Source organism: Calothrix sp. NIES-2100 (assembly GCF_963875285.1).
Lineage (GTDB): Bacteria > Cyanobacteriota > Cyanobacteriia > Cyanobacteriales > Nostocaceae > Aulosira.
Genome location: NZ_CAWNLA010000001.1, coordinates 2,583,336 through 2,624,633, shown reverse-complemented (window position 1 = coordinate 2,624,633; position 41,298 = coordinate 2,583,336). Strand labels below are relative to the sequence as shown.

Annotated in this window: 37 protein-coding genes (1 of these 37 cut by a window edge); 16 read left to right on the top strand and 21 right to left on the bottom strand. The window is 41.3% G+C overall.

Annotated elements, in window-relative coordinates:
• From AACU32_RS11310 to AACU32_RS11295, 4 genes are all read left to right on the top strand, one after another.
• On the top strand, window positions 1-1,033 hold a 1,033-nt coding region (locus AACU32_RS11310; RefSeq protein ID WP_339377773.1), incomplete at its 5' end, for a formylglycine-generating enzyme family protein.
• Between the two features lie 540 nt (window positions 1,034-1,573).
• On the top strand, window positions 1,574-1,750 hold the full coding sequence (locus AACU32_RS11305; protein ID WP_339377772.1) for a DUF6888 family protein: 177 nt from the start codon (window positions 1,574-1,576) through the stop codon (window positions 1,748-1,750).
• On the top strand, window positions 1,747-1,923 hold the full coding sequence (locus AACU32_RS11300) for a DUF6887 family protein (protein ID WP_190538824.1): 177 nt from the start codon (window positions 1,747-1,749) through the stop codon (window positions 1,921-1,923). The genes AACU32_RS11305 and AACU32_RS11300 overlap by 4 nt, the downstream gene beginning before the upstream one ends.
• A gap of 83 nt (window positions 1,924-2,006) precedes the next feature.
• The gene (locus tag AACU32_RS11295; RefSeq protein WP_096599657.1) at window positions 2,007-2,903 is read left to right on the top strand and encodes a M48 family metallopeptidase; all 897 of its coding nucleotides are present in this window, start codon (window positions 2,007-2,009) and stop codon (window positions 2,901-2,903) included.
• Window positions 2,904-2,933: 30 nt separating this feature from the next.
• On the opposite strand, the gene AACU32_RS11290 is transcribed toward AACU32_RS11295, so the two are convergent.
• From AACU32_RS11290 to AACU32_RS11270, 5 genes are all read right to left on the bottom strand, one after another.
• Window positions 2,934-3,200, bottom strand: a complete 267-nt coding sequence (locus tag AACU32_RS11290; RefSeq protein WP_096599656.1) for a type II toxin-antitoxin system RelE family toxin — start codon at window positions 3,198-3,200, stop codon at window positions 2,934-2,936.
• Window positions 3,197-3,394 carry a hypothetical protein gene (locus tag AACU32_RS11285; protein ID WP_096599655.1) on the bottom strand — a complete coding sequence of 66 codons (198 nt, stop codon included), beginning with the start codon at window positions 3,392-3,394 and terminating at the stop codon, window positions 3,197-3,199. Before AACU32_RS11285 ends, AACU32_RS11290 begins: the two co-directional genes overlap by 4 nt.
• A 60-nt stretch (window positions 3,395-3,454) precedes the next feature.
• Entirely contained in the window at window positions 3,455-4,093 is a 639-nt protein-coding gene (locus AACU32_RS11280; protein ID WP_096599654.1) for a Uma2 family endonuclease, read from the bottom strand.
• Window positions 4,094-4,209: 116 nt separating this feature from the next.
• Window positions 4,210-7,539: a PAS domain S-box protein gene (locus AACU32_RS11275; RefSeq protein WP_096599653.1), complete on the bottom strand. Its 3,330-nt coding sequence runs from the start codon at window positions 7,537-7,539 to the stop codon at window positions 4,210-4,212.
• Between the two features lie 235 nt (window positions 7,540-7,774).
• The gene (locus tag AACU32_RS11270; protein ID WP_096599652.1) at window positions 7,775-9,244 is read right to left on the bottom strand and encodes an integrase; all 1,470 of its coding nucleotides are present in this window, start codon (window positions 9,242-9,244) and stop codon (window positions 7,775-7,777) included.
• A 181-nt stretch (window positions 9,245-9,425) separates the two neighbouring features.
• Here AACU32_RS11270 and AACU32_RS11265 point away from each other — a divergent pair, with 181 nt between their 5' ends.
• On the top strand, window positions 9,426-10,115 hold the full coding sequence (locus AACU32_RS11265; protein WP_096599651.1) for a sporulation/spore germination protein: 690 nt from the start codon (window positions 9,426-9,428) through the stop codon (window positions 10,113-10,115).
• A gap of 14 nt (window positions 10,116-10,129) precedes the next feature.
• Here the strand turns inward: AACU32_RS11265 and AACU32_RS11260 are convergent, their stop codons facing one another.
• The 6 genes from AACU32_RS11260 to AACU32_RS11235 all read right to left on the bottom strand — a co-directional run bounded on the left by AACU32_RS11260 (window position 10,130) and on the right by AACU32_RS11235 (window position 15,470).
• The gene (locus AACU32_RS11260; protein WP_339377771.1) at window positions 10,130-10,441 is read right to left on the bottom strand and encodes a CopG family transcriptional regulator; all 312 of its coding nucleotides are present in this window, start codon (window positions 10,439-10,441) and stop codon (window positions 10,130-10,132) included.
• Window positions 10,431-10,622 (bottom strand): type II toxin-antitoxin system RelE family toxin, encoded by a 192-nt coding sequence (locus AACU32_RS11255; RefSeq protein ID WP_339378678.1) that lies wholly within the window; start codon window positions 10,620-10,622, stop codon window positions 10,431-10,433. The genes AACU32_RS11260 and AACU32_RS11255 overlap by 11 nt, the downstream gene beginning before the upstream one ends.
• Before the next feature lie 71 nt (window positions 10,623-10,693).
• Window positions 10,694-10,933: a hypothetical protein gene (locus AACU32_RS11250; RefSeq protein WP_096599650.1), complete on the bottom strand. Its 240-nt coding sequence runs from the start codon at window positions 10,931-10,933 to the stop codon at window positions 10,694-10,696.
• Between the two features lie 14 nt (window positions 10,934-10,947).
• Complete coding sequence (locus AACU32_RS11245) at window positions 10,948-11,544, bottom strand: ParA family protein (protein WP_096599649.1); 597 nt, start codon at window positions 11,542-11,544, stop codon at window positions 10,948-10,950.
• 230 nt (window positions 11,545-11,774) lie between these two features.
• Window positions 11,775-13,040 (bottom strand): hybrid sensor histidine kinase/response regulator, encoded by a 1,266-nt coding sequence (locus tag AACU32_RS11240; RefSeq protein WP_096599648.1) that lies wholly within the window; start codon window positions 13,038-13,040, stop codon window positions 11,775-11,777.
• A gap of 39 nt (window positions 13,041-13,079) precedes the next feature.
• Window positions 13,080-15,470, bottom strand: a complete 2,391-nt coding sequence (locus AACU32_RS11235) for an MASE1 domain-containing protein (protein ID WP_096599647.1) — start codon at window positions 15,468-15,470, stop codon at window positions 13,080-13,082.
• Window positions 15,471-16,402: 932 nt separating this feature from the next.
• Between AACU32_RS11235 and AACU32_RS11230 the strand changes: the two genes are divergently transcribed.
• A complete protein-coding gene (locus AACU32_RS11230) occupies window positions 16,403-18,070 on the top strand; it encodes an MBL fold metallo-hydrolase (protein ID WP_096599645.1) in 1,668 nt (555 codons plus the stop codon).
• 244 nt (window positions 18,071-18,314) lie between these two features.
• On the opposite strand, the gene AACU32_RS11225 is transcribed toward AACU32_RS11230, so the two are convergent.
• From AACU32_RS11225 to AACU32_RS11205, 5 genes are all read right to left on the bottom strand, one after another.
• The gene (locus AACU32_RS11225) at window positions 18,315-23,987 is read right to left on the bottom strand and encodes a putative Ig domain-containing protein (protein ID WP_339377769.1); all 5,673 of its coding nucleotides are present in this window, start codon (window positions 23,985-23,987) and stop codon (window positions 18,315-18,317) included.
• Between the two features lie 331 nt (window positions 23,988-24,318).
• Complete coding sequence (locus AACU32_RS11220; RefSeq protein WP_086765716.1) at window positions 24,319-24,630, bottom strand: DUF6679 family protein; 312 nt, start codon at window positions 24,628-24,630, stop codon at window positions 24,319-24,321.
• A gap of 568 nt (window positions 24,631-25,198) precedes the next feature.
• Entirely contained in the window at window positions 25,199-25,414 is a 216-nt protein-coding gene (locus tag AACU32_RS11215) for a hypothetical protein (protein WP_096599644.1), read from the bottom strand.
• A 319-nt stretch (window positions 25,415-25,733) separates the two neighbouring features.
• Window positions 25,734-26,522, bottom strand: coding sequence for a Nif3-like dinuclear metal center hexameric protein (locus AACU32_RS11210; RefSeq protein WP_096599643.1), 789 nt, complete (start codon window positions 26,520-26,522; stop codon window positions 25,734-25,736).
• A 107-nt stretch (window positions 26,523-26,629) separates the two neighbouring features.
• Window positions 26,630-27,043, bottom strand: coding sequence for a secondary thiamine-phosphate synthase enzyme YjbQ (locus tag AACU32_RS11205; RefSeq protein WP_096599642.1), 414 nt, complete (start codon window positions 27,041-27,043; stop codon window positions 26,630-26,632).
• Between the two features lie 188 nt (window positions 27,044-27,231).
• Here AACU32_RS11205 and AACU32_RS11200 point away from each other — a divergent pair, with 188 nt between their 5' ends.
• Both AACU32_RS11200 and AACU32_RS11195 read left to right on the top strand, forming a co-directional pair.
• Window positions 27,232-27,951, top strand: a complete 720-nt coding sequence (locus tag AACU32_RS11200) for a pentapeptide repeat-containing protein (protein ID WP_096599641.1) — start codon at window positions 27,232-27,234, stop codon at window positions 27,949-27,951.
• A 115-nt stretch (window positions 27,952-28,066) separates the two neighbouring features.
• Entirely contained in the window at window positions 28,067-29,032 is a 966-nt protein-coding gene (locus AACU32_RS11195) for a DUF4351 domain-containing protein (protein WP_096599640.1), read from the top strand.
• Window positions 29,033-29,227: 195 nt separating this feature from the next.
• Here the strand turns inward: AACU32_RS11195 and AACU32_RS11190 are convergent, their stop codons facing one another.
• Window positions 29,228-29,677 carry a hypothetical protein gene (locus tag AACU32_RS11190; RefSeq protein ID WP_096599639.1) on the bottom strand — a complete coding sequence of 150 codons (450 nt, stop codon included), beginning with the start codon at window positions 29,675-29,677 and terminating at the stop codon, window positions 29,228-29,230.
• 86 nt (window positions 29,678-29,763) lie between these two features.
• Entirely contained in the window at window positions 29,764-30,846 is a 1,083-nt protein-coding gene (locus AACU32_RS11185; protein WP_096599638.1) for a glycosyl transferase, read from the bottom strand.
• Between the two features lie 336 nt (window positions 30,847-31,182).
• Between AACU32_RS11185 and AACU32_RS11180 the strand changes: the two genes are divergently transcribed.
• Window positions 31,183-33,180, top strand: a complete 1,998-nt coding sequence (locus tag AACU32_RS11180) for an ATP-binding response regulator (RefSeq protein WP_096599637.1) — start codon at window positions 31,183-31,185, stop codon at window positions 33,178-33,180.
• A 188-nt stretch (window positions 33,181-33,368) separates the two neighbouring features.
• Here the strand turns inward: AACU32_RS11180 and AACU32_RS11175 are convergent, their stop codons facing one another.
• Entirely contained in the window at window positions 33,369-33,665 is a 297-nt protein-coding gene (locus AACU32_RS11175; RefSeq protein ID WP_096599636.1) for a DUF3288 family protein, read from the bottom strand.
• A 291-nt stretch (window positions 33,666-33,956) separates the two neighbouring features.
• Between AACU32_RS11175 and AACU32_RS11170 the strand changes: the two genes are divergently transcribed.
• From AACU32_RS11170 to AACU32_RS11140, 7 genes are all read left to right on the top strand, one after another.
• Window positions 33,957-36,404 (top strand): ATP-dependent Clp protease ATP-binding subunit, encoded by a 2,448-nt coding sequence (locus tag AACU32_RS11170; protein WP_096599635.1) that lies wholly within the window; start codon window positions 33,957-33,959, stop codon window positions 36,402-36,404.
• A gap of 212 nt (window positions 36,405-36,616) precedes the next feature.
• A complete protein-coding gene (locus AACU32_RS11165; protein ID WP_096599634.1) occupies window positions 36,617-36,847 on the top strand; it encodes a type II toxin-antitoxin system HicA family toxin in 231 nt (76 codons plus the stop codon).
• Window positions 36,844-37,074, top strand: a complete 231-nt coding sequence (locus AACU32_RS11160) for a type II toxin-antitoxin system HicB family antitoxin (protein ID WP_096599633.1) — start codon at window positions 36,844-36,846, stop codon at window positions 37,072-37,074. The genes AACU32_RS11165 and AACU32_RS11160 overlap by 4 nt, the downstream gene beginning before the upstream one ends.
• 179 nt (window positions 37,075-37,253) lie before the next feature.
• The gene (locus AACU32_RS11155; protein WP_096599632.1) at window positions 37,254-37,571 is read left to right on the top strand and encodes a hypothetical protein; all 318 of its coding nucleotides are present in this window, start codon (window positions 37,254-37,256) and stop codon (window positions 37,569-37,571) included.
• Window positions 37,568-37,933, top strand: a complete 366-nt coding sequence (locus tag AACU32_RS11150) for an aspartyl protease (protein ID WP_096599631.1) — start codon at window positions 37,568-37,570, stop codon at window positions 37,931-37,933. Before AACU32_RS11155 ends, AACU32_RS11150 begins: the two co-directional genes overlap by 4 nt.
• Window positions 37,934-38,232: 299 nt before the next feature.
• Window positions 38,233-39,066 carry an FAD-binding domain-containing protein gene (locus AACU32_RS11145; protein ID WP_096599630.1) on the top strand — a complete coding sequence of 278 codons (834 nt, stop codon included), beginning with the start codon at window positions 38,233-38,235 and terminating at the stop codon, window positions 39,064-39,066.
• A gap of 43 nt (window positions 39,067-39,109) precedes the next feature.
• A complete protein-coding gene (locus tag AACU32_RS11140) occupies window positions 39,110-39,526 on the top strand; it encodes a hypothetical protein (protein WP_096599629.1) in 417 nt (138 codons plus the stop codon).
• 104 nt (window positions 39,527-39,630) lie between these two features.
• Here the strand turns inward: AACU32_RS11140 and AACU32_RS11135 are convergent, their stop codons facing one another.
• Window positions 39,631-40,221, bottom strand: coding sequence for a prolyl hydroxylase family protein (locus AACU32_RS11135; RefSeq protein ID WP_096599628.1), 591 nt, complete (start codon window positions 40,219-40,221; stop codon window positions 39,631-39,633).
• Between the two features lie 389 nt (window positions 40,222-40,610).
• Window positions 40,611-41,298, bottom strand: the 3' end of a protein-coding gene (locus AACU32_RS11130) for a S8 family serine peptidase (RefSeq protein ID WP_096599627.1). It continues 1,301 nt past the right edge of the window; the window shows 688 of its 1,989 coding nt (coding positions 1,302-1,989); its start codon lies beyond the right edge, outside the window; the stop codon is at window positions 40,611-40,613.

Below are 41,298 nucleotides of genomic sequence, written 5' to 3'. Positions count from 1 at the left end.
TCCCCCTCCTCCCCCACCACCTCCCCTTCCATCACGACGGCGAATCATTCAAACTGTCGGGTTGATGGGTGCGGGATTTGGTTTGGCGATTATCGGTGAACGGTTGTTATTTGGTTCAAAAGAAAATTATCCTCCATCAAAAACAGGTACAGGAGACTTTAGAAGAACTCCAAAAACCCCAGCAAGCACTGTTACCCAGTCTCCCACTTCACAAAATCGCTTACAAACCTTTTCCTTTGAAGTTGTGACAGTAAATGCGCAGGGAAACATCACCAACCGTCGCAACCGTCAGGCGAATTATTTTAGCGACAACTTGGGGAATGGTGTCACTTTGGAAATGGTGCAGATACCAGGGGGAACTTTTACAATGGGTTCGCCAGCAGGGGAAGCACAGCGAGATAGTGATGAAAGTCCACAGCATCAAGTAACAGTTCCTGGCTTCTTCATGGGTAAATATCCAGTTACTCAAGCGCAGTATCAAGCGATTATAGGGAATAATCCTTCCAGTTTCAAAGGAGAATCAAAACCTGTAGAAAATGTGAGTTGGGATGATGCGGTAGAATTTTGTCAAAAGTTAAGCCAAAAGACAAAACGCACCTACAGACTACCCAGCGAAGCCGAATGGGAATATGCTTGTCGTGCAGGAACCATTACACCCTTTTATTTTGGTGAAACCATCACCACCGATTTAGTAAATTACAACGGAAACTACCCTTACGCCTCTGCACCCAAAGGTGAATATCGTCAACAAACAACAGATGTGGGAAAATTTCCGCCAAACTCTTTCGGTTTATATGATATGCATGGTAATATATGGGAAAGGTGTCTAGATAAATATCATAATAATTACGAGGGAGCGCCAACAGACGGCAGTGCATGGCTGAGTGGTAATGATAATGATTATCAGATGCTGCGTGGCGGTTCTTGGTTCGACCTCGCCAGGGGTTGCCGGTCTGCGGATCGCTACTACGTCACGCGCGCGTATCGTCACCTCAATGTGGGTTTTCGCGTGGTTGCGGTGGCTGTGGCGTGAGTACTCCCCAAAGTCAGAGCTGATAAGTGGGAATTTATCGGGCGTACACCAGGGAGTCCAGACCTAGTCCAGCGATGGAGGCGACTCTGTCCAAAAATAAAACCGAGTCGGATAGCTTGGTAGGTTGCAAAATCGAACAGTTGTCCGATTCAATCAATTCACCCGTAGGAACGAAACCCAACATTCCCACCACAACACACAACGCAAATATTGGGTTTAACTCCGTAACCAACGGCAAGCAAGCTACAACAACAACAGAATAATATAATTGAGAAAAATTGCGATCGCCCAACTTAAAAGCCGCCGTAGGTTGGGTTGAAAAATGGGTTAATCAACATTTTTTTGCAAAAACAGGTGATTTTCTCAATCTTTTTCTCAGCACAAGCTGAAAACCTTACCCACAATAGATTTAATATCGCTACACTAAACTTATAGCGAACTTGGTAAAAATAAACCTATGAAAAACGGGTGTGTACGGGGACAAAGGCAGAAAAAGCGAAACTTTTAATATTAGTAAAAAGGAAAAATGAACAATAATTAATGAAACCTACCGTCGAGCAACTCGAAGCATTTTTTGATTTTTGCGTTCACACTAGCAATTTATTCCGTGACATAACCCTGGTGAGGTTTGATGAAAGAAGCAACCGAATCGTGATTTTGATAGGTGAATCTATCCAAATTGAAATTCTTAGTAATGGGGAGAAAATAATAGAATGAGCGACTATTTAAGCCTTAGCGAAGCCGAATTGAGAAAATACGTGATTGCACACCCTGACGATGAAGACGCATTTCAGCACTATATGGAAATTGTTAGAGCCAAACCAGGACGTATAGTAGTCAAGACTACAGAACAATTAATAGAGGAAATAAAAAAGAGAATGGCATCATAACCAAAAATCATCTAAGAAGATCACCATTTTTTCCTGCAACGGTACAATCAACTTTAACAAGTAACAAAGGTTGACCAAGACCGATGACACGAAAGATACTCCAGGGATTGCGTGCAGAAAGCTATCAACATCCCTTTGATCGCAAAGCCTTGGCTGCACTGCAAAAAATGCCAGGTTTACCACTCCTACTCAAAAAGATAAATGAGTATGGTATAGATCGGCTTCTGCGGCTATCAACACTGGGTAATGAGTTTCGCGTCAAAGAGCGCAACTTTCCCAAATTGCACAACGCTTTAGTGGAAACTTGTCAGATTCTCGATGAACCTCTCCCAGATTTGTATATCTACCGAGGTACAGGACACATTTCTACCTATGCTATCGGCGTTGAGAAACCATTAATCGGAGTCAACCTAGAAACGCTGGAATGGCTCACAGAAGACGAATTGTTGTTTATCTTCGGACATGAAATTTCCCGCATCAAAGGAAAATATTTGACATATCAGCAACTGGCGGTGGTAATGCCACTATTGAAAAATTTGATCACAAGCACGACACTAGGATTTGGCGGATTAGCCGCCAATGGGATTGAAGTTGCATTGTACAACTGGATCATGATGGCGAAATTCACAGCCGATCGCGCTGGATTATTAGCATGTCAGGATATTGATATTGCGATCGCATCTCTCATCAAACTCGGTGGTTTACCAACTGAATACTTAACCAAAGAAGTTATCGAAGATTTTATGCAGCAAGCCCGTGAGTTTCAGATCCAAGAGCTTGATAAATTAGACCAAGTTACCAAAATTTTTAGTTTTATGGAATATCAAATTCCTTGGAGTGTCATGCGCGCATCAGAATTGTTGAAATGGGTAGAATCTGGAGCATACACTCAATGGCTACAATCAGATCCTTCCCAACCACCACAAGAAACTGAACAGCCAGAAAATGTCAAAGATTGGGATTTCTTAGGAAATTGGTAGTCAAAAAAAAGTAATTTTCAGAGATTTATGTTAACTTTCATCTCGGTAAACCTCTCGGCGATGTTTCACCTTCACAATACTCACCAACAAAATATCATCATATATTTGATAAATAACTCGATAATCACCTACTCGAATACGATATAAAGAATCTTCATCCTCTAACTTTTTAACCCCGTTAGGACGAGGTTCTATCGCTAACTCTTGAATTTTTACGTCGATTCGTTCTTTAACATCTTTGGGTAGTTTTTTGAGTTGCTTGACTGCACCTTTAGTCAATTCAATTTGATAACTCACGCAGTCTCTCTCTTATATTCTTCCCAAGATACAGTCCCATTGATTTTTGCATCTAACAACTCAGCACGAGCATCTCTAATATCTTCTTCATCTTCTAAAAGTTCTAAAACTTTTTCTAAAGTGCTTTCTGATGCATTATGTAGATACTCGTTAATTAATTCAAGGAGTGATTGTCTTTTGGTGGCAGTTTCCATTTTTAAACCTCCGGCAGAATTTTTATCATATTATCTAATAATGTAATATTCAAGCTGAAATTATATCTGCTCTCTTACCCAACTGCGAAACGCTCTCATCGCCGCATTTCTCCCCTCAGTTTTACTCCGCATTAAATATTCAGGAATAACTTGAGTAATCGGGAAATTCGGAAAAATAGCACTAGCAGTAGAGGTGACATATTTACCATTAATCATCACATTAATTTCTAATTTATTTCCCTGCGATCGCCATAATTCCGGCACACCTAATACTTCATAATTATTAAACCGAGTGCGGGAGGTAATATCAATTTCAATCGCTAAATCAGGAGGCGGATCAACGCTTAAATCAATTCTATCCTTACCGCGCACAGCCGCTTCATTTTGAATGTAGAAACAATCATCAGGTTCTACCCCAGCATCCATTTTTTCTTGGTCGAAAGTAGTAGATCCCAAACTCCAAAATTCAATGTCGAGTTCTTCTAGTAGAGCCTTCACTAAATCCCCAATAATAACTTTAGCTACTTCATGCTCTGGTAATGGAGCCATGATTTCCAACATCCCTTGACTGTAAGATATCCGAGAACTGCGATTTTCACCCAATTCAGCCAAAATATTTTTGTATACCGACCAGGATATATTTTTAATTAATAATTGATGACCTACAGGTACAATTAGTTGGTTGAGTTTAAGTAACATAACTTCCCTCGCTGCTAAATTTCACCTAACTAGTACCAACTCCATCATACAGCCGAAAGCGGATTTAGATCCCCGACTTCTTCAAGAAGTCGGGGATCTAAAGCGCAATTTTTGCTTCAGTTAACTTCGTGCTGTGTCACAGGAATTTCAATGACAAATTCTGCTCCTTGTCCGGGTGTAGAGTTACAAAATAATTTACCACCATGTCTATCTACGACAATTTGGTAACTTATTGATAAACCTAATCCCGTTCCCTTCCCCACATCTTTAGTAGTAAAGAAAGGGTCAAATAATTTAGATATTATTTCTGGAGTAATTCCGTTACCATTATCTGCAATGCGGATGGCTATGCAATTACTATTAATAACTTCTGTATAAATGCGAATTTGGGGATTTTTGATATCTTCTAAAGCATCAATAGCATTACTCAAAATATTCATAAACACCTGATTTAATTGTCCAGGATAGCAATCAATCAGGGGAAGTTGACCATATTCTTTAAAGATGACCATTTCTGGATGCTCTGGTTTAGCTTTTAGACGGTTGTGGAGAATCATCAAAGTACTATCAATACCTTCATGGATATCTACCTGCTTAAATTCAGCTTCATCCAAGCGGGAGAAATTACGCAGCGATAGGACGATTTCCCGAATGCGCTGTGTACCTATACGCATAGATTGGAGCAGTTTTACTAAATCTTCTTTAAGAAAATCTAGGTCAATATCGGCAATTTCTGCGGCAATTTCTTCAGGAGGATTGGGGTAGTATTGTTGATATAATTCCACCAACCGTAACAAATCTTGAGTGTATTCACTGGCGGGAATCAGATTACCATGAATAAAATTCACTGGATTGTTAATTTCATGGGCGACACCTGCAACCATATTACCAATTGAGGACATTTTTTCACTGTGGATCAATTGGGTTTGGGTGCGTTGGAGTTCGCGCAGAGTTTCTTCCAAATTTTGTGCTTGTTGTTGTAATTTAATTTCGGCTTGTTTGCGTGCAGTTATATCAGTTGATACACCAAGAATTTGTTTGATAATTCCGTCATCATTGCGGTTGAAAGGAGTTTCTCGACTGTAGAGCCAGCACCACTCACCATTGGCGCGTCTGACGCGATATTCAAACTCAACAATATCACCATCTTCAGCAGTCAGAAAGTTCTGATGTTGATTACTGACAATTTCCCGATCATCTGGATGCATAATATTGGGAATCAGATGATCTCCCATCTGGTAAATTTCCTCGTGAGAGTAACCCAGAAGAGTGACAATTTCTTGATTTGCGTAAACATTACGTTGTTCTTCTAAATCAAAAATGTAGAGAATATGGGGAGAAGAATCCGCAATGCGTTGAATGAAATGCTGACTAGCTTGGAGTGCTTCTTCGGCTTGTTTACGCTCTGTAATATTTAAAGTTGTCCCCACGAGGCGATAAATTCTACCTTCGCTATTTCGCAGCGGATTGATTGTAGTAAACCACCAGGTTTTCTGCTCATCAAAAGTCAAACATTCTTCATAGGAAATTTCCGTACCAGATTCTATACAACTTTGATATCGCTGACTTATTACTGCACCTGCAATAGAACCAAGCAACTCTGCTGGAGTTTTACCAGTCATCTTATCATGATTCATTCCTACTATTTTTTCTGCTGATGAGTTACAACCAGCATACCGAAATTCACCATTTTCTAGAACATTGACAATGAATATTAATTGCGGAACCCCATCATAAATACTGCGTAAGAACTGTTCTTGTTCTTTTAATTGAGCTTCGGCTTGTTTACGTTCGCTGATATTACGAGTAATTGTTGCCAAACACAAAGGATCGCCAGTCTCAGGACTTTTAACTATGAACATATTAAAATCAACTGGGATGGGTTCTTCAGTTTGAAAATCTCGAAACCGATATTCTCCTTGCCATAAACCACTTTTGATGACAGTAGGGAGAATGGAACGCCGCATATATTCTCTATCTTCTGGGAAGATACAATCAATAATTCTGAAGTCGGGAACAGTTTCTAAATTATCAATACCAATTAGCTTGAGTCCAGCTTCATTAATAAATATTGGTTTTCCTTCTAAGCTGGCAAAACCAATGAAGTCACTGCTATTTTCAATGAGAGACACAAACCTTTGTCGTTCTTGTTCAGCTTGTTTGCGTTCTGTAATGTCAGTCGCCGTCACTACTAACTGAGAAATTCGTGAAGTGCTATCCAAAAGTGGCGTGACATTTAGTAGCCACCAAATTTCTTGATCATCGGTATAGAAAAACTCTTCATAGAATATACTCTTGCCCAAATTGAAGCATTCACGGTAACGTTGGCGATAGTAATATGCCATATCCCCAGGTAAAGCTTCGGCGATTGTTTTTCCTAAGAAAGATTCCAGGGGAATGGGGCTATTTCTGAGAATGGCTGGATTGAATTTAGCGTAACGAAATTCTGCCCCATCATCTAAAACATCTAAGACAAAGATGCCATAATCTACACCTTCCCAGATACTTTGCAAAAACTGTGCCTGTGCTTGCAGTTGTTGCTGAATGATTTGGCGGTCGCTAATATCAAATAGGCAACCATACCAGAAAATATCACCGTCCTCTTGGCGTTCTGGCCGGGAAAATGCCTTAATCCATTTCTGCTGTCCCCAGGGAGTGAACATCCGCCACTCGCTTTCATAGTTTTGTAGAGTTTGCGCAGAGTTAGCAGTGGCTTTTTGTACTTCTACGAGATCCTCAGGGTGAACAAGGCTAAATACTAAGGACGCATCTTCTGTGATTTGTTCGGGTTCTAATCCCAGAATTTCCCGACATCTCGAAGAAGCATAAGGAAAGGACATTTTCCCATCCGGTGTCAGGCGAAATTCATAAAGCATCCCTGGGACATTATCTGCGATGCGTTGCAACCTGGCTTCAGTACAATGCAGCGCTGCTGTCCGTTCCTCTACTCTAGCTTCTAACTGTTCATTGAGTTGTTTGAGTTCTGCTTCTACTTGCTTACGAGTAGTAATCACTTCCGTAAACATAATAATGCCACCAATTTCACCATCTTCATACCAAGGATGTATCTCCCACTTCACCCATTCACTTGTACCATTGGTACGAATGAAGACATCTTCGGCAGATTTTTCCCTAGCACCTGCTAAACAGCGTTGATGAATTTCCCGCCAACGTTGGGGAATTTCCGGGAAAATTTCATAATGAGAGCGACCGATAATTTCCCCATCACCCAAGCTATAATCCTCTCGCCAGCGCCGACTGACACAGAGGTAGCGCATCTGTTGGTCAAAAACAGCGATCGCAGCTGGCGTATACTCTATAAACAACCGCATCTGCTGTAGACTGGGAGAGCAGTCCTGAGAACCCACCATCTGACGTAGTTCTATCAGCTCTTGTTGCAGGGATTCATAAGTATTTTTATCTACAGAGATAAGATTGCAAGCCATAGTTTTGTTACTTGCCAGCTAGGGAAATAAAATAAACTTCAACGTTTATTGTTCCCAATTAAATTCGGCAAACAACATTTCTGGGTTAATTCGTAATACTTCAACTTCGCTCAGTACCAGTTCATAATTCGTAATTCACTTTTTGTAAAGAATTTGAGGATAAGGGCGATGAGGGAGACGCATTTAAACAGTGAAGAGGTGACACACAAAAAGAATCAATGACAACTGACAATTCTCAAGACAACAACTCACCCAATTGATGCTGAATTAGTAATCCTTTAAGTGTGGCATTTTCCGCCTTCAAAGCCTGGGTTTCTGCTTCTAATTCACTAATTCTTGCCTTCAAAGCTTCCTTAGTTGTACCCTGTCTGTGAATGACAACTTCTCGATAAATCGCTAAATTAGCATCCTCATTCATCCATCTTTGATAAGTCTTAGTATGCTCTTGCACAGTATGTCCCATGTAATCAGCCATTGTTTTTATGGGAACTTGCAGGCGATGTCCGCGTATAGCATAAGCGTGACGTAATTCATAAGGTCTAAACCCTAAATTAGCCACTCTAAATCTGATATGAACTTTTGCCGTTTTATTGCTAAGTGTTCCTTCATTGTAAGGAAATTTCACATTTTTTAAATCAAATAATTCTACCCAGTGGGGATGTAATGGTGGAATCCCACAACTGCGTTCACCGGTTTTAGTTCCCTCTGTCAAACTAGGATTTAAATTTACGAGATGAAAAGTATTGTTAGGGTGAGTAAAAGCCTCTATATCTACAGCAAATAATTCATGAGGTCTTAAGCCATAGGTCGCTAACATCCCATATGCCCATTGCCATTGTTCTGGTTGGGTGAGATTCTCTTTACTAGCATATGCTGATAAAGGCATTCCAATTTTAGTAAAGCCTTGAATAATCTCTTCATCTGATGGTACTTTACGAATTGTGGGTTCAGGCTTAGGAGTTGCATAAGCAGCAATGGTTCTTAAACCATTAATCCCGCAAAATTCACAAAACTTCTTCAATTGCCATACTAAGAAAAACCTCCCCGATGTATTAGGCTTAGTTCTTAAGAGCGCTTTTTCTAAAGCAGATAAAGACAGAGGTAAATCTTGAGGCAGTTTTTTCAAATGTCTCAGATAATGGGTTTCCCAAGTACGGATTCCTTGACGATTCTTTTCATGAGTCTTCCAAAATTCCCGCTCATAATCCTGAATCCATTCACTAATAAGTTTGGTAGAATTCTCCGGTTCAGGTAAAGCTATCTTCTGCGCTTGTTTACCTAGTAATTCTGGTGTCCACCGGAATTGCTTTGTCATTAATAACAAATCTAATTCCCTGGCTTTGACTACTGCCGTTTTTACACCTACGTCATTCGCGAAAAAACCAAACGAAATGGTATACTGCTTACTTGGACTACCATTTTTGCCAACATCACCAGGTTTACAGGGAAAAGTCCCTTGTAACCCAAGAGTTTTCGCACTAGTTAGCTTAAGTTTCACCTTCACTCGATCCAAACTTAATGCCGAGTTGGCTTGCGCAATAGCGTGTTTGATTCTGAGATATTCACGCTCAGCCTTAACACCTTCATCTGAAGGAGAATGTTTGGCTTTCCATTGTTTCCACTTAGATGGTTCCCATTGGTCAATTCCCACACCGTCCCATTCAGTATTACGGAGGTCGTATGTACTAGATTCATGGCTAGACATAAGCATTTCTGGCAACTTATAAATTCAAGGTATAAGAGGAAAGTCCTGCAAATTAAAGGTTTAACAGCTGCGATCGCTCAAAAAGTCAAGGTTGGATAGACAAGCTCAAAAGTTATAAATTTATACGGAAATAAGAACCAAAACACTGAAGTTAATAACACAACCTAATAACTCCAAAGCTATGCATAACACGATAAATACCACTAAAAAATATCTCTTAGCATTTATTATGGCCGCGATCGCAGCTAGCCTCAGCAGCTGTAGTTCTAATTCCACCCCTAGTCAGGATACTACTAGCGAAATACCAGCACCAACCACAACATCCGCTAGCACATTATCCCCATTTCCTAGGGAAACTCCCAGCATGGCTCATCTGAGAGCTAAATCAGAGGATATTGAGACACCTGCACCTACTGAATCCCCTACAGCAAACACACCTGCTGCAACTACCATAGAGACACCTTCACCTAAAGAATCTCCCACGCCAAGTACACCGGCTGCAACTCCTAGCGTCACCACTGGCAAAACCACCAATGTCACCCTATACACAAGTGATGTTCAATGTCAACAACTAATTCCCCAGAAAGTTGCAGTACCAGCGGATGAGCCTGTAAAAGGTGCGGTGGGTAAAATTTTAGAGCAAAGAGATTCAGGCGACTTTAGTTTATCGAATTATCGAGTTAATGTGAAAAATGGTGTTGCTACCGTTGATTTACGAGTAGCGCCTAACTCAAAACGGCAAATAGCTTCTCTTTCTAGTTGTGAACAATTTGCCTTATTTAGCAGTGTCCGTAAAACCCTGACGAGTAATGCTCAATGGAAAATTAAAGATGTGCGCTTTACCGAAAAAGGTGAGGAAATTGTGTTTTAGTCATTAGTCATTTGTTATTTCTCCCCTGCTCCCTCTTTCCCTTGATTATTAGACAACAGCCATTGCTCAATCAACTCTGTCATAATGTCACTCATTTGTCGCCCATCAGAAGCAGCAGATGCTTTCAATTGGCGATGCAAATGTTTAGGCAAATAGATAGTTGTGCGGGTATATTCAGGATTGGTACTTTTGCTTAAGGAAGTGGGTTGAGCTTCAATTGGCTGTGGGTTATCTCGTTGTTGACGACTGCGAGCAGCATCAATCAAATCATCAAAACGACTAGTTTTTTTCTGATTATTCAGCCTACCGTCACTGTTAACCTTCATCTTTATATACCTCACTACGATGTGCGATTTCCACAACACTTACTAATAAAAAATCATCGAAAATCTCGTATATAATGCGATAATCACCTACTCTAATTCGATATGCATTGTATTCACCTTTTAACTTTTTAACTCCGTGAGGACGTGGTTCTATTGCTAAGTCATCTATTTTAGCTTGTATGCGGTCTGTCCATTATTGAGATAGTTTTCTCAACATTTTTCTTGCACCCTTGGTAAATTTAACTTCGTAAATCACGCTACGTCCTTTGTTTTTTCATTAGCGATTTCGTCTTTAATTTCTCCCCATGCTATAAGACTATTATTTTCTCTATCACTTTTAGCAGCATGATAGGCTCTTAAATCGTTTTCATCCTCTTCATCTTCGATTTTTAGAAGTAGGGCGTAAATTTCATCTAGGGTACTGTCGTAAGCTTGATTTAGCAGTACGTTGATATTTTTAATTAATTGTTCGCGTTCTTGTTCGGTTTTCATTTTTATACCTCTTTTTAAGTTTCCATCAATATTTCCTTTCCCACTTCAGCGTAACAGCGCCATGCAATTTGGGCATAAGAGTCTTTGACAGCATTGACTGGTACTCCTTCTAAAGCCGCACGTTGGAATACAGCCAGTCGGCGAATTCCAGATTTAAATATAGGTAGCCCTGCTTTTAATAAAGCTGCTCTCGCTTCTTCTCCCGCTTTATTGGGATGGGGAGGAATCAGAGTCAGCAAAATGCGATAATTAGTCTTATATTGCTGAAGATCTGCAACCATTTGCATTGTTGCAGCCAGAGCGATCGCATCGGGAGTGGTAGGTATTACTAACAAATCACATCCGGTCGCAATAGTTTTTAATTCATCTGGATCAGGCCTAGCTGGTGTATCAATCACAATATGTTCATAGAGTTTTGCCAGCTGTATCCCCTCCTGTTCATCCGCAACTTTGAATGGCAAACAACCCCGGTTAGCCCAATCCAAAGCACTGCGGTTCAGGTCGCCGTCTACTAGCAGTGTATCAGCTGTGTTTTGCAGGTATGTCGCTAGGTGTAGCGCTGTCGTTGATTTGCCCACACCTCCCTTAAACGCCGCCACAGTAATAATCATTTTGGATCTTTAAACAAATAATCTCCAGATTCTACTGTATATCTAAACATCTGGACATTTAATAAATGTTTAGATGTTTAAGTATTTAGATGTTTTATGTACAAATATTTTATATAAGTAAATTTCAATTATGATTGGTTTAAATACGTACTTTTTTAAGTAGAGCGTGAGCAAAAAGTATAAAAAAATACTAAATATACTAAACAGTTTAGTTTAAACTTGAACTATGTTTACACTACGCCGTTTACAGGCAACACAATCGTAAATTCAGTTCCTTGATTGAGTGTGGAATTAACCTGAATCGCGCCGCCATGCTTTTCCACTACAATTTGATGAGCGATCGCCAATCCCAATCCAGTACCTTTACCAACGGCTTTCGTGGTAAATCGGCTCTCAAAAATCTGCTGACTCACCGCCTCTGTCATGCCAATGCCATTATCAGCAATCCGAATCATGACAAAATTCGGTTCGAGCATTTGGGTGAAAACCTGGATGACAAGGAAATTATCTACTCGCATTTTCTGCTGCCAAACATCTTCTAGGGCATCAACAGCATTAGCAATAATATTCATAAACACTTGATTAAGTTGTCCTGGATAGCACTCAACCTTTGGCAACGAAGAGTATTGTCTAACAACTTGAATTTCCGGACGTTGCCCCAAGGCTTTGAGGCGGTGGCGCAAAATTAATATAGTACTATCAAGTCCTTGATGGATATCAACTCCAACCTTCACAGCAGTATCAGAGCGGGCAAAATTTCGCAGCGACACAGAAATCTCTTTGACACGCTCTGTGCTTAACTGCATAGAATTGAGCAGGTTGGGCAAATCTTCTAAAATAAACTCCAGATCTGTTTGGGCGATCGCTTCTTGAATAGCAGGTGGCAGATGGGAGTAATATTGCTGACATAATTTTAGGATATTAGTAATATCAGAAACATACTCTTGAGCAGGAAGCACATTACTAATGATGCAGCTAATGGGATTATTCATTTCATGTGCCACCCCAGCTACCAGTTGACCGAGCATTGAGAGTTTTTCTTGTTGCACCAGTTGCACTTGTGCCTGTGCTAACGCCGCTGTTCGTTCTGCTACTCGCTGTTCCAGGCGATCGCTCAGTTGCTTGAGTTGTAAATGCATTCGCACTCTGGCAATCACTTCTGCTTCTTCAAAAGGTTTAGGAATGTAATCAACAGCCCCTAACGAGAATCCTTTCACCTTGTTTTCCGTATCCGTCAGCGCCGTCATAAAAATGATCGGAATTGTTTGCGTTAAGGGATCGGCTTTAAGTTTCTGGCAAGTCTCAAACCCATCGATTCCAGGCATTTGCACATCTAAAAGAATCAAGGCTGGTAATTTATGCTGCACCAGTTCGATCGCACTTTCGCCATCTTCGGCAACTCGAACCGCAAAACCTGCACCTTTTAAAGCTTGTGACAGCACTGACAAATTAGTGGGATTATCATCAACAATCAAAACAAAATCAGAGTCTTTCATTTTCTATCAAATAAATTTAGTTACTATGAAAACGGAAATTCAGTTAACCTGATTAATCCATTGATTTAATAGCTCTCGCAGTTTTTTGAGGTGGAAATTTTCGGCAAGCTGGATTACTTGTTGAGCAAAAGCAAAATAGACAGGCTCGCTCACTTTTAAATTGTTCGCTTCATTGAGTACACCATCGACATCGCCATGTTTTGCCAATTCATACAAGCGATTTAACACATTAATAGGAGGTAGAGAAATATCATTTGTTGCTGTCCGAGGTGTATCAGTTTGTGATTCTGCTGTATAAATCCATGCCAAATTTAGGTGAACTTGGAGTAATTCCAACAGGGTTTCAGCCGCAACAGGTTTGGGTAAGAAAGCATTTGCGCCAGCATCTAAACTCTGATGTTGATCGTTTTCAAACACACTTGCTGAGGAAGCAATAATTGCCACATCTTGTAATTGGGCAGATTGCTTTACCTGCTGAATCAAAGTAAAGCCATCCATCACGGGCATCAGTAAATCAGTAATAATTAGGTCTGGTAAACTGGCAACAGCTCGCTCAATTCCCTCCTGTCCATCACTAGCTTCCATCACCTCAAATCCAATCGGTTCCAGCAAATTGACTATTACCGAACGATTTTCCCACTTGTCATCTACTACCAAAATGGTGCGTTTTCTACCTTGATAACCGGCAATCGTTCCCTGTGACATTGTTCTAGAAGCCATTGCCCATGCTGTAGCTTCTGGCACATCCACCTCAAACCAGAAAACACTACCTTTACCCAATTGACTTTGAACTTCCAAAGCACTACCCATGAAGTGGACAATTTGTTGACTGATGGCTAATCCTAATCCCGTTCCTTCCCCTTGTCGCTTCAAGTCTCCAACTTGTTCAAAAGGAAGAAAGATTTTCTCTAATTGCTCTGATGTCATCCCAACTCCTGTATCCTCCACTTGGAAACGAAGCTTAAATTTAGTTATTTGTTGTTGTTGTTCTTGACTAATAACCTCAACTTTTAATGTCACTCCCCCGTTATCTGTAAACTTAATCGCGTTTCCCAAGAGATTAATTAAAACTTGCCGCAGTCGTTTCTCATCTGCATGAATTCCAATTGGGAGTTGAACATCAGGTTCATAGTTAAAGGCAATCACTTTTTGTTCGGCTTTGATCCGGCAGATTTCCACAACTCCTTGCAGAAATGAAGGTAAATGAAAATCAACCGGACGTAGCTCCATTTTGCGAGCTTCAATTTTAGATAAATCGAGGACATCGTTAATTAGAGTTAACAAATGAGAGCCACATTGATGGATAATTTCAATTCCTTTGCGTCCTTTTTCCGTGAGGGGTTCAGTTCGTTGGAGGATTTGCGTATAACCAAGGATACCGTTGAGCGGCGTGCGTAACTCGTGGCTCATGTTGGCGAGAAATTCACTCTTAGCTTGATTAGCAACTTCGGCAAAATTTTTCGCCTCTTTGAGTTCAATCGTTCGTTCTTCTACTCGTTGTTCCAGTTCATCATTGGCTTGTCGGAGTTTAGTTTCTGCTTTTTGGTTTTCATTAGTCATCGCCGAGAGGACAAATGTAGTGATAGCAATTACACAAATGAATGATTGCAGCAGAATTAATGATTCATTCGGCGAAGCTTGTTTGGCAAAAGAACCAAAGCCGCGAACAGTACCAAAAACTGCGATCGCAGAAACAATCAGGACCAAAAGAGTAGATTCCCGCGCTTTAAACCGAACTGCTGCCCAAATCAGTGGGGGAATCACCATATATTCAATGGGATAACCTCCCGAAAAGGCTACATGATCGATTGCCATCAGCAAAAGTAAGACAAATACAAACTCAGTAATTTGTCGCCGATCAAAGCTATTGGGAGATTTTTGGCACCATGCCAGCAATAGGGGTGTAACAACTAAAATTCCCGTAATGTCTGATGCTAACCAAGTTCGACACACATCACCAAATGCTGCCCAAGGTGCAATACCACTGATGCAAAGCGTTAATGCAGCCAGTATGGAACTGATCAGGGGGCAGAACATAGTGAGAACGATAAACTTAAAGACATCTGGCGATCGCTCTAAAAAATTACGGCGTTTAAGCAAGCGATGAATCAAAAAAGTGGCGACAACAGGAGTGATGAGATTAACCGCAGGAATGATACTACTAATTAAAAAATTGTTTTTGAAAAAAAGAATATAGCTAACAATAAAATCACTCACAAATAATATCGGCCAGACACGATAGCCTACCAACAACATTGCCGCCACAAATACACCAAGAGAAGGCCAAAATACTGATGCACCATTCACAAATGTCATGGATAAACCGATATATCCCAGACACAGGTGGACAATAGGAATAATTAGCGCAGCTATCACAAAGGGGCGATCGATTTTAACTAGAGATTGCTGCTTGCGTGTAATGTGCTGCATTTCTTATCTCCATGCAGATATTCCAAAGGACGATCGCCCTCAAAAAGGCGATCAACCTTATGATTCCCAAATAGTTCAGGACTGACGCAAGAATCATATATTTCTCATTAAGCCTGTCAATAGTCAATCGATTTTAAATTTTGGATGCCCGGATTTGTTCCGCCCACGGCTGTCCATGAACCGAAATAATTTTTAATCTCCTTGCGCCACTGGAGTGAGAGATTACTAGGTAATTTCTGCAAAAATTCAGCCTGATTCCTATATATAGGAAAATCAAATAAAATATATATTGCCAATAAAAAATCGTAAACAAGATAATTTAGGCAAAAGATAGCCGCTTCCATACTTCCGTTGAAACATCAAGTAATCCCTAGCTTTGTCTAGGTTTTATGTAGCCGCAATCATGGTACATGTGCAGCTTGATGCCAAGAATTGTATATAGATAGATAGACAGGTTGCCCAAAAACGTCTACAATCTGAAGTTATTGCAGTAAATTTACCTATTTGCAATCAACCGAAGCATAGTAAAGATTTTCTAGTGTTTCAGGCTTGATGCTGAAGCACTCTATTAATATGATGAAAGTCTTTGAGTAAAAAGCAGCAAACCAATGGATGTAAAACTGATTTTAGTGGGATTAACAGTAGTATTTACCATTTCGTGCTTGTTTTTTGGCACAAAAAACGGATTTTATGATTCCGATAACTATCACGGCAATGGCTCTGCACACTGAAATTTGAGGGCTTCTAGTTACCCAACTTTTCCGAACCAGGGCGAGTTCGACTCTGGTGTCCTCCCCCATTAACAAATCCGCATTTTCAGGGTGAAGGGGCGCAAAATGAAACTTAACCCTAGGTCACAAAACCAGAAAAATCCCCTTAATTTTTGGCTTTTGGGATATGTCTATGACAATGAGGTTTAAGGGGAGGAGAAAATGAGGGATAATATTTCGTCGTCCTCTCGTGTTGATGCGGATGAGGCAACTAGCGAATTAGAATGTTTGCCTTATAGTGTTCAGCACAATGATGAGGGCGTATGTTTATTAATACGGATGGGGCCGTATCGCATCCTTTTGGATTGTGGTTTGGGGGATGTTTCCTCGCTGGTGAGGGAGTTAAAAAAGTTGGCACGTCAACGCAATTCTCCCCAACCAGTGGATTTAGTGTTGATCAGCCACGCCCACCCCGATCATGCTAGAGGCTTGCTGGCGCTGCATCAGGCTTTTCCCCAGTTAGCCATCTACGCCAGTGAGGTAACTAGCAAGTTACTCTCATTAAACTGGTTAGATCGAGATCCGGTGGAAATTCCCCAATTTTGTCAAGCCTTACCATTGCGATCGCCTGTAGAATTTCACGAAGGTTTAGTAGCAGAATTGTTTCCCGCCGGACATCTACCAGGAGCGGTGGCGATTATGCTTACCTACACAACCTCGCGGCGTTCTTACAAGCTACTGTATACAGGGGACTTTTTCTTATCTAACTCCCGGCTGGTAGAAGGCTTGCGGTTAGAAGAATTACGGGGATTAGAGCTAGATGCTTTAATTATTGAAGGCACTTATGGTACATCACGCCATACCCACCGCCGCAACCAAGAAAATCAACTAGCAGAAAGAATTTATCGGGCGATAAGCGATCGCAGTTCTGTTATACTCCCGACACCTGCCTTAGGATTGGGTCAAGAACTACTAATGCTGTTACGCAGCCATCACCACTTCACCGGTAGAGATTTAGATATTTGGGTGGATGGTGCTGTAGCCAAAGGCTGTGATGCTTATTTGGAACTACTACCCCATCTCCCCCCATCAGTCCAAAACTTCGCCCGTCATCAACCCTTATTTTGGGATGAAAGAGTGCGTCCCCGCGTGCGGCGGGTGCAAGCAGAACATCGTGCTAATATCGGCAAGACCCCTTGTATTGTCCTCACCGATTCCACAGCCGATTTTAGTCAATACTGTCAACCCCAAACAGGCCCTTGGCTAATTCTCCTCCCCGAAAAAATAGATATAAAAGTTAAAAAACAATATTTAGCACCCACCACCGTTGAAGGCTATCTCCTCGCCCAACATAGCGATGGCCCTGGTACTACCCAATTAATTCATAATTTGCGACCCCAGCACGTCATTTTTGTTCACGGTTCCCCGGCGTACTTAGCCGATCTCACCAGTTTAGAAGAATTACAAAACCGCTATCATCTGCATTCGCCAGCCGCAGGCATTTTAGTAGAATTGCCTATAGGCGATACATTTATCCAACCTGCTGCACCAGAAACAAACTATGAAGGCGAATTGACAGAATCCGAAAGCGCGATCGCAATTACCCTTCCAGACACAATTACAGCCGACCCCCGCTGGCGACAATTTTCTGATACAGGTTTAATCGAAGCCCGTTGGCAAGGCGAAGAATTAGTATTAAGAGGTTTATCCCCGCGAGAACTACTCAACCAAAACAGCGATCGTTATATCTTGACAGATGTAGATTGTTGTGGTAATTGCCGACATCAAAGAGGACAGCGTTGTTGGAATCCTAATTCCCCCTTGTATAACTTCAAAGTCACTTTGGAAGGTTATTGTCCCGCCTATGAATCCTTAAATGAGCAGGAATAGGGGACAAGGAGGACAAGGGGGACAAGGGGGAAAATAACAAACCACATTTTTCGTAGGGGTTTAGCAATGCTAAACCCTCAGCATTTATGCATAGTGCGAGTCGTTCAGTTTTGCCCTAAATAAGTCAGTGGAAATAAACCAAACTATATTACGAAACGTAAATAAGCTTGAAAGCCTTACCAAGGACAAATGACCAAGGACAAATGACAGCCCTTACCAGTTATCTTTAATTACGCCGACTTACTTAAACAATACTCAAATTAACTCGCGCGATCGCATCGTTGAAATCTTTGTCCCCCCCACTTGCTAAATCCTCAAAGCCAAAGATATTATTTCCTAACAAGCGAATGTGATCCACTTTATCAGCGTTAGCTCCCAAGAATGGGAAGTAAACGGCTGGATCGTTATTGGGATTGCTATCAAGTAAAGCATCGGGTGTACCATTAGCAATAATAAATGGGGCAAAGATAGAACCAGGTTGGAAAATGCCTGTGTAAGTTGCCGTACCTTGATTATTAACAGTCAAATCAATCCCTGCAACACGCCCACGAATTGCGGCTTGAGTATAACCAGCTTGTCCGGTGAGAATATCTACTTTACCATCTCCATTGGTGTCAATACCACCATTTTCGTCAGCTACTTGATAAAAGCCAATAAAATTATTGAAAGCTGCTTCTCTGTTAACGGTAAAATCAGCTTTTACTTGATTTGCGACACCGCGTAAATCAATCAATTCACCTGGGAATTTGCTTTGTAAATTTGTACCTAAAGGTAATGAATCATTGGTGGGTTGAATCTTCACTACCAGATTATTGAAATCAGCAGCGTTATTACCAGAGCCATCTTTCCAAGCCAGAGAAAAGTTATCATTTCCTAAATCTGTAATCTTTTGTGTTAAAGCATCAGAAAATAAAATGTCTGTGAGTGGTGTGATTCCTGCTTTTACAGCATCAGTTGTACTATTTTTCAGCAAATAAAATCTTAAGTTATCACCGGAGTTAAATTCCAGCAAATGTGTCAAATTGTTGGTATTAAATCCATTGGGGAGATTAGTAATAGCCGAGAAAATTACCTTTGCTCGCTCTAAAGCTGCTTGGGTATAACCGGCTGCTCCTGGTGCAATACTATTGATTTTACCTTGAGCATCATCAACAGTAAATACGCCTAATTCATTCACAAAATTAGAGTTTTGTCCAGTCAGAGTAACTTGCAGTTGGGATTTAGCAATGCTATTGGTAATATTAAAGATATCATCACCAATTTTTGCAAGTTTGAGAGTAGGTTCAAGGTTGCTTGGTTTGACATCTAGTAAAAATGTGTCAGTGACACTTGCTCCAGAATTATCTGTAGCGCGGACATCAATTGCAAGACTACCAACATCTGACTTAGTTGGTGTACCGCTAAAAGTGCGAGTGACAGAATTAAATTTTAGCCAAAGTGGTAAATTATCGCCATTTTTTAGCTTTGCAGAGTAGGTAAGATTGTCTCCTGCATCAATATCGCTGAAAGTATTGGCATCAAATGTAAAGCTAAAAGTTACGTCTGCTGTGGTTGTTTGATCCGCGATCGCATTTTCTACTATCGGTGCATCATTGACATTCTCAACTGCGATCGCAAAAATGTCACTGATATTTGCTGCTGAGTTGTCTTTTGCGGTAACTTTAACATTCAAATTCCCCACGTTATCATTGCTGGGAGTACCAGTGAAGGTGCGAGTTGTGGGATTGAAGGTTAACCAGCTTGGTAAAGCATTGCCATTTTCTAAGGTAGCGGAATAGGTCAGGACATCACCAGCGTCAATATCGGTGAAGGTGTTGGTGGGAATTTGGAAATTGAAAGCGTCACCTTGTTTAGCATTTTGATCGGCGATCGCATTTTCTACTATCGGTGCATCATTGACATTCTCAACTGCGATCGCAAAAATGTCACTGATATTTACTCCAGAATCATCTGTGGCAGTAACTTTGACATTTAAGTTTCCCACATTATCATTGGTTGGAGTACCGCGAAACGTGCGAGTCGTTGGATCAAAACTCAACCAATTAGGGAGAGAATTGCCATCGGCTAGGGTGGCTGAATATGTCAGAGAGTCGTCAGCATCAATTTCGATGAAGGTAGTTTCAGCAAAGGTAAAGCTAAAAGAATTATCTTCTGTGACAACTTGATCGACAATTGAATTTTCTACTCCTGGAGGGGTGTTAATGCCTTCAATTGCATTAGTAAAGGTTTGCAGATCCCATTCAGGACTAGCATTCCAAATACCCACAGTCCACTTTGAAAATGCTTCCCAAGGTGATATTGGGGTTGATGTTTCGCTAAATGTTTCAACGAGCGGATCAATAGGCGTTTCGCCGAATGTCTCCACAGGTGCTTCGCTGAATGCTTGAACGGGCGGATCAATAGGTGTCTCACTGGATGTTTCAATGGTGGGAACAGCAAAAGTATTTGCAATTCTGCTTCTTGCCTGCAATTGAGGAGCATTATTACTGATCGGTGGAGTTACGGTGTTTTTGGTTAATTGAATGATTGTGTTCCAGACATTACTGGAAAACTTGCTAGCAGCATTCCATGCTGCTATTAATATTGAAATATCTTTATCGGTTAAAATACTGTAAATGTACGTTCCTAACACAATTCTCGATGCTTCAGTAGTACCTCGAAAAGTTAAGGCTTTTGCAAATTCAGGATTAATTTGGGATACAGCAATTTGAAACGCAAAATAATCTGGATCTGGCAAATATGTAAAGAAAAAATTGCTCAAATTGCTAGATGATTGTTTCGGACTCATTAATAGCCCAGTTGGTTTGTTGAGGAAGTTACTTATCTTGGTAGGGTCATCGCCCACTTGGGGGGTAGCGTCATAGCCCACTTGGGGAGATAATACGGGTAATAAGTGAGTATTACCATTAACAACACCTAAAATACCTGATGATGAATAATCAGATAAAACGTATGAACCTGGAAGATAATTAAGTCCAGCCATACTGACGACATCAGAGGAAGTAATGTAGTGTGTCGTGCTGTTTATGTTGGCTTTCGGTGTACCCAAAAAAGAAATTCCCGGACTATTAAAAGTGACAACCTTTCCTAAATCACCAATGTAATTAGTAGCAATTAATTGAGTTAAAGCACCACCTAAACTATGCCCGGTTAAATTCGGTCGGAAAATTACTGCACCATTCTCAGCCTGACTTACCTTTCTGAGCCAAGCTTCTAAAGACGTTTGATTAGAAATATATTGATTAAATCCTATGCCAAGGGGATTCGCATCACTAAATACATCCTGCCAACCTTTAGTACCTCTGCTGACAAGTACAGGCGCTTTTCCCAGATCGTAAATTGTTCCTATAGCATTGCCATCATCAATTGTGGCGTTGTTAGCGCTGGTAAGGTTCAGGAAGAAATTTTCATTAGAAGTTAATCCAACTGCTTGAAAATCTGATGTCGGATCATCAAAAAATTGATCGACGTAATAGCCAAAATCATCATAGGCATAGGGTTTGATATTAGGAATTTTGTCGGATTTGATATTAGGAATTTTGTCAACGTCTTGTTCTTTTTCCCAGTTTCGATAAGCAGTATCTTTAGCAAAAATTTCTAAGTCTTGATCCGAAACTCCTCGTTCCCCAAAGACCGTTACTGCAATTTCCTTGGTTGTTTCTCCAGGTGCAAAAGTTAATGTTCCATTAATTATGGATTGATAATCTTTAGCGTCTCCCTGTCCTGTAGAGTTGGCAAGTTGATCAGATGTAGAATAAACAATGACTACATCTTGGTTGCTGGGCTGTGAGAGGGTTACTCTAAATTTAATAACAGTATTTTGATTCTCGTTAACTGAAACATAGGCATCACTCACTGATACTTTAGGAATATCATCATTGGTGATAGTTCCTGTAACAGCCGTAGTTGTACCAATTGCATATCCTGTTCCAGTCGCTAATGTGAGGGCTACGGTTTCATCAGCCTCAACCGTGGTATCTTCTGTAGGATCTATTGTTACAGTAGCGATCGCAGAACCAGGAGCAAAGGTAACAGAGCCAGTAGAAGCGGTGAAGGATGAGCTTCCAATTGGGGTATAGTCAGTATTAAAGGTTGCAGTACCACCGACATTGTAGTTGACGGTGAGGGTATTGGTGGTAGCTCCAGTGCGAGTGAAGGTGTAAACAAGATTTTGGGTTTTATCTTCGAGAACTTCGGTGGGGTTGACTGCTAAACTGATACTGGGTAAGTCAAAATCATCATTAGTGATAGTTCCTATAACAGTAGTAGTTGTGCCAATTGTATATCCTGTTCCAGCAGCTAAAGTGAAGGCTACGGTTTCATCAGTTTCAATCTTGTTATCGGCTGTAGGGTTGATTTCTAGAGTGGCGATCGCAGAACCAGGAGCAAAGGCGATCGTTTTACCTGCGCCAGTAGTTGCGCCTTTGTAGTCATTGTTATCCGCAGTACCTGTGATGCTGTAGTTGACAGTAAGGGCGTTAGTAGTAGATCCAGTGCGGGCAAAGGTATAGACCAGATTTTGGGTTTCGTCTTCGGTGACGCTTGCAGGCGTTACGGCTAGGGTAATGCTGGGTAATGCTGGTGAGGGTGGTGAGGGTGGTGAGGCATAATAACTAAAATTGCGAGTGAGGCTCAAGCCGGTTTGATTTTTGATGACTGCAATCAGTTCATCGGGTTCGTTTCCTGGTTTATTGATCAGGAGTTGGGTGTCTTTACCAGAAACATTAAGAATATAGTCAGTGTATGATCCAATCAGAGTAATCGAATCGCCAGGAATATAACCAAAATCGCCATAGTTAGGTCTTTCAAAGTCCGTAATCACTGCATAGTCGTTGCTACCATCACTGAAGGGGTTACCATCATCGTAGAAAGTAATATTTTTACCGTTATTCAAAACAAAGTAATCGTTTCCTATCCCCCCATTGAGGGTATCTTTGTCTCCGATGCCAAAGTTATTCTTGGTGTTAGGAGATGAAGGGTAATCAGGAAAAAGGTAGTCTTCGATGCTGACACCTATAAGATAGTCATTCCCAGCCCCACCATACAAAAGGTCATTCCCAGTATCACCATAGATAGTATTATCGCCAGCATCACCATAGATAGGATCGTTAAAACTTTGCTGTTCTACCTGAATAACTTGACCATTAAGCACAATGACTGCACGATCATCCTCAGCCTTTAAAGCCCCCAAAGTATCAGCATTTAAACTCTGTCGCTGAACCAACGCGGCAAAAATCGCCCCTTCATCACCCTCACTATCCACCTGATTAACCTGAGCATCTACAAAATGCCCATATTCTTCTAACAGCGTACCCATTAAAGTTTCTGGTGTTGCACTAGCTACAAAAGCATCTGACAAATAAATCTTATTCGTGCTAGTAGCATAAGCTCCATTCGCATTACCCAAAATACTGCTACTAATTACCTCAATATCAGGAAACTGACTAAAATCACCTATGAGCCATTGCGATCGCAGCTTGGTTACATCAGCATAGTTATACGCTGTCCCAAAAGCCTGATCAAAAAGAGTCCAGAAATTGTCTAACCCCGCAAATTGAGTCAGCTTGGTGTAAGTCAAAGCAAAACTTGAATTGATGCTATCTTCAAGAACTTTGACATTGGCGATAGTTGGAGTAGTACCCAGTGTACCGAGGTTGTTGGCTCGCTCAAAACTTTCCCCCGGATTATCCACAGTCACATCTTGGCTTAACCCACTTACCTTGAGGTTAATCGTGCTATTTTCAGCCAGGGTAAATTGATAATCATCAGTATCATCAGTAGCTAACCCATTGAAGTTACCCACAAAGTCATTAGCAATACTTGGATTTATACCCAGCGTCCCGAGGTTTTTAGCTGTATCGAGAGTATTCCCAGCATTGTCATCGGGAATTTGTCCTAGGGAAATATCACTAGACATAAATGAATTACTTGGTTGCTATTGAAACACTTAAACAAGATTATACCTTGCGCTCCCAAAGTGTTTGTACGTAAAAATAAATTCTATTATGATAGATAAAATACAGATAAATTGGTTATTACTGAAATAAAAATAAAGCGGGAGGAACATCCACACCGCTTTTTGCCTACGTGTATTTCAAAAATTAAATATGAGTCCTATAGTTCAATAAGCTTGGTGTTAAGGGGACAAGGGGGACAAATAAGTCATGCCCAATGCCCCATGCCCAAAAAAGTCAAGAGTCCAGAACGGAAACATTGGCTCTGGACTCTTGACTCTCGACTATTTTGATTTATTCAGGATTCGAGTCAGTGTAACGGTTGCGGATACGCTCAGCTTCCGGACAGTCTTCGGTCATGAGAGGTTCTACATTACCGCGTGGTACTGAGGCTAGCTTTTGGGTTACAGCACCAATACTTTCGAGCCGAACCATCTCTTCCCAAGAACAAACTTCATCCTCTTCTTCTGTTTCATAGCGTAGGGTCACTAAATCTCCCTCGATATCAATGATGCGGGCGCGTTCTATCCAGCGTTGCTGGTCCCGCAAGAATACACATACCTCCCGCCCATCGCAACACAACTGATAAATCTTGCGGTGTAGCATGTACTGCTTCTGCCTTTTTAAACAACGTAGTTAAACCTTTCAAAATCTGGGTTTTACCCCAGCGTATAACAAACTGAAGAAATTAGTTTTACAGTTACGTGTAACTACGTATTTTGACCCAAACTCAAGATTTGCGTGTAGTTGTCACAATCTCAGGAAATTTTGGGTCATCACCTCATAGTTACTACGTTGGTGAAACTAAAACTCCTTCAGGTCTCTTCAGCGATTGTACACTTCATAGAAGTCATACAATTCGGGATTTGTCCTAACTTGGTTAATCCTGGCTGGTGAGTTCTTCCTATCATTATGTAATAATAGATACTCCGAAACAAGCATTGGTTGCGGTTGTTTGAGTTGCCTACTTGTAGTCATTGGCATTGCTGGGAAGTCCGGGAACTCGGCTGTACTTTTACCCCTATGTATTTGATCTTAACTCATTCTCTGGCTGTCCTGAATGGTTTTAGACAATAACACTGCAAGAGTTTTTGAGTAGAGGGTTATTTGACTGATGTGACACGTCCCGTTTAGGAGCAACTATGCAACGCCAAAGTCAACTTCTGTAGGGGTATCAGCAAGATTTGTTCCCTAAGGGAAATTCCATGAATAGTTTTGAGGATGCTTCTCGTTTAATTTGGCCTGCACGCACTGCATCATATAGCGCCGCCAGGGCTAGCAAATCATCTGACTGATAACACTTCGTCGCTAGAACTTGGTGCAGTAGACCCTCAGATTCAACACTAAGACATCCAGTTTGAAAAGCAGATTCAACAATTGTGCGAATCATGTTGATTAGGGCTTAGTTAGCAATTTGTTACCTCCAGTATGAAATAAACCCTGATTTTAGAAATTGATATAAAACAGCAAGCAATGGTGATTATAATTACATTATTTTGTGATCCCCATCATAGATAAAATTCATACTGTCTGAATACTGGATTGTCTTGAATTTAATACAGTTTGGAAATAAACCAGCCATATTTTTCAACGTACAAACTGAAAATCAGACTAAATAATATGATAATCAATTATACAGCATTTTTCAGTAAATGCCGATAGAAGTTTGGGTATTTAAATTCTACATAGGGATAATAATATACACATAACTAAGGCAAAACCTGGCGGAAATCCTCATCTCGATCGCTCAATTGTACCCAATCCAGATTTAAAGACCGTAGTTTTTGCACCAAGCGATCGCAAGCGGGGCGTTCGGTAGCATAATGTCCAGCGTCAATCAAAACCAAACCGCGATCGCGACTTTCTTGGAATTGATGAAATTTACAATCGGAAGTTAGATAAGCAGTCGCACCAGTTTTCACAACCGCCGAAATATAACTAGCACCAGAACCGCCTAAAACCGCCACTCGAGAAACTTCTTGGTGTAAATCGGCAGTTGGTGACACAATCAAATTTGGGGGTGACAGGCGAGTGTGGATTACCGCCAATAATTCCTTTAAAGCGATCGCAGGCTGGATTGTGCCCACCCGACCATATCCTAAGCCATTTTGGGTGGGGACGATGGGGGTGATGTCCTGGAGTTCTAAAACTTGAGCTAAAACATCAGCCGTCCCATCCTGTACTTGGTCAAAATTCGTATGGGCGCTGTAAATCCCGATATTGTGGAGAAAAGCTAACCTTACCATATCCGCGATCGCTTCACCAACGCGGAAAGACTTGGGAGGGCTAAAAATGAGGGGATGATGGGCAAAAATCAGATTAGCATGATTAGCGATCGCTTCTTGCATCACTGCCAAAGTCGGCGTTAAACACACCAAAACCCTAGTGCTTTCTTGTAAAATCCCCGGCTCAACCTGCCAACCGCAATTATCCCAGCTTTCACTCCAAGCCGGATTTGCCCATTCTTCAAACCACGTAATTAAGTCAGCAATTTTCATTAAATTTCAATAGCTACCAAGCGGGCTAATTATTTTATGCCCAATTAAGCTCACAGAAAACTGTGGCTTAAGTAATATTTAATGATTAGCCCCCTCAAGCAAAAGTTCTAACCAGAGATATGGACAACCAACTCTCTGACATGACTACGCTGACGATGTTCCCAAACATAAATACCTTGCCAAGTACCCAAAACCAAGTGACCGCGATTTATGGGAATATGTTCGGAAGTGTGGGTCAGCGCTGAACGGATATGTGCCGGCATATCATCAGGGCCTTCCGCATCATGAATATACTTCCCTGATTCTGGTACAAGTTTCGCCATAAAGTTAGCTAAATCTACTAGCACATCAGGATCGGCATTTTCTTGAATCACTAAACTAGCAGAAGTGTGGCGTAAAAATAGAGTACAAAGACCAGTTTCCACCCCGGACTCGGCAACGATCGCTTCAACTTTTGAGGTGATATTTTGAAAAGATTTGCCAGTAGTGGAAACTCTGAGTAGCTTTTGGTAATGAGTCATCTGCAATGAGTTAAAAGTCCACTGAGCGTCAGAATACGCTTGTTGATTGAGAATATATCACACAAATGTTTAAAGAGTTTGTAGTCAGCGGCTCTAGTCTATTATCCGTTCCATTAATACATATATACTAAAATTGAGCGATCGCGCTGTGGCAGTTACGTCAGTCCTGTAATTGCGAAGGTAAGTAGATGAGGATAACTGCTGAAGATTTGCTGCGGCGTTATGCTGCTGGGGAAAGAGATTTTAGCGGAGTTGACTTGAGTGGAATTGACCTGAGCGGTGCTGTCTGGGATGGTGAAAATCCGATTGGTGCCCCCGATTTGAGTGGAATTAATCTCAACCGAGCCAATCTGATGAAAACTCGTTTGGTTGGGATCAATTTCAGTGGTGCTAATTTCAGTAGAGCCTATTTTTATTGGGCTGATTTGAGAGTTGCTAATTTTAGCAACGCCACCTTGAGAGAAGCTAACTTCAAGTGCGCCGATTTGATGGGTGTCAACTTTGGCGGTGCGGATTTGAGACAAGCCAACTTGTCCGATCTTGAACCAGGAGGAATTAACTTCAGTGGTGCCAATTTGGAAGATGCCGATTTGGGGCACAGCAACTTGGCTAATGCTAACTTCAGGGGAGCTAATCTGAAAAATTCTAGGTTGATTAGCGCCAACTTGGAACGTTCCAATCTCAGCGGTGCCGACCTCAGCGGTTTGGACTTGTATACCTGCAATTTTGAAAATGCCATCTTGAGGGGTACTAATTTGAGCGGTGCCGAGTTGAGTGGTGCTATCTTCAAAGGTGCGGATCTGACTGATGCCAACTTGACTGATGCTATGAACGCTCACCTCAAGAATGTTATTCTCTGCAACACCATCATGGATGATGGAACTGTTGTGAGTAATGTCCGTGAATGAAGAAGAAACATCATTGTAATCAGTCCAGCGCTACCTAAATCTGTGGTTTCTTCACCCATTAAATTTGCAGTGCGATCGCTTCTAGTTCATAGCTACAATTAAATTAAAAATCCAGATGACTGAGGAAATAGAAAGAGCCGATAATGATTCACCGTGGAAAGAAATATTAGAAGCATACTTTCCCCAAGCCATGCATTTTTTCTTCCCAGAAACAGCCAAATTAATTAACTGGGAACGTCCCCATGAATTTTTAGATAAAGAATTTCAGCAAATCAGCCGTGATGCTGAACAAGGCAGAAGATACGCCGATAAATTAGTCAAAGTTTGGCTTTTTCAAGGACAAGAAATTTGGCTGTTAATTCATGTGGAAATTCAAGCCAAATCGGAAGATAACTTTGCCCAAAGAATGTTTTCCTATAACCTGCGGATATTTGACAAATTTGGTAAACCAGCCATTAGCTTGGCAATTTTGTGCGATGCTGACCTAAATTGGCGACCAAATCAATACAATTACAATTATCCCAATACCAGGCTAAATTTTGAATTTGGCACTGTCAAGCTTCTCGATTATCAAAACCGATGGCAAGAATTAGAGAAGAGCGATAACCCATTTGCAACGGTTGTCATGGCACATTTGAAAACGCAACAGACGAATAAAAAACCAGGAGAACGGAAAAGTTGGAAATTTAGTTTAATCCGGCGATTATACGAACAAGGGCTGCAAGAAAAAGATATTCGTAACCTCTACCGATTTATTGATTGGGTTATGATTTTACCAAAAGCATTGGAAGCAGAATTTTGGCAAGAATTTAAGCAATTTGAGCAGGAGCGAACTATGAGCTATGTAACCACTGGTGAACGTATTGGCTACGAACGGGGAGAGCAAGAAGGTAGGCAAAAACAAGCACAAGAACTTGTGCAACGGTTACTAAAAAAACGGGTGGGAGAATTATCGCCAGAAGTTCAAGAACGCATTAAATCGCTTTCCCTAGAGCAATTAGAAGCGCTTGGCGAGGCTTTGTTAGACTTTACGGGACTAGAGGATTTACGTAGCTGGTTGTCAGCAAATCCTGCTGAGTAGGATTTTCGGTTGTGGGAATGGTTTTGAGCGATGCATTAACCAAGTAGTCCACCACACCAACTTTGCTATTATGCAAGGAAAGCGAAAGTTGAGGGAGAGCGATGAAAAGTGATTCTCAGTGCGATCGCTCATCGCTCCTAAATTGAGTTAACTTGAAAATATTTGCGGACATCAGCTGTGATCGCTTCATTTTCATCAATCTTCTAAGATGTATGTTTCTAAATTTTCATCCCAACTTAACCGACAACGGTTTTGTTTTAACCATTCCTTAATTGCATCCGGATTTCCAAAGGGACTTAAACCAGGAGGTAATGGTAGAAGTCTGTTCACAACCCCAGCAAGATGATTTACTCTTCCTCTTCCACCTGGAATGTTATCCACAATATCTTCGGCAACATCCAATCGTCCAAATGTAAAAAGTCCAATACTAATTATAAATAAACCATTTTTTTCAGCCTTTAAATCTGATGCTGACGCACCTTGATTAATTAGGTTTGATAGCCTACTTTTTGCTTTTTCATATTCGGATTCTAAATATTGACAAAAGGCTGTATCAGGTTCAGCATCGGGACTAGTTTGATATCTTCGGAATTCCGAAAAAATTGATTTCCGAAAGTGCCTTGCGGTAGAAATTCTTTCGCTCATTTTTACTTACCTTATGTAGTTCGGGAATAGGCTTTTAGATCCCCGACTTCTTGAAGAAGTCGGGGATCTAAACCCTCGCAAAAGCTTTAGTTAACTTGAAAATATTCCAGAACAGCAGCTGCGATCGCTTCATTTCCATCTTTCGCAATTGGTTCAGATATCTTAGCTTGCACAAGAGGTTGATGCAGAAAATCCCAACTACTTTGAAATAACTCAGTTGGGCTAAGGATCTGATGCTGATTATAATTAGTCAACCCTTCAATTAAAAAAGCTGCTTCCGCAAAATCTTCGCGGGTAACGGTAACAAGGGGTACTTGCAACCGAGTAGCCTCCGCAAAAGTACCGTAACCAGGTTTAGAGACAACTCGCCCACAAATCGTCATAAAATCCACAGGGCGGTGTTTTCGGTCAGTAATTTTCACCAAATTAGGTAAATCGGGAGCAGATTGATCGAATACAATAAATTGCCAATCGGGGAAAAGGCGCAGGTTATCGTAGGGAAGCTGCTGTAAACCTAAACCGCCAAAGGTTAGCAGAATAGTTTTTTCTAGGGGTGCGGTAATCCCCCAATGCGATCGCACCTCATCAGCAGTGTAGCGAGGTGAACCACCTGTTAAGCCCACATCTATAATATTGGTAAAAGCTGACATCGGTTCATGAAACGGGAGGCGATATAGGCGATCGCATTGCGCATAACAATCACTAATCCACTCAGCAATAGCCAAAAATTCCCCGCCCCAATCTCGATAAATTAAATCCCAGCCAAAGTTACTCATCGACCAGCAGGGGATATTTGCGGCTTTAGCAATTAACGAAGCCAGAAAGGGAATATCAGCCAAAATCAGATGAACGCGATTTTGACGAATAAAATTGACTTCCCCAGCAATTAAAGAATGTTGATTTTTCTTAATTTCTAATAACTTTGCCGAGGTGGCTGCTCGATCCATCGTCAAGCTATCTGCTTGCACTACACCCAAATCAAAAGCCCTAGGGCGATGGATAAAATCGCCGTCGATATAACACTCTAGTAACCAGCGTGGCGCAGTAGTCACCATAATTAGCAGCACTTCGGGACACAACTTTTGAATCGTTGCGGCGACTGAAGCCATGCGCGTCGCATGACCAAAACCGTGGTTAGTAATGGCTAAATATAAAATAGGGCGTTCCATAAAAGAAAATGTATTTGCAAGCCACAATTAATTTAGCGGGTCTGGGCAACTTTTGGTGATAATTTTAGCAAGTAGGTGAGGAAGCGAAGCATCAGCAAGACCTGCGATCGCTGTTATTCATCAGCCACTCCACTCATAAAGCGTGTTAATCTACCATCCATTGTCAATGTCTCAAATCCAGGAAAAAACTAATTACGAATTAAAATTCCTAAAGATAGGTAGTAGATAGGAGGAGTAAAATAGACAATAGATGCTGTATATCAGCCAGATTTTTTCAGTAATACAATTTTAAAATTTACCTAAATTAGCAAATTTTGAATTTTTTTTGAGGGATTAATGGATGATAAGATTAGCCAGCAAAATGTCATCTTAATCGTAGATGACAATTATGATAATTTAAAATTATTGCTTGAGTATCTAGAAGAATCAGGCTTTAAAGTATTAGTGGCTGAAGATGGTTTCAGCGCCGTTGAAATCGCAGAAAATGCCTTACCAGATTTAATTTTATTAGACGTATTGATGCCGGGAATGGACGGTTTTGAAACTTGTCAACGGTTAAAAAGCAATCCAGACACTGAAAATATTCCCGTCATTTTCTTAACAGCCCTTGCAGATAAAGTTGATCTAGTTAAAGGCTTGAATTTGGGAGCAGTGGACTATATCACCAAACCCCTAGCTCATGATGAAGTTTTAGCTCGGATTAAAATTCACCTGCGCCTGCAAAATCTTACCAAAAAACTCACAGAACAAAATGAACGCTTGGAAGCAGAAATTTCTGAGCGCCTGCAAGCAGAACAGCAAATCCGCGAACAAGCAGCTTTATTAGATGTCACAACAGATGCAATCATTGTCCAAGACTTGAATAACCAAATCCGATTTTGGAACAAAGGCTCTGAGCATCTGTATGGTTGGACTCAAGCAGAAGCAATTGCCAAAAATGCCAATCAACTGCTTTATAAACCAGAGATGTTATCGCAATTGCCAGACATCGAAAAAAGTTTAAATAATAATGGTAAAGGCTTATGGCAAGGTGATTTATCTCAAATTACAAAAACAGGTAAAGAAATCATCGTGTCCAGTCGTTGGACAATCATGCGCGATTTAGAGGGACAACCGAAATCAATATTAATAGTCAACACTGATATTACAGAGAAAAAACAACTCGAAGTGCAGTTTCTCAGGGCGCAGCGGATGGAGAGTATTGGTACATTAGCCAGCGGGATTGCTCATGATTTAAATAACGCGCTGACACCCATGCTCATGATCGCTCAGCTCCTAGAAATTAAGCTAGCAGATGAAAACAGTAAACAATGGCTAGAAATCCTCAAATCTAATATTAAACGAGCAGCTGATTTAGTCAAACATGTACTATGTTTTTCACGAGGATTTGAAGGCAAATTCAGCACATTACAAATCAAAGATGTGATTGCAGAAACTGAACAAATTATTAAACAAACATTTCCCAAATCTATTACTATGCATATCGATGTTGCCACACCAAGCCTGTGGAACATATCAGGTGATGCAACTCAAATCCACCAAGTACTATTGAACCTTTGTATTAATGCTCGTGATGCCATGCCAGACGGTGGTAAGCTGACGATTTCTGCGAAAAATGTCTGGATTGACAGCAATTGTGCGCGCATGAATATTGATGCCCAGGTTGGGCATTATGTTCTAATTACCGTATCCGATACAGGAAAGGGTATTCCCAAAGAAATAATCGATCGGATTTTTGAGCCGTTTTTCACCACAAAAGACGTAGGACAAGGTACAGGACTGGGGTTATCAACAGTTATTGGAATCGTGAAAAGTCACAATGGTTTTGTCAAAGTAGTGAGTGAAATCGGAAAAGGAACAGAATTTCAGATATATTTCCAAGCTGCGCAGACAATTGAAACAGAAAATGCCTTAACAGGGTACGATGAAATACCTTCAGGAAACGGAGAATTAATCTTAATTGTAGATGATGAAGAGTCAATTCGAGAAATTACGAAAACGGCTTTAGAAAAAAATGCTTACAAGGTTTTAGCTGCCAAAGATGGCATTGAAGCAGTTGCCTTATATACCAAACATAAACAAGAGATTAATGTTGTCTTAATTGATATGATGATGCCATCTATGGATGGGCCGATGGCGATTCGTGTACTGAAAAAAATTAATCCAGAAGTCAAAATAGTAGTAGTTAGTGGACTGACTACTAATCATGAATTAATTGCCAATCTAGATGATAGCATCACAACTTTTTTACCAAAACCTTATACATCACAAGAATTGTTAAAAAGTGTACAGACGATGCTTGATGCCAACTCACAAATAATTCGTAATTCGTAATTCGTAATAGTCATTGGGCATTGGGCATTGGGCATTGGGCATTGGGCATGACTTATTTATCTCCCTTGCCTTGTCCTCCTTGTCCCCCTTGTCCCCCCTTCGGGTTCGCAGTCGCCTGCGGAGGGAAACCCTCCCGCAGCGCTGTCTCACCTTGTCCCCCAAGCCCCTAACCCCTAGCCCCCATCCATCTAATTCCAATCCTGTTCTTCCTTCTTGCCACGACTTTGATAAATTCCCCCAACATCGTGAAGCTGGCGAGTTTTCTCAAATAATTGGGCTTGGGTCAAACCCCAACGCTGCAAGACTTTATCCAAGTCTTGTTGAATTTCTCGCGCACCGGGAAAGCCTTGATAACGAATCTTCAGGCGAGCTAGTTCTGCTAAATTATAATTTGTCGCCTCTTGAGCTAGTAAAATATCAATAGTGGGGCGATCGCGGTTTTGCAAAGGATGCTGTTGGTCTTTACCACCAGATGCTTCAGCCATCGTTTGTCCTAAGTTATGAGTCCTGAGTTATCAGTCTAGCCCAGAGTCAAGGCACAAAAAAGCCCAACCTAAACACTGAAGATTTTACTGTAAATTAGATAACTTCTCACATCTTCAGTATTGCAGTCAGCACCTAAGCTACGGCAACCACACCTTAACTCTTACGGCTCTCACTACTGTCATTCAACTTTAAATAAAGATACATTGTCATTAAGAAAATACATGAAACTTTAGATAAGGGTGAGTAGTATTTCACCCGAAAGCCTAGCAGCAAGGGAGCAAGAACCCGCTATGTTTGAACACTTCACTTCCGAAGCAATTAAAGTAATTATGCTAGCTCAGGAGGAAGCACGTCGCCTGGGACACAACTTTGTAGGAACAGAGCAAATTCTCCTCGGGCTGATGGGAGAAGGAACTGGGGTTGCTGCTAAAGTGCTGACCGAATTGGGCGTGACTCTTAAAGACGCACGTCGCGAGGTCGAAAAAATTATTGGTAGGGGTTCTGGCTTTGTACCACCAGAAATTCCTTTTACTCCTAAAGTAAAAAGCCTGTTTGAGCAATCGTTTAAAGAAGCTCATAGTCTGGGGCACAACTTCATTAATACAGAACACTTACTTTTAGGTTTAACCGAAGCTGGTGAAGGTGTAGCTGCCAAAGTACTGCAAAATCTAGGCGTTGACCTCAAAACCATCCGCGCAGCGGTGATCCGTAATTTAGGTGAAAACGCCAGTGTTTACGCAGCAGGTGGTAATCAAAAGCGCCAGCAAGCACTCAGCCTGGAAGAGTTTGGCAGAAATCTTACCAAACTAGCTGGGGAAGGTAAGTTAGACCCAATTGTCGGTCGCGATAAAGAAATTGAACGTGCGATTCAAATTCTCGGACGCCGGACGAAGAGCAATCCCGTGTTGATTGGGGAACCGGGAGTAGGGAAAACAGCGATAGCCGAAGGACTAGCGCAAAGGATAATTAACCAAGACGTCCCCGAAGTTTTGCAAGACAAGCAAGTAATCAGCCTCGATATGGGCTTGGTAGTTGCAGGAACCCGCTTCCGGGGCGATTTTGAAGAGCGCATCAAGAAAATCGTCGATGAAATTCGCACCGTTGGCAATATCATCCTCGTGATTGATGAAATTCACACCTTAGTCGGTGCTGGGGGAACAGAAGGCGGCTTAGATGCAGCCAATATCCTCAAACCAGCCTTAGCTAGAGGTGAACTCCAATGCGTTGGTGCAACCACCTTAGACGAGTACCGCAAGCACATCGAGCGGGATGCAGCCTTAGAGCGGCGTTTCCAACCGATAATGGTAGGCGAACCCACAGTACCCGAAACCATTGAAATTCTTTACGGCCTGCGGGGAGCATACGAGCAACATCATAAAGTGACAATTTCCGATGCTGCTGTAGTTGCAGCTGCGCAATTGTCAGACCGCTACATTAGCGATCGCTTTTTGCCAGATAAAGCCATAGACTTGATTGATGAAGCCGGTTCTCGCGTGCGTCTGCGGAATTCTCAGATTTCGCCCAACAAAGAACTCAAACGCGAACTCGCAGGTGTCACTAAATCCAAGGAAGAAGCAGTCAGACTCCAAGATTTTGACAAAGCCGGGAAACTGCGCGATCAAGAATTGGAATTGCAAGCAAAACTCAACGGCGATGAAAATGGGACAGTAGCCAAAACTCCTGTTGTCGATGAAGAAGACATCGCCCAAATCGTCGCTTCCTGGACAGGCGTTCCCGTCAACAAACTCACAGAATCCGAATCAGAGTTACTGTTGCATCTGGAAGACACACTCCATCAACGCCTCATCGGTCAAGAACAAGCAGTTACCGCCGTATCTCGTTCTATCCGTCGCGCCAGAGTTGGGTTAAAGAACCCCAATCGCCCAATTGCTAGCTTTATCTTCTCCGGTCCCACTGGAGTTGGTAAAACAGAATTAGCCAAAGCATTAGCTTCCTACTTCTTCGGCTCAGAAGAAGCCATGATTCGCCTGGATATGTCCGAATACATGGAAAGCCACACCGTATCCAAGCTGATTGGTTCACCTCCTGGTTACGTAGGCTACGACGACGGCGGACAACTAACAGAAGCCGTGCGGCGCAAACCATACACAGTCCTGCTATTCGACGAAATCGAAAAAGCACACCCCGATGTATTCAATATGCTGCTGCAACTGTTGGATGACGGTCATCTTACCGACGCTAAAGGTCGGAAAGTAGACTTCAAGAACACCTTAATTATCTTGACATCTAACATTGGTTCCAAGGTAATTGAAAAAGGTGGCGGTGGTTTAGGCTTCGACTTCGACAACCAAGCCGACGCTAGTTACAACCGCATCCGCAACTTGGTAAATGAAGAACTCAAAGCTTACTTCCGTCCAGAGTTCCTCAACCGTCTTGATGACATTATCGTCTTCACCCAACTTTCTAAAGATGAAGTCAAGCAAATTGCTGACATTCTCTTGCGTGAAGTTGCTGGTCGCTTGACAGAAAAGGGAATTACCTTAGAAGTCACAGAACGCTTCAAAGAACTTGTAGTTCAAGAAGGTTACAACCCCAGCTACGGTGCTAGACCATTACGTCGCGCCATCATGCGCCTGTTAGAAGATTCTCTAGCTGAAGCTTTGCTAGGTGGTCGCATCGTTACTGGAGACACAGCCATTGCTGATGTTGACGACGATGGTAAGGTACAAATCCAAAAATCTGAGAAACGAGAGTTACTGTTAGCAAATGTTGGCTAATGGCTGGCTAATATTTATACCATGTCACTTTTGCTGTAACATATGAGAACCATTCCACATCCTGCCTGCCGCAGAAGAGAGGAGTATCTTTGATAGAAGTGAAATGGTAATAGCTCTTTTGAACCCTGGTAGAAATACCAGGGATTTTTTTTAGGCTGGAATTTTTGAATTTCTAGCAGAGAAGATAAATTAGGGGTAGGCGGTAAGGGGCAATGCCAAAGAAAATCAGACAGTTGAAAGCAATGGTGGCAAAAGCTGGGTACGTTTTGCAAGCAGGTCGAGGTAAAGGAAGTCATACTTATTGGAAACATCCGTTGCTACCTGAAGAACCCCTAACTATCCCAGGTCAGGATGGGGATGATGCTCCGCTATATCTAGAAAAGAATATTCAACGGGTGCTAGAAAAGTTGGAAGGACTTGAACAGGAGGAAAGTGAAGAATGAGCTATCACTACAGCATGGTGATTCAATGGTCAGAGGAAGATCAACTCTTTTTGGTTCACTTGCCCGAATTTCCTTGGCAGCAGTTTCATACGCATGGTAGAACTTATGAGGAAGCTGCTAAAAATGGTCAAGAGGTGATTGAGGCATTCATTGAGATGCTTCAGGAGGAAGGAAAATCACTACCAGAACCGAGAATTCTGCCGACAAAGCCGTTGCAGGTTGCTTAGTTAAGTTTTTCCAAGTCGGCGAGAAAAATTCCATGTATATGAATACAGATATACTAAAATTTAGCGATCGCCTGCGATAATCATTGAATTTCAAGCCAACCATATTGCTTATGAAGTTAAGAATTTGCTATCGGTAGGAGCATAAGATTATAGATATTGCCCATTCGTGAGACTCAACTATGACCGACACCAAACCCACCCGTGTTACCCGCAGGGGAAGAATTTTTCCCTCAATCCAGTGGACCCAAGAGAAAAAGCAAGCCTGGAAAACTTCTCAAGAAGAATTTTACCAACGCTGCAAGCCCATTTTTGATAAAGTCCAACCCGAACTAATTAAAACTCACTACAACTGGTACATGGCAGTCGAACCAGAAAGCCGCGAATATTTTGTTGATAAAGATGAGATGACTGCTATTAAAATGTCACGTCAAAAACACCCAAACTGTCCCGTTTTCGTCTTTAAAATTAACGAGACTGGAGTTGCTGGGACAATATGATATCAGGAACATTTGGTGATGGGGAGGAGTTGATTTTTGAAATCGAATTGATTGCAGCCAATGGATTTGAATTACCAATTGATGTGATTTTAGATACAGGATTTTCTGATTGGTTAGCCATTGATAAGCAGGACTTGGAGGGGTTTGATTGGGAATATTTAGGCGAACGTTCAATGTTGATGGCAAGGGGTGTATCTAACTTTGATATTTATGCAGGAACAGTCAGAATTGATGGAGAGATTTTTGATATTCCTGTTTATGCTGGTGATGGAGTGCCAGAAGTTTTACTCGGTCGTCAATGGCTCACTAATCGTAGGTTAGTTGTAGATATGCCATCGGGTATTTTAACCTTGGGAAATTGACCTAAAAAAATAATAATTAATCAACACTTAAATTCAATACCTTTGTCAAAATAAGAGGCTACAAAAATGTTTGCAAAGGTATTGGGAAACCAGGAAGTAATTTTTAAGACTTATTGTTTTTGCCCAGTCTCGAATAAATGGGAGTTCATACATCAACTCACTCTCGTAAATTGTCGAAGGTATTGGATTGAAAAATATAATACCCTGGTAACTTATAACTGCTAGAGTTTTTATTATCAATAATTAGCTGCTATCGTATTATGTATTGTCATCTGTTAAATTTTGTAAATAAGTAACTTATGCAGCGTGAATTCGCCAGTCGAGATGAATTAATAGCTTATCTACGAGAACAATTCCCCCAAGCCGCAGAACGAGATGAGCGTGTCAGCAATACAGTGGGGGGAAGAAAAGCCGCCGAAAAAGCCTTGCAAAAGGTGAAACCAGCCTTATATGGAAAAACACGCAACTTTTTAACAGGTGATGTAACTAAGCTTTCACCATATATCCGTTATGGAGTTTTGAGTCTGAGGGAAATTCGCGATTATGTATTGGATAAAGTCCAAAACCGTGATGATGCGACAAAACTAATCAACGAATTGGGTTGGCGGGATTACTGGCAAAGATTATATGCCAAGCTAGGAAATAACATTTGGCAAGACCAAGAAGAATACAAAACCGGCTACACCGTAGCAGAATACGCGCTAGAGTTACCCCAAAATATCAAAGATGCTAATACAGGCTTAGTTTGCATCGATAACTTTAGTCAAGAATTACAAGAAACTGGCTATCTACATAACCATATGCGGATGTGGTTAGCCGCTTATATTGTCCATTGGCGACGTATTCGCTGGCAAGCAGGTGCAAAATGGTTTTTAGAACACTTATTAGACGGCGATCCTGCCAGTAATAATATGTCATGGCAATGGGTAGCCAGCACCTTTAGTCATAAACCTTATTTTTTCAACCGCGAGAATTTAGAACGCTACACCAAAGGAGTGTATTGTCAAAAATGTCCTCTCTACGGTCATTGTGACTTTGAAGGTAGTTATGAAGAATTAGAACAACGCCTGTTTCCCAAAGGAGAATTTACCAAAAAACCCAACAGTCAAAGTTGGCAAAAAGGGAAGAGATAGGGAGTGTGGGGAGAAATAACAAAGAACAACTGACTAATGACAAATGACTAAACAAATAATTTGGATACACGGCGACTGTCTAAGTCCTTACAACCCGGCTTTACAAGAATACCCAGATGCGCCTGCGATTTGGGTTTGGGATGATGCTTTGATAGAAGAATGGCAACTTAGTCTCAAGCGACTAACTTTTATTTATGAATGCTTGCTAGAGTTACCTGTAGAAATTCGTCGCGGTAATGTGACGCAAGAAATTTTAGCTTTTGCTCAAGAACATAACGCTGATTTAGTAGCAACAGCCGATAGTCCTAGTCCTCGCTTTCATCAGATATGCGATGAAATTGAGCGTTCTTTAAACTTGGAAGTGTTTGAGGTAGAACCGTTTTTTGATTACGCCGGATATATTGACCTCAAGCGGTTCTCTCGCTATTGGAAGGTAGCAGAAAAGTATGTTTTTGAATAACACAAATTTTAGCAAGCATCAAAAATAATGATAAACACTCAAGCCTGAATATATAATGAGCAGCTTGAGTTATTCCCAAATCACAGAAATATCTCGTTTACAGTTCAATACACTTTCGACAGTTGACGATACATCACATCTGAGCGTAAAACGTACTTTCGTCCTTGGATAACAGGAGCGCCTTCATGTACTAGTTCGTGGACAAAACACAAAGCCATACCTATAACTGGAACTACAGCGATAGTAGGTAAATGTTCATAATATCGACGGGTCAGATGAAAACGGGTTTCACCACCATCAAAACCTTCATTCAGGTAAATCATGAAAGTTAATAGACTTTCCTCGCCGTTAGGTCGCTGATAAGAACCATCATGATGAACCGCAAACCTCTGGCCTGGATCATAGCGATAGAAACGAAAACGCTCATTCAGCCCAACCGCTTGCCATCTACCAATGGTATTAGGTATATAATTTGACACTCGCTGCCATAAATCAAAAGCTCTTTCCCGATCATCTAAAATGACACGCTGATTATTGCGGATGTCGGGACGTATTTGAAAACCTCGGATTGTATTAATCGGAGCATCTGTATAACCAATGTTTTCGGTTAAAGTAATATACTCAGCACATTCTTCTGGTGAGAAAATATTGTCCAACGTGAAAATTTCGTTGCCAAGCAAATTTTTCTTGGTCATGGTTGAATATAAGTGAATTTCGAGTAATGAAACACATCACCATCTATCTTAGTTTCAATCACAATAACGCCAAACCGAGCTTCATCAGCAGAGCATTTGACTGTATTAATAACCGCTGAATTTGACTAAAACGGGAAGATGATTACCGCTATTAACCCCGATAGTGGAACTTTTTTAGGGGTAGTGTGAAGGTAGCTAAGGTCAGGGGCAAACTAAAGATTTAGCGCGGCATGAAAAAGTTGGGTATCTGATACCAATTCAAATACTGTTTGTGACACATAAATGATTGGTAAGGAAGAATGTTCCCTACCCATCTGTCGTATTCTTTTTTAAAATTGGTAGATAAGGACTTTAGTCACAAGGTCAAAGACTAAAGTCCTTACTACTATTTAAAACCGAATTTCAATCGTTAAGCTGCGAATTTTGCCTGTATCTATTTTGGCTTTATCTGCTACTTCCAAAGTCCAATTACCTTGGGGACTTTGACCTTTGAGGGCAGCTAACTCAGGGGTGTTGACTTCATCATAGGTGGTTTTGATGTTGTCTGTGGCTCCGCCTAGGCGATTATGGAGAATTATCGGTAATACACCTGTTTCTGTGGGGGGGACAAGGGAGACAACCAAATCGCCAATGTAGGTATGCTCGATGTCTACCTCAACTTTGATAGATTTGATGGCATTGGTGTTTGCGATCGCTAAACTGAGTGTAGATGTCTGCAAATCATTAATTGGCACATCCTGCACGGCTTTGAAAATACCGACGGGTTCTGGTTGTGGGGGTAATGCTAGTTCTACAGCTTTCTTGGCATTGACGCGACCGTAACCATAGAAAGGGCTGTGTCCGTTAGCATCATAATTGCCAGCAGTTTCATCAATGCGATCGCTCGAACGTTTAATGATATCTTTGACCTCATCCCAACGTAAATCTGGGTTACGGGAAATAATCAAAGCCGCCACACCAGCCGCCCCAGGACAAGCGCTAGAAGTACCACCAAAACTATTAGTATAGTTACCTGCTAAGTCGCCGAGTTGAGTCTTACCAGAATTGTACCCGACTGCACCAGTGCGATCGCTTGTC

Bases quoted from the DNA above. Each gene is read 5' to 3' on its own strand.
- AACU32_RS11305 (WP_339377772.1), top strand. From the start codon at position 1,574: ATGAAACCTACCGTCGAGCAACTCGAAGCATTTTTTGATTTTTGCGTT.
- AACU32_RS11300 (WP_190538824.1), top strand. From the start codon at position 1,747: ATGAGCGACTATTTAAGCCTTAGCGAAGCCGAATTGAGAAAATACGTG.
- AACU32_RS11295 (WP_096599657.1), top strand. From the start codon at position 2,007: ATGACACGAAAGATACTCCAGGGATTGCGTGCAGAAAGCTATCAACAT.
- AACU32_RS11285 (WP_096599655.1), bottom strand. From the start codon at position 3,394: ATGGAAACTGCCACCAAAAGACAATCACTCCTTGAATTAATTAACGAG.
- AACU32_RS11280 (WP_096599654.1), bottom strand. From the start codon at position 4,093: ATGTTACTTAAACTCAACCAACTAATTGTACCTGTAGGTCATCAATTA.
- AACU32_RS11275 (WP_096599653.1), bottom strand. From the start codon at position 7,539: ATGGCTTGCAATCTTATCTCTGTAGATAAAAATACTTATGAATCCCTG.
- AACU32_RS11270 (WP_096599652.1), bottom strand. From the start codon at position 9,244: ATGTCTAGCCATGAATCTAGTACATACGACCTCCGTAATACTGAATGG.
- AACU32_RS11265 (WP_096599651.1), top strand. From the start codon at position 9,426: ATGCATAACACGATAAATACCACTAAAAAATATCTCTTAGCATTTATT.
- AACU32_RS11260 (WP_339377771.1), bottom strand. From the start codon at position 10,441: ATGAAGGTTAACAGTGACGGTAGGCTGAATAATCAGAAAAAAACTAGT.
- AACU32_RS11250 (WP_096599650.1), bottom strand. From the start codon at position 10,933: ATGAAAACCGAACAAGAACGCGAACAATTAATTAAAAATATCAACGTA.
- AACU32_RS11245 (WP_096599649.1), bottom strand. From the start codon at position 11,544: ATGATTATTACTGTGGCGGCGTTTAAGGGAGGTGTGGGCAAATCAACG.
- AACU32_RS11240 (WP_096599648.1), bottom strand. From the start codon at position 13,040: ATGAAAGACTCTGATTTTGTTTTGATTGTTGATGATAATCCCACTAAT.
- AACU32_RS11235 (WP_096599647.1), bottom strand. From the start codon at position 15,470: ATGCAGCACATTACACGCAAGCAGCAATCTCTAGTTAAAATCGATCGC.
- AACU32_RS11230 (WP_096599645.1), top strand. From the start codon at position 16,403: ATGAGGGATAATATTTCGTCGTCCTCTCGTGTTGATGCGGATGAGGCA.
- AACU32_RS11225 (WP_339377769.1), bottom strand. From the start codon at position 23,987: ATGTCTAGTGATATTTCCCTAGGACAAATTCCCGATGACAATGCTGGG.
- AACU32_RS11220 (WP_086765716.1), bottom strand. From the start codon at position 24,630: ATGCTACACCGCAAGATTTATCAGTTGTGTTGCGATGGGCGGGAGGTA.
- AACU32_RS11215 (WP_096599644.1), bottom strand. From the start codon at position 25,414: ATGATTCGCACAATTGTTGAATCTGCTTTTCAAACTGGATGTCTTAGT.
- AACU32_RS11210 (WP_096599643.1), bottom strand. From the start codon at position 26,522: ATGAAAATTGCTGACTTAATTACGTGGTTTGAAGAATGGGCAAATCCG.
- AACU32_RS11205 (WP_096599642.1), bottom strand. From the start codon at position 27,043: ATGACTCATTACCAAAAGCTACTCAGAGTTTCCACTACTGGCAAATCT.
- AACU32_RS11200 (WP_096599641.1), top strand. From the start codon at position 27,232: ATGAGGATAACTGCTGAAGATTTGCTGCGGCGTTATGCTGCTGGGGAA.
- AACU32_RS11195 (WP_096599640.1), top strand. From the start codon at position 28,067: ATGACTGAGGAAATAGAAAGAGCCGATAATGATTCACCGTGGAAAGAA.
- AACU32_RS11190 (WP_096599639.1), bottom strand. From the start codon at position 29,677: ATGAGCGAAAGAATTTCTACCGCAAGGCACTTTCGGAAATCAATTTTT.
- AACU32_RS11185 (WP_096599638.1), bottom strand. From the start codon at position 30,846: ATGGAACGCCCTATTTTATATTTAGCCATTACTAACCACGGTTTTGGT.
- AACU32_RS11180 (WP_096599637.1), top strand. From the start codon at position 31,183: ATGGATGATAAGATTAGCCAGCAAAATGTCATCTTAATCGTAGATGAC.
- AACU32_RS11175 (WP_096599636.1), bottom strand. From the start codon at position 33,665: ATGGCTGAAGCATCTGGTGGTAAAGACCAACAGCATCCTTTGCAAAAC.
- AACU32_RS11170 (WP_096599635.1), top strand. From the start codon at position 33,957: ATGTTTGAACACTTCACTTCCGAAGCAATTAAAGTAATTATGCTAGCT.
- AACU32_RS11165 (WP_096599634.1), top strand. From the start codon at position 36,617: ATGCCAAAGAAAATCAGACAGTTGAAAGCAATGGTGGCAAAAGCTGGG.
- AACU32_RS11160 (WP_096599633.1), top strand. From the start codon at position 36,844: ATGAGCTATCACTACAGCATGGTGATTCAATGGTCAGAGGAAGATCAA.
- AACU32_RS11155 (WP_096599632.1), top strand. From the start codon at position 37,254: ATGACCGACACCAAACCCACCCGTGTTACCCGCAGGGGAAGAATTTTT.
- AACU32_RS11150 (WP_096599631.1), top strand. From the start codon at position 37,568: ATGATATCAGGAACATTTGGTGATGGGGAGGAGTTGATTTTTGAAATC.
- AACU32_RS11145 (WP_096599630.1), top strand. From the start codon at position 38,233: ATGCAGCGTGAATTCGCCAGTCGAGATGAATTAATAGCTTATCTACGA.
- AACU32_RS11140 (WP_096599629.1), top strand. From the start codon at position 39,110: ATGACTAAACAAATAATTTGGATACACGGCGACTGTCTAAGTCCTTAC.
- AACU32_RS11135 (WP_096599628.1), bottom strand. From the start codon at position 40,221: ATGACCAAGAAAAATTTGCTTGGCAACGAAATTTTCACGTTGGACAAT.